Annotated in this window: 53 protein-coding genes (2 of these 53 cut by a window edge); 34 read left to right on the forward strand and 19 right to left on the reverse strand. The window is 61.7% G+C overall.

Features of this window, described 5'->3' with window-relative positions; genetic code table 11:
- The 3 genes in view from rlmN to NKH57_RS02915 are tightly spaced (at most 8 nt apart) and all read left to right on the forward strand, a layout consistent with a single transcriptional unit that may run on beyond the window.
- A protein-coding gene (gene rlmN / locus NKH57_RS02905) for a dual-specificity RNA methyltransferase RlmN (RefSeq protein WP_352836929.1) crosses the window boundary here: on the forward strand, positions 1-114 show its final stretch. 1,122 nt of this gene lie to the left of the window's left edge; only the last 114 of its 1,236 coding nucleotides appear in the window; its start codon lies off the left edge, out of view; the stop codon is at positions 112-114.
- Positions 111-548 (forward strand): hypothetical protein, encoded by a 438-nt coding sequence (locus NKH57_RS02910; RefSeq protein ID WP_352941540.1) that lies wholly within the window; start codon positions 111-113, stop codon positions 546-548. The genes rlmN and NKH57_RS02910 overlap by 4 nt, the downstream gene beginning before the upstream one ends.
- Positions 549-556: 8 nt before the next feature.
- Positions 557-1,039: a hypothetical protein gene (locus NKH57_RS02915; protein ID WP_352941542.1), complete on the forward strand. Its 483-nt coding sequence runs from the start codon at positions 557-559 to the stop codon at positions 1,037-1,039.
- Here NKH57_RS02915 and NKH57_RS02920 read toward each other — a convergent pair.
- Positions 1,011-1,652, reverse strand: coding sequence for a LysE family translocator (locus NKH57_RS02920; RefSeq protein WP_352941544.1), 642 nt, complete (start codon positions 1,650-1,652; stop codon positions 1,011-1,013). The two genes, NKH57_RS02915 and NKH57_RS02920, sit on opposite strands and share 29 nt — an antisense overlap.
- 203 nt (positions 1,653-1,855) lie before the next feature.
- Here NKH57_RS02920 and NKH57_RS02925 point away from each other — a divergent pair, with 203 nt between their 5' ends.
- Entirely contained in the window at positions 1,856-3,079 is a 1,224-nt protein-coding gene (locus NKH57_RS02925; protein WP_352728807.1) for an argininosuccinate synthase, read from the forward strand.
- Positions 3,080-3,254: 175 nt separating this feature from the next.
- On the opposite strand, the gene NKH57_RS02930 is transcribed toward NKH57_RS02925, so the two are convergent.
- Positions 3,255-4,052, reverse strand: coding sequence for a lytic murein transglycosylase (locus NKH57_RS02930; protein ID WP_023758945.1), 798 nt, complete (start codon positions 4,050-4,052; stop codon positions 3,255-3,257).
- Between the two features lie 320 nt (positions 4,053-4,372).
- Here NKH57_RS02930 and NKH57_RS02935 point away from each other — a divergent pair, with 320 nt between their 5' ends.
- The 6 genes from NKH57_RS02935 to rpsP all read left to right on the forward strand — a co-directional run bounded on the left by NKH57_RS02935 (position 4,373) and on the right by rpsP (position 10,059).
- Positions 4,373-5,470 (forward strand): zinc-binding metallopeptidase family protein, encoded by a 1,098-nt coding sequence (locus NKH57_RS02935; protein ID WP_352941547.1) that lies wholly within the window; start codon positions 4,373-4,375, stop codon positions 5,468-5,470.
- Between the two features lie 61 nt (positions 5,471-5,531).
- The gene (locus tag NKH57_RS02940) at positions 5,532-6,131 is read left to right on the forward strand and encodes a DUF1236 domain-containing protein (RefSeq protein WP_352941550.1); all 600 of its coding nucleotides are present in this window, start codon (positions 5,532-5,534) and stop codon (positions 6,129-6,131) included.
- Between the two features lie 289 nt (positions 6,132-6,420).
- Positions 6,421-7,377, forward strand: coding sequence for a CPBP family intramembrane glutamic endopeptidase (locus NKH57_RS02945; protein WP_352941552.1), 957 nt, complete (start codon positions 6,421-6,423; stop codon positions 7,375-7,377).
- 285 nt (positions 7,378-7,662) lie between these two features.
- The gene (gene ffh, locus NKH57_RS02950; protein ID WP_352941555.1) at positions 7,663-9,255 is read left to right on the forward strand and encodes a signal recognition particle protein; all 1,593 of its coding nucleotides are present in this window, start codon (positions 7,663-7,665) and stop codon (positions 9,253-9,255) included.
- Between the two features lie 7 nt (positions 9,256-9,262).
- On the forward strand, positions 9,263-9,604 hold the full coding sequence (locus NKH57_RS02955) for a chorismate mutase (protein ID WP_023758950.1): 342 nt from the start codon (positions 9,263-9,265) through the stop codon (positions 9,602-9,604).
- Between the two features lie 53 nt (positions 9,605-9,657).
- Positions 9,658-10,059 carry a 30S ribosomal protein S16 gene (gene rpsP / locus NKH57_RS02960; protein ID WP_352486144.1) on the forward strand — a complete coding sequence of 134 codons (402 nt, stop codon included), beginning with the start codon at positions 9,658-9,660 and terminating at the stop codon, positions 10,057-10,059.
- A gap of 83 nt (positions 10,060-10,142) precedes the next feature.
- Here the strand turns inward: rpsP and NKH57_RS02965 are convergent, their stop codons facing one another.
- Positions 10,143-10,406 (reverse strand): YMGG-like glycine zipper-containing protein, encoded by a 264-nt coding sequence (locus NKH57_RS02965; protein ID WP_352941559.1) that lies wholly within the window; start codon positions 10,404-10,406, stop codon positions 10,143-10,145.
- Between the two features lie 285 nt (positions 10,407-10,691).
- Here NKH57_RS02965 and NKH57_RS02970 point away from each other — a divergent pair, with 285 nt between their 5' ends.
- From NKH57_RS02970 to NKH57_RS02980, 3 genes are all read left to right on the forward strand, one after another.
- Positions 10,692-11,105 (forward strand): ACT domain-containing protein, encoded by a 414-nt coding sequence (locus tag NKH57_RS02970; protein WP_352941561.1) that lies wholly within the window; start codon positions 10,692-10,694, stop codon positions 11,103-11,105.
- A 62-nt stretch (positions 11,106-11,167) separates the two neighbouring features.
- Complete coding sequence (locus NKH57_RS02975) at positions 11,168-11,437, forward strand: type II toxin-antitoxin system prevent-host-death family antitoxin (protein ID WP_352941563.1); 270 nt, start codon at positions 11,168-11,170, stop codon at positions 11,435-11,437.
- 3 nt (positions 11,438-11,440) lie between these two features.
- Positions 11,441-11,872 carry a type II toxin-antitoxin system PemK/MazF family toxin gene (locus NKH57_RS02980; protein WP_352941565.1) on the forward strand — a complete coding sequence of 144 codons (432 nt, stop codon included), beginning with the start codon at positions 11,441-11,443 and terminating at the stop codon, positions 11,870-11,872.
- A gap of 176 nt (positions 11,873-12,048) precedes the next feature.
- Here the strand turns inward: NKH57_RS02980 and NKH57_RS02985 are convergent, their stop codons facing one another.
- A complete protein-coding gene (locus NKH57_RS02985) occupies positions 12,049-13,083 on the reverse strand; it encodes an aspartate-semialdehyde dehydrogenase (protein ID WP_352836968.1) in 1,035 nt (344 codons plus the stop codon).
- 435 nt (positions 13,084-13,518) lie between these two features.
- Between NKH57_RS02985 and NKH57_RS02990 the strand changes: the two genes are divergently transcribed.
- Both NKH57_RS02990 and NKH57_RS02995 read left to right on the forward strand, forming a co-directional pair.
- Positions 13,519-15,393, forward strand: coding sequence for a DEAD/DEAH box helicase (locus NKH57_RS02990; protein WP_352941568.1), 1,875 nt, complete (start codon positions 13,519-13,521; stop codon positions 15,391-15,393).
- A 113-nt stretch (positions 15,394-15,506) separates the two neighbouring features.
- The gene (locus tag NKH57_RS02995) at positions 15,507-16,217 is read left to right on the forward strand and encodes a DUF805 domain-containing protein (protein ID WP_352941571.1); all 711 of its coding nucleotides are present in this window, start codon (positions 15,507-15,509) and stop codon (positions 16,215-16,217) included.
- 292 nt (positions 16,218-16,509) lie between these two features.
- Here the strand turns inward: NKH57_RS02995 and leuB are convergent, their stop codons facing one another.
- The 5 genes from leuB to leuD form a co-directional block, all read right to left on the reverse strand.
- Positions 16,510-17,613, reverse strand: a complete 1,104-nt coding sequence (gene leuB, locus NKH57_RS03000; protein ID WP_352941573.1) for a 3-isopropylmalate dehydrogenase — start codon at positions 17,611-17,613, stop codon at positions 16,510-16,512.
- Between the two features lie 90 nt (positions 17,614-17,703).
- Positions 17,704-18,054, reverse strand: a complete 351-nt coding sequence (locus NKH57_RS03005; RefSeq protein ID WP_352832780.1) for a VOC family protein — start codon at positions 18,052-18,054, stop codon at positions 17,704-17,706.
- Positions 18,055-18,065: 11 nt separating this feature from the next.
- Positions 18,066-18,449 (reverse strand): RidA family protein, encoded by a 384-nt coding sequence (locus NKH57_RS03010; protein ID WP_023758962.1) that lies wholly within the window; start codon positions 18,447-18,449, stop codon positions 18,066-18,068.
- Between the two features lie 309 nt (positions 18,450-18,758).
- On the reverse strand, positions 18,759-19,682 hold the full coding sequence (locus tag NKH57_RS03015; RefSeq protein ID WP_352941576.1) for an Ivy family c-type lysozyme inhibitor: 924 nt from the start codon (positions 19,680-19,682) through the stop codon (positions 18,759-18,761).
- Positions 19,683-19,737: 55 nt separating this feature from the next.
- Positions 19,738-20,343, reverse strand: coding sequence for a 3-isopropylmalate dehydratase small subunit (gene leuD, locus NKH57_RS03020; protein ID WP_023762456.1), 606 nt, complete (start codon positions 20,341-20,343; stop codon positions 19,738-19,740).
- A 257-nt stretch (positions 20,344-20,600) separates the two neighbouring features.
- Between leuD and NKH57_RS03025 the strand changes: the two genes are divergently transcribed.
- Positions 20,601-21,026, forward strand: a complete 426-nt coding sequence (locus tag NKH57_RS03025; RefSeq protein WP_352941578.1) for a GNAT family N-acetyltransferase — start codon at positions 20,601-20,603, stop codon at positions 21,024-21,026.
- 238 nt (positions 21,027-21,264) lie between these two features.
- Here the strand turns inward: NKH57_RS03025 and NKH57_RS03030 are convergent, their stop codons facing one another.
- The 4 genes from NKH57_RS03030 to NKH57_RS03045 all read right to left on the reverse strand — a co-directional run bounded on the left by NKH57_RS03030 (position 21,265) and on the right by NKH57_RS03045 (position 26,566).
- Positions 21,265-22,431, reverse strand: coding sequence for an NAD(P)/FAD-dependent oxidoreductase (locus NKH57_RS03030; protein WP_352941580.1), 1,167 nt, complete (start codon positions 22,429-22,431; stop codon positions 21,265-21,267).
- A gap of 28 nt (positions 22,432-22,459) precedes the next feature.
- Positions 22,460-23,809: a sensor histidine kinase gene (locus tag NKH57_RS03035; RefSeq protein ID WP_352941694.1), complete on the reverse strand. Its 1,350-nt coding sequence runs from the start codon at positions 23,807-23,809 to the stop codon at positions 22,460-22,462.
- Positions 23,810-23,904: 95 nt separating this feature from the next.
- Entirely contained in the window at positions 23,905-24,969 is a 1,065-nt protein-coding gene (locus tag NKH57_RS03040; RefSeq protein WP_352941583.1) for a cyclic nucleotide-gated potassium channel, read from the reverse strand.
- Positions 24,970-25,183: 214 nt separating this feature from the next.
- Positions 25,184-26,566: an adenylate/guanylate cyclase domain-containing protein gene (locus NKH57_RS03045; RefSeq protein WP_352941585.1), complete on the reverse strand. Its 1,383-nt coding sequence runs from the start codon at positions 26,564-26,566 to the stop codon at positions 25,184-25,186.
- A gap of 413 nt (positions 26,567-26,979) precedes the next feature.
- Between NKH57_RS03045 and NKH57_RS03050 the strand changes: the two genes are divergently transcribed.
- Genes NKH57_RS03050 through NKH57_RS03060 form a run of 3 tightly spaced genes read left to right on the forward strand, consistent with a single transcriptional unit; the run spans position 26,980 to position 30,633 of the window.
- The gene (locus tag NKH57_RS03050; protein ID WP_031261200.1) at positions 26,980-28,194 is read left to right on the forward strand and encodes a glycosyltransferase family protein; all 1,215 of its coding nucleotides are present in this window, start codon (positions 26,980-26,982) and stop codon (positions 28,192-28,194) included.
- A gap of 1 nt (position 28,195) precedes the next feature.
- Entirely contained in the window at positions 28,196-29,440 is a 1,245-nt protein-coding gene (locus NKH57_RS03055) for a glycosyltransferase (protein ID WP_352730655.1), read from the forward strand.
- Entirely contained in the window at positions 29,437-30,633 is a 1,197-nt protein-coding gene (locus tag NKH57_RS03060) for a glycosyltransferase family protein (RefSeq protein ID WP_352941588.1), read from the forward strand. Before NKH57_RS03055 ends, NKH57_RS03060 begins: the two co-directional genes overlap by 4 nt.
- A 7-nt stretch (positions 30,634-30,640) precedes the next feature.
- Here NKH57_RS03060 and NKH57_RS03065 read toward each other — a convergent pair whose 3' ends face one another.
- Entirely contained in the window at positions 30,641-31,312 is a 672-nt protein-coding gene (locus tag NKH57_RS03065; protein ID WP_352941591.1) for a class I SAM-dependent methyltransferase, read from the reverse strand.
- 364 nt (positions 31,313-31,676) lie between these two features.
- Here NKH57_RS03065 and NKH57_RS03070 point away from each other — a divergent pair, with 364 nt between their 5' ends.
- The 3 genes from NKH57_RS03070 (at position 31,677) to NKH57_RS03080 (ending at position 35,963) form a co-directional block, all read left to right on the forward strand.
- A complete protein-coding gene (locus tag NKH57_RS03070) occupies positions 31,677-34,391 on the forward strand; it encodes an ABC transporter transmembrane domain-containing protein (RefSeq protein WP_352941594.1) in 2,715 nt (904 codons plus the stop codon).
- Between the two features lie 83 nt (positions 34,392-34,474).
- Positions 34,475-34,924 carry a cyclic nucleotide-binding domain-containing protein gene (locus NKH57_RS03075; protein ID WP_352605636.1) on the forward strand — a complete coding sequence of 150 codons (450 nt, stop codon included), beginning with the start codon at positions 34,475-34,477 and terminating at the stop codon, positions 34,922-34,924.
- 184 nt (positions 34,925-35,108) lie between these two features.
- Complete coding sequence (locus NKH57_RS03080) at positions 35,109-35,963, forward strand: MBL fold metallo-hydrolase (RefSeq protein WP_352941696.1); 855 nt, start codon at positions 35,109-35,111, stop codon at positions 35,961-35,963.
- A gap of 1 nt (position 35,964) precedes the next feature.
- On the opposite strand, the gene NKH57_RS03085 is transcribed toward NKH57_RS03080, so the two are convergent.
- Both NKH57_RS03085 and NKH57_RS03090 read right to left on the reverse strand, forming a co-directional pair.
- The gene (locus tag NKH57_RS03085; protein ID WP_352941597.1) at positions 35,965-36,726 is read right to left on the reverse strand and encodes a polysaccharide deacetylase family protein; all 762 of its coding nucleotides are present in this window, start codon (positions 36,724-36,726) and stop codon (positions 35,965-35,967) included.
- Positions 36,723-37,811, reverse strand: a complete 1,089-nt coding sequence (locus NKH57_RS03090) for a glycosyltransferase family 4 protein (RefSeq protein WP_352941600.1) — start codon at positions 37,809-37,811, stop codon at positions 36,723-36,725. Before NKH57_RS03090 ends, NKH57_RS03085 begins: the two co-directional genes overlap by 4 nt.
- A 92-nt stretch (positions 37,812-37,903) precedes the next feature.
- Between NKH57_RS03090 and NKH57_RS03095 the strand changes: the two genes are divergently transcribed.
- The 8 genes from NKH57_RS03095 (at position 37,904) to NKH57_RS03130 (ending at position 48,906) form a co-directional block, all read left to right on the forward strand.
- Positions 37,904-39,064, forward strand: a complete 1,161-nt coding sequence (locus NKH57_RS03095) for a DUF3095 domain-containing protein (protein WP_352605716.1) — start codon at positions 37,904-37,906, stop codon at positions 39,062-39,064.
- A 115-nt stretch (positions 39,065-39,179) separates the two neighbouring features.
- Positions 39,180-40,523: a nucleotide sugar dehydrogenase gene (locus tag NKH57_RS03100; RefSeq protein ID WP_352605640.1), complete on the forward strand. Its 1,344-nt coding sequence runs from the start codon at positions 39,180-39,182 to the stop codon at positions 40,521-40,523.
- A gap of 261 nt (positions 40,524-40,784) precedes the next feature.
- A complete protein-coding gene (locus tag NKH57_RS03105; protein ID WP_031261062.1) occupies positions 40,785-42,125 on the forward strand; it encodes an adenylate/guanylate cyclase domain-containing protein in 1,341 nt (446 codons plus the stop codon).
- 160 nt (positions 42,126-42,285) lie between these two features.
- Complete coding sequence (locus tag NKH57_RS03110) at positions 42,286-44,181, forward strand: ABC transporter ATP-binding protein (RefSeq protein ID WP_352941604.1); 1,896 nt, start codon at positions 42,286-42,288, stop codon at positions 44,179-44,181.
- On the forward strand, positions 44,178-46,076 hold the full coding sequence (locus NKH57_RS03115; RefSeq protein ID WP_352941607.1) for an ABC transporter substrate-binding protein: 1,899 nt from the start codon (positions 44,178-44,180) through the stop codon (positions 46,074-46,076). The genes NKH57_RS03110 and NKH57_RS03115 overlap by 4 nt, the downstream gene beginning before the upstream one ends.
- Before the next feature lie 2 nt (positions 46,077-46,078).
- Positions 46,079-47,077, forward strand: coding sequence for an ABC transporter permease (locus NKH57_RS03120; RefSeq protein ID WP_023767396.1), 999 nt, complete (start codon positions 46,079-46,081; stop codon positions 47,075-47,077).
- Complete coding sequence (locus NKH57_RS03125; protein WP_352487156.1) at positions 47,074-48,255, forward strand: ABC transporter permease; 1,182 nt, start codon at positions 47,074-47,076, stop codon at positions 48,253-48,255. The genes NKH57_RS03120 and NKH57_RS03125 overlap by 4 nt, the downstream gene beginning before the upstream one ends.
- A 171-nt stretch (positions 48,256-48,426) precedes the next feature.
- Complete coding sequence (locus tag NKH57_RS03130; RefSeq protein WP_023762166.1) at positions 48,427-48,906, forward strand: class I SAM-dependent methyltransferase; 480 nt, start codon at positions 48,427-48,429, stop codon at positions 48,904-48,906.
- 30 nt (positions 48,907-48,936) lie between these two features.
- Here the strand turns inward: NKH57_RS03130 and NKH57_RS03135 are convergent, their stop codons facing one another.
- Positions 48,937-50,352, reverse strand: a complete 1,416-nt coding sequence (locus NKH57_RS03135; RefSeq protein WP_352941612.1) for an adenylate/guanylate cyclase domain-containing protein — start codon at positions 50,350-50,352, stop codon at positions 48,937-48,939.
- 204 nt (positions 50,353-50,556) lie between these two features.
- Here NKH57_RS03135 and NKH57_RS03140 point away from each other — a divergent pair, with 204 nt between their 5' ends.
- The 3 genes from NKH57_RS03140 (at position 50,557) to NKH57_RS03150 (ending at position 53,365) form a co-directional block, all read left to right on the forward strand.
- Positions 50,557-51,381 carry a hypothetical protein gene (locus tag NKH57_RS03140; protein WP_352941615.1) on the forward strand — a complete coding sequence of 275 codons (825 nt, stop codon included), beginning with the start codon at positions 50,557-50,559 and terminating at the stop codon, positions 51,379-51,381.
- A 74-nt stretch (positions 51,382-51,455) separates the two neighbouring features.
- Complete coding sequence (locus tag NKH57_RS03145; RefSeq protein WP_352941618.1) at positions 51,456-51,980, forward strand: GNAT family N-acetyltransferase; 525 nt, start codon at positions 51,456-51,458, stop codon at positions 51,978-51,980.
- Positions 51,980-53,365, forward strand: a complete 1,386-nt coding sequence (locus NKH57_RS03150; protein ID WP_352941621.1) for a hypothetical protein — start codon at positions 51,980-51,982, stop codon at positions 53,363-53,365. The genes NKH57_RS03145 and NKH57_RS03150 overlap by 1 nt, the downstream gene beginning before the upstream one ends.
- A 75-nt stretch (positions 53,366-53,440) precedes the next feature.
- On the opposite strand, the gene NKH57_RS03155 is transcribed toward NKH57_RS03150, so the two are convergent.
- Together NKH57_RS03155 and NKH57_RS03160 are read right to left on the reverse strand one after the other, a co-directional pair.
- Positions 53,441-56,401: a trifunctional glycosyltransferase/class I SAM-dependent methyltransferase/polysaccharide deacetylase gene (locus NKH57_RS03155; protein WP_352941624.1), complete on the reverse strand. Its 2,961-nt coding sequence runs from the start codon at positions 56,399-56,401 to the stop codon at positions 53,441-53,443.
- Between the two features lie 6 nt (positions 56,402-56,407).
- Entirely contained in the window at positions 56,408-56,650 is a 243-nt protein-coding gene (locus tag NKH57_RS03160; RefSeq protein WP_352941627.1) for a glycosyltransferase, read from the reverse strand.
- Positions 56,651-56,885: 235 nt separating this feature from the next.
- Here NKH57_RS03160 and NKH57_RS03165 point away from each other — a divergent pair, with 235 nt between their 5' ends.
- Positions 56,886-56,888, forward strand: the 5' portion of a protein-coding gene (locus NKH57_RS03165; protein ID WP_352941630.1) for a mechanosensitive ion channel family protein. 2,340 nt of this gene lie beyond the right edge of the window; only the first 3 of its 2,343 coding nucleotides appear in the window; it begins with the start codon at positions 56,886-56,888; its stop codon lies off the right edge, out of view.

Below are 56,888 nucleotides of genomic sequence, written 5' to 3' on the forward strand. Positions count from 1 at the left end.
GGCCGCGACATCCTCGCCGCCTGCGGCCAGCTTAAATCGGACTCCGAGCGCATGCGCAAGGTCGACCGGCTGGCGCTGGAGGCCATGATGATCGCGGGGCACGGCGAGGCGTGAGCCGCCGCCTCGCCTGGCTGAAGCGCCTCGCTACGATGGCCGTCGGCTATTTCGCCGCCGTGCTGACCTCGATCCTGGTCCCCGTGCTGCTGATCGCTCTTCTGGAAGGCATCGAAGACGGCAACTGGTTCATCATCTTCGCCTTCGACTGGCTGGGCTCCTTCCCTCTCGCTGTGCTGACCGTGACGATCGGCGCGCTGTTGATCGTCGGCCCTGCGCTCTTCGTTGCCGAACGGTTGTCGCTTCGGGGCTGGTTCTACTTCGCCGCCACGGGTGCGATCACGTCGATCGCCTTTGGCGTATCCATGCCGCGCTCGGCCGGCAGCTTTGTCTTCAATCCGGGTTTTCTCGGGTTTCTGGCCACGGCCGGCATTGCCGCCGGATCGGTCTACTGGCTTCTGGCCGGGCGCAAGTCCGGCATGCCCCGGGGCTAAGATCTGGAATGACCCGTCTCATCGGCTATCTCCTCCGTTTCGCCGTGATCCTGTTCGGCTATGCCGTCGCCTCGCTGGCGGCGAGCGCGTTCCTCAACGTCCTGTTCCTGGCATCGTTGGGCTACACGCCGGAGCACGCGCACCCGACGGCGACGGCTTCCCTGTATTTCTCAATTCCCTTCGTCGCCCTGTTCGTCGCCTATTTCGCCCTGATGCCGGCTTGCGTCGTCATCCTGCTGGCCGAAATCCTAGGCCGGCGCGACTGGCTGTTCTATGCGTTGGCGGGCGCGGTGGTTGCTGGCGTTTTCCTCGGCATGGTCGACCACAGCGGTGACACCACCTTCGCGGTTACCGACATCAGCGCCATCATGGCGGTGATTGGCGGCGGCATGGTCGGCGGCATCTTCTACTGGCTCAGCGCCGGGCGCTGGGCCGGCAGCTGGTGGCAAGAGGAGAGAAAGTCTACTTCGCCTGGGCCGTCAGGATCTTGAGCGCAAAGGCCGAAAAAACGCCGGCGAAGAGATAATCGACCACCCGCGTCACGCGCGGGCTGGCTTTCATCGCCGCCGAGAACTTTTCCGCCGCCAGCACCATCGGCACGGTCACTGGGATCGCCAGCACGATGAACATCGTGCCCAGGAAAAACAGCTTTCCCGGCGCATTCGGGTCATGCGCGGAGACGAACTGCGGCAGGAAGGTCATGAAGAACAGGATGATCTTCGGGTTGAGCAGATTGACGCCGAGCCCGGCCCCCCAGCTGCGCAGCAGCGAGACCTCGGGGCCCGTCTTCTTCTCCGGCGAGAAGGCCGAGCCTCTGGTGACCGCCTGCCAGGCCAGGAAGACGAGATAGCCGGCGCCAAAGATCTTCAGCACGAAGAAGGCCATCGGCGAAGCGACGATCAGCGCCGAGACGCCGACCACCACCAGCGTGGTGTGGATCAGCGTGCCGCATAGTGCACCGGCCATCGAGGCAAAGCCGGTGGCACGGCCCTGGCTCAGCGTGCGCGAGACGAACAAGGTCATGTCCGGACCCGGCGTGATCGCCAGGATGACGGTGGCGATGGCGAACTGGATCAGCGTGGCGGTGTCTGGAATGAACGACATGGTTGGCCCTTTGGCAAGAATATGCATGCCTATAGAGGATGCAGCCCCTCACAGCCAGCGGCTGGGCGGCAAAGGGCTGATCCAGCGCTTCTCAATCGGCTGTCCTGATGCGACCTTGTTTCGCCGCACGCCCTTCATCTCTTGCGCAGCCCGGAAACTGCGTGATACCTCGCCCGCCAGGAACTCAGTCGCGGAACCGCCAAATGTCAAAAGCCAAAGACGTCAAGAAAGTCGTACTCGCCTATTCCGGCGGCCTCGACACATCGATCATCCTGAAATGGCTGCAGACGGAGCTCGGCGCCGAGGTCGTGACCTTCACCGCCGATCTTGGCCAGGGAGGTGAACTCGAGCCGGCCCGCCGCAAGGCCGAGATGATGGGCATCAAGGACATCCGCGTCGTCGACGTGCGCGAGGAGTTCGTCTCGGACTTCGTCTTTCCGATGTTCCGCGCCAACACCGTCTATGAAGGCACCTATCTGCTTGGCACCTCGATCGCGCGGCCGCTGATCTCCAAGCATCTGGTCGAGATCGCCAGGGAGACGGGCGCCGACGCGATTGCGCACGGCGCCACCGGCAAGGGCAACGACCAGGTTCGCTTCGAACTCTCGGCCTATGCGCTCAACCCCGACATCAAGGTCATCGCGCCATGGCGCGACTGGTCGTTCAAGTCGCGTACCGACCTGATCAATTTCGCCGAGCAGCACCAGATCCCGGTGCCCAAGGACAAGAAGGGCGACGCCCCGTTCTCGGTCGACGCCAACCTCCTGCACTCCTCTTCCGAGGGCAAGGTGCTGGAAGACCCATGGACCGAACCGCCGGAATTCGTTCACCAGCGCACCGTTTCGCCGATGGATGCGCCGGACAAGGTCACCGAGATCGAGATCGAGTTCCTCAAGGGCGATCCGATCGCACTCAACGGCAAGAAACTGTCGCCGGCAACCATGCTGGCAGCCCTCAACGATCTCGGCCGCGACAACGGCATCGGCCGGCTCGACCTCGTCGAAAACCGCTTCGTCGGCATGAAGTCGCGCGGCGTCTACGAGACGCCCGGCGGTACCATCCTGATATCAGCGCACCGTGCTATCGAATCGATCACGCTCGACCGCGGTGCCGCCCACCTCAAGGACGAATTCATGCCGCGCTACGCCGAGCTGATCTACAACGGCTTCTGGTTCGCGCCCGAGCGGCTGATGCTGCAGGCGATGATCGACAAGAGCCAGGAAGACGTGGAAGGCACGGTCCGGCTGAAGCTCTACAAGGGCAACGTCATGGTCACCGGCCGCAAGTCCAGGAAGACGCTCTATTCCGATGCGCTGGTCACCTTCGAGGACGACCGTGGCGCCTACGACCAGAAGGACGCCGCCGGCTTCATCCGCCTCAACGCGCTGCGGCTCAGGACGCTCGCGGCGCGCAACCGCAAGGGGTGACCTTCAACCTGCCGCCTCGAGCAAACCCGGCGTCCCTGCCGGGCCCGATTGTCGGCAAGGCGCTGCCCCTCGTCGCCTTGCCGCGCACTTCTCCTGTATAGCGACGGTTCAAACTGAAGTGATTGCCGCAGGAGGCCCGGCGCATGGCCGGGCCACTTGTCGAAGATGCCAGCTCTCAGTCGCCGTCTATCGCCGTGGCGATGCGGGCGATGGCCTGCTGATAGACGCTCGCGGAATTCCAGCCGGCGATCGCGCCGATATTCGACTGCGCACTGGCACCGGCCCGCCAGCCATGACCCTTGAGGAAGTTGGCGGTGGACGCCAACGCGGTGGCCTTGTCGCGCAGGTTTCCGCCGCCGACACCGTACTTCAAGACATTTCCAGGCAGGAACTGCGTGTGGCCAATCTCGCCATGGGCAGCGCCGACCGACGAGGCTGTCAACGCCCCACGATCAACCAGCTTCAGGGCTGCAATGGCATGCGGGTAAAAGAATTCCGGGCGGCGGCAATCATAGGCAAGCGTCAAAATTGCCGAGACCGTATTCTGGTTGCCCATGGCGGAGCCGAAGCCGGTCTCCATGCCCCAAATGGCGAGCAACACACCCGGCGACACGCCGTAGTTCGCCTCGATCTTGTCGAACAGCGCCGCGTTCGCCTTCTTCAGTGCGCGGCCCTTGGAAATGATCGCGGACCCGCCACGGCGTTTCATGAAATCGTCCACCGAGCCGCTGAAGGCCTTGTGGATGCCCCGGTCGACTGAGATCGTCTTTGTTGCGTAGGTCGCGCCGGCCAGGGCGGCCAGACCCCTGGCGCCCACACCTTCGGATTTGGCCTGCGCAGCGAACTCCGGCTTCCAAGCCTCGAAGCCGGCGCCGGTCTTGCCGCAGCTGGCTCCCGCCTGCGCGCCCGTCGCCAGCGCAAGCACCGACACCACGGCTGCTGCAAACATCTTTCCCTTGGCAAGAAATGCCATGTTGTTCTCCTGGTTGCCTGAATCACGTCCCAATTGCGAACTTGCCAGCGAAACACGCCCTTGTCACTGTCGCCGCTGCATTGCTGGCGAATGCCGTGGAATTTGCCTACGATCAAGTGATTATTGTGGCAAGCGGCCCCAAAAGAAGGCGTCGATATCGTGATCATCGGCGCCGGCTCGGTGGGTATTAACACAGCCTGGGCCCTGCTGGCGGCGGGCATCTGGCGGCGAATAGCCTCGATATATGGGAACGCCGGTGGGCGGTTCGCGTTGGGCACCTGCCGCCCTGAATATGCTGGCTCTGAAGGTTAGAGACCGACATGAAACTCTTCGACTGTCCGCATTGCGGCCATCGCCTCTATTTCGAGAACGCCCAGTGCCTGAACTGCGGCAGTCTCGTGCTCTACGATCCAGAGCACGCCCGTTTTGCGCTGTCGGATCTCGACGGCGTCTTCCAGTGCACCAATGCCGACGAATGCGCCTGCAACTGGATGGCCGAGCCCGGACAGGGGTTTTGCCGCGCCTGCGTACTGAACCAATTGATCCCTGACCTTTCCGTCGACGGCAACCGCCGGCGCTGGATACGCGTCGAGGCGGCGAAGAAGCGTGCCATTTATTCGCTGCTGGCCTTCGGACTGCCGGTTGCGCCCAAGCTAAGCCCTGCCGACGAGGTCGGGCTGGCCTTCGACTTCCTCGCCGATCCGATCGGCGGCGGGCCCGGCGGCGAGCGCATCCTGACCGGCCACGACAATGGCCTGATCACGCTCAACGTCGCCGAGGCGGATTCAGCCGAGCGCGAGAAGCGGCGCGTCGAGATGGGCGAGAACTATCGCACCTTGCTCGGCCATTTCCGCCACGAACTCGGCCACTACTACTGGGACCGCCTGATCCGCGACGATCCGCGGAGGCTGGAGGCGTTCCGTGCGCTGTTTGGCGATGAGCGCCCCGACTACGAACAGGCGTTGAAGTCGTATTATGCCAATGGTGCCGCGCCCGACTGGCAGCAAGCCCATATCTCGGCCTATGCCACCTCGCACCCATGGGAAGATTGGGCCGAGACCTGGGCCCACCATCTGCATATCACCGACACGTTGGAGATGGTCCACGCGCTGAACTTTCCGCTCGGCCGGCTGGAGACGGTGGAAGCCAACGATTTGCCGCGGGGCGATACCGGCGGCGGGCTGCAGGCGGCACCTTCGGAGCCGGCGACCGCGCCCGTGCCTTTCGAAAAGATCCTTGCCCGCTGGCTGGTGCTGTCTGAAGCCTCCAATTCGATCAACCGCTGCATGGGCCTGCCCGATCTCTACCCCTTCGTCATTTCGGACATGACGGCACGGAAACTGGTCTTCGTTCACGAACTTCTGACCGGTTTGCCGAAAGAAAAGGGAACAAATCGTGAGTTGGCGCAGGCCTTTTAGCGGGAACGCATGCGCCACTGATCCGTTTCGCAGGCGAGGGACCATGAAACGGAGAAAAGCCATGAAATCCCTACTGTTTCCGGCGGTCGCCGGAATGCTGACCGTGATGTCGGGCACCGCGCTTGCCGACACCGCCGTCTCCGCGGTTACCGATCTCAACGTCCGCGCCGGGCCCGGCCCGCAATATCCTGTCATTGGCGTGCTTGCCGCCGGCCAGTCGGCGACGCTCAATGGCTGCATCGAAAACAGCAAATGGTGCACCATCGCCGAGACCGGCGGCCAGGGCTGGGTCTATTCCGACTATGTGACGACTAATTCCGGCGGCAGCCGGGTGGTGCTGACGCAACGCCGTTCCAGCGTTGCTGTGGTCTCGCCCCCGGACGACATCGGCGACTATTCGACCGACTATACCGGCGCGATCATCGCCAGCGATCCGGTGGTGGATGAATTTCCGCCGCCTCCCGCCGAGGTCCGCACCTATGTCGACACGCATCGCCTCGATCCAGTCTATCTTGAAGGCGAGGTGGTGACCGGCGCGATCTTGCCGGACACCGTCGAGCTGCGCGAAATCCCGAACTACGACTATCGCTATGTCTACGTGAACGGCCAGCGGGCGCTGATCGACCCGCAGACGCGGCGCATCATGTACGTGGTACGCTGACAGAGAATTGCATAAGGCGGCCGCAACCGCAGCGGCCGCCTGACTGACAGGCAGAGCCGTGCTGCCATGCGGGCCATCGATGGACGTGTTGCGATCTCCGAGACGCGAATGCTCCCTTGCGAAATCGATTCCGATTTTCTCGGCCCCCGGCTAGAGCAATTCAAGGAAAAGCGTGACGCGGTTTTCCGTCCGGAATTGCGTCAAAACATAGAGTTAGAGCGGTTCGCCGTTTTCGTGAAACGGTGAAATGCCCTAGATCAACAGGCAGTGAATTCGGCAAGGAACCAGCGTGACGATCGATTCGGCCGCCTTCGAACGCTATCGGCGCTCACCCAACGCCAGGACGACCTTACCGCGCCTGCTCCTGGGAACCGCGATCGTCATCCTGTTCTGGGCCGCGACGACGATGGCCGTGCTGTTCGGCGGCATCTATGCGTTCTTTGCCTGGCAGGCCGGTGCGGCGACGCCATCCGGCGTGCATGGGTTCCTCGCCTCGCCCCTCGGCATCTTCACCGCGCTTGCGTCGTTTGCCGGCATCTGGATCGGCCTGTGGATCGCCATGCGCTGGGTCCACCGTGAGAAGCTGTCGGCGCTGCTCGGCGTCAGCCGCCGCGTGTCGCGATCGGACTTTCTCAAGGGGTTGATTGCGGTGCTGATCACCTCTCTTGTCTCCGAGATCCTGCTCTATCTCTTGCAGCCCGAGATCGCGCGCGGTCCGATCAGCCTGTCATCCTGGCTGCTGTTTGCAATGCCGATCGTCGCGCTCACCGGGCTGCAGACGTCTTCGGAAGAGGTGCTGTTCCGCGGCTATCTGCTGCGGGGCTTGGCCAACCGGTTCAGCAGCCCGTTCATCTGGGCGCTGCTGCCGGCCCTGCTGTTCACCGCGCTGCATTGGAGCCCCGGCTCATCCGCCGCCATCAACGCCTGCGTGCTCGCCTCGATCGCCGCTTTCGCGCTGCTGCTGACGGTTGTCGTCTATGCCACCGGCAATCTCGGCGCTGCCCTCGGCGCTCATCTCGGCAACAATCTGACCGGCTTCCTGCTGATCTCGCATCAGGAGAGCTACAATTCCTTCGCCCTGTTCAATGCCAGGCCACTCGAAGGACCAGGCTGGACGACAGCTGATGCAGTACTTATCGCCTTCATCGGCATCGGCTGCAGCCTGCTGACGATCGTGCTGCTTTTACATTCGCGTTCGCCGCTCAGGGTGGCCGCCGAGCTTCCGAATAGAGCGAGCTCGGCCTGATCGCAGCCCGGGGGACAAGGCGAAACTGCGCTTGTCTTGACTCTGGCGCCGATTTCCTGTCTACAGCCCCGAATTCCGCGACGAGTATCCCTCCGAGCAAGCCGACCAGGACGCCGAAACCTTTTCGAGGCGAAGTGCTGTAAATCGATCCTGGAGGCCAACACCCGGCAGCGCTGAGCGCCCCCGGGTGCGTTTTGGTTTTGGCTTTTGCTCGCCATGAGACTTGGACACTTGGCGCGAACGCATTACCTCTCGGGCACCGCTTGCCTGGGAAAAGGAAAAAGAATGTTTGAATCGCTTCAGGAGCGTCTTGGCTCCATCCTGAACGGCCTCACCGGCCGCGGTGCCCTGTCCGAGGCGGATGTCTCGGCAGCACTGCGCGAGGTGCGCCGTGCGCTGCTCGAGGCAGACGTGGCGCTGGAAGTGGTGCGCTCGTTCACCGACAAGGTGCGCGAGAAAGCCGTCGGCGCCGCAGTTGTCAAATCGATCAAGCCCGGCCAGATGGTCGTCAAGATCGTCCATGACGAGCTGGTCGACATGCTCGGCGCCGAGGGCGTCGCCGTCGATCTCAATGCGCCGGCACCGGTCGTCATCATGATGGTCGGCCTGCAGGGTTCCGGCAAAACGACCACTTCGGCCAAGATCGCCAAGCGCCTTTCCGAGCGTCAGAACAAGAAAGTCCTGATGGCCTCGCTCGACACGCGGCGTCCTGCCGCGCAGGAGCAGCTTCGCCAGCTCGGCGAACAGGTCAAGGTCGCCACGCTGCCGATCATCGACGGCCAGTCGCCGGTCGACATCGCGCGCCGCGCCGTGCAGGCGGCCAAACTCGGCGGCCACGACATCGTCATCCTCGACACTGCCGGCCGTACCCATATCGACGAGCCGCTGATGGTCGAGATGGCCGACATCAAGAAGGTGTCGAGCCCGCACGAGATCCTGCTGGTCGCCGACTCGCTGACCGGCCAGGACGCCGTCAATCTGGCCAAGAGCTTCGACGAACGTGTCGGCATTACCGGCCTGGTGCTGACCCGCATGGATGGCGACGGTCGCGGCGGCGCGGCACTTTCGATGCGCGCCGTCACCGGCAAGCCGATCAAGCTGATCGGCACCGGCGAAAAGATGGACGGGCTGGAGGAATTCCACCCCAAGCGCATTGCCGACCGCATTCTCGGCATGGGCGACATTGTCTCGCTCGTCGAGAAGGCCGCCGAAAACATCGATGCCGAACAGGCGGCGGCGATGGCCAAAAAGATGCAGTCGGGCAAGTTCGACCTGAACGACCTCGCCAGCCAGCTTCAGCAGATGTCGAAGATGGGTGGCATGGGCGGCATCATGGGCATGATGCCCGGCATGGGCAAGATGAAGGACCAAATGGCTGCCGCCGGTCTCGACGACAAGATGTTCGGCCGCCAGCTCGCCATCATCTCGTCGATGACCAAGGCCGAGCGCGCCAACCCCGATTTGCTCAAGCATTCGCGCAAGAAGCGCATCGCCGCCGGTTCCGGCACCGACGCGGCCGAAATCAACAAGCTGCTCAAGATGCACCGCGGAATGGCCGACATGATGAAGGCGATGGGCGGCAAGGGCAAAGGCGGCGGCCTGATGCGCGGCATGATGGGTGGCCTCGCCTCCAAGATGGGCCTCGGCGGCATGATGCCGGGCGGCATGGGCGGCATGATGGGCGGCGGCATGCCGGACCTGTCGAAGATGGACCCCAAGCAGCTCGAGGCCTTGCAGAAGCAAGCGCAGGCATCCGGTCTTGGCGGCATGAAAGGGCTTCCCGGTGGTGGTGGTCTGCCCGGGCTGCCCGGCGGCATGAAACTTCCCGGTCTGCCCGGAATGGGCGGCGGGTTGCCTGGCCTCGGCAAGAAGAAGTGAGGACGTCATGAACGAAGAAAAGGACATGGCCGACGCACGCACCATCCTGGCCGACTATCGCGCCTCGATCGACAACATCGACGCGGCACTCATCCACATGCTGGCCGAGCGCTTCCGCTGCACCAAGGCGGTCGGCGTACTCAAGGCGACGCATGGCCTGCCGCCGGCCGACCCGGCGCGCGAGCAGCAGCAGATCGCCCGGCTTCGCCAACTGGCGAAGGATGCCCATCTCGACCCAGATTTCGCGGAAAAATTCCTCAACTTCGTCGTCCGCGAAGTGATCCGCCACCACGAACAGATCGCCGCTTCGAACGGTGGCGAAACAAAGACCTCGCTGCCGACGGCGTGACGAAAACCAACTGAAACCCGATCAACGAACTGAGAATTTTTAGGAGAATAGAAATGCCCTTGAAGATCCGACTGGCCCGCGCTGGCTCGAAGAAGCGTCCTTACTATCACGTCGTCATCGCCGACGCCCGTTCGCCGCGTGACGGCCGGTTCATCGAGTCGATCGGCTCGTGGAACCCGCTGCTGCCCAAGGACGGCGAACGCGTCAAGGTCGACGCCGAACGCGTCAAGCATTGGCTGGCGCATGGCGCCCAGCCGACCGATCGCGTGCTGCGCTTCCTCGACGAGGCCGGACTCGTCAAGCGCGAAGCCCGCGCCAATCCGAAGAAGGCCGAGCCGGGCAAGAAGGCGCAGGAACGCGCTGCCCTTCTGAAGAAGGCGCAGGAAGACGCGGCAGCCGCTGCCGCGGCCGCCACTGCTGCACCGGCCGAGGCGGAAGCCGCCACCGCCGAATAAATATTGCCATATCGCATCCACGAAAACGGCGGGCGAAGGCCCGCCGTTTTGCTATGTCGACATCACTTTGCGAACGCGGCCTATCAATATCCGCGTGGGCAGCGGTCGATGTAGACGCTGCCATAACGATCGCGGTAGCGGCATTCGCCCCGTTCGCTCGCCCGGCCGATCAACGCACCGGCAACAGCGCCGACAGCGCCGCCGACCACCGCGCCCTGAACCGGATTGTTGGCGACCGCCGCACCGACGGCAGCACCACCCAATCCGCCGACAGCCGCGCCCTTTTCCGTTTGCGAACAAGCGGCGAGCGGCACCAGCAAGGCCATCAAAAGCATCGTTTTCTTCATTGTCGTTCCTCTCCAGGTAGGAGCCGCCTCCTCCGCCGAGCAAATACCTAACTCGCAACTGGCCGATTTGATCCAAAGGAGATTGCCGGCGAAGGGCTAGCTTTCCAGCAGGCAGCGGAGCTTCGATTGCGGCCGGCCTTCCAATGTAAACGCCATGCGGGATATCGCTTATCGGCTGAGCCGGATCAGCGCGCGCACCCCGCGCAGCGTGTCGGAGTGGCTATCGTCACCCTTCGCGGGTGGATATTGAGGGACGTCGCGGCCCGTATCCATCGAGAAGAAAGAATGACCGGCGAAACCGATCTGAAGACACTGCTGGGATCGATGACGCCGGAACTGCTCGCCGGCACCTATGTCTTCGCCACGCTCGCGCCCGGCGTCGCGCAGCCGCGAGGCCTCGACCCGGTGATGGTGTTCCGCGAGCGCGAGGGCGCGACGCTTATCGTGGCCGAGGAGGCGGCCAGCGCAGCTGCGCTGACCACTTCGTTCCGCTGCCGGATGCTGACGCTGAACATCCATTCGTCGCTGGAGGCCGTCGGCTTCCTCGCCGCCATCACCACCCGCCTGGCCGCCGCCGGCATGGGCGTCAATCCTGTCTCAGCCTTCTACCACGACCATCTTTTCGTCCCCGCCGACCGGGCGGAGGAAGCGCTGGAGCTGTTGGTCAATTGGACAAGGGAAGGGGCGGCTGAACTTTGACAGCACCCCATAAGTCGCGTAAATTACGTCAATAACGTAACTTACGCGATTTAGGATGGACCATGCGTAAAGTTCCCACCACCGAATTCACCCGTAATTTCGGGCGCTACCGGGAGATCGTGCAGCGTGAGCCGGTCGCCGTGATGAGTCACGGGAGGCCAACCGGCTATTTCGTTTCGGCTGTCGAGTATGAAGAGCTGCAGCACTACAAGAACCTGGCCCGGCAATCATTTGCGACCAAGGATCTGCAGCGCGAGGAAGTGGAAGCTATCGCCGGCGGCCGCATGTCATCGGAACATGATCATCTCAATGCCTTGATGAATCCCAAGTAAGGCATGCCGCTTCCCGACCCGCAACTCGGCCTCGTGATCTCCTACGCGTATTTGTGGCATCATGAGCAGCAAGCCGGACAGGATGAAGGGCGGAAAGATCGCCCTTGCGTGATCGTCCTCGCCGTCGAGCGCGGCGCCGATGGCCTGATCGTCACGGTGGTGCCAATCACGCATGTATCGCCAGCAGACCCATCGCTGGCGATCGAGCTGCCACCAGCCGTCAAAGGTCACTTGGGTCTGGACGGCAAGCGCTCATGGGTGATGCTCCACGAAGGCAATCGCTTCGTATGGCCAGGCTATGACCTACGTCCCGTACCACGCTCCACCGATCGCTACGACTACGGCCTGCTGCCGCCACGGCTGTTTTCGTCGATGGTGGAGCGCCTCAAGACGATCTGGGAAACCGGGCAAGGCCGTCAGGTGCCGCGCGACTGACCGTTACGGATGGCAACGCCGATCGGTCAGCGAAGGATAATTCGAAGAGTCCCGCTTGGCGCCGCATTCCGGCCAAAGGCCGAGCCCGCGACGGCGGGCCGCCGGTCGTCCGGCGCCCCCGCGGAGGGCCCGCCGCGGCAGCGGCGATACGGCCCGTGAGCGAAAACTGATGGCCGTCAGGCCGCCTTCTTCTTCGGCTGGATCAGGCCGCGCTCGACCAGCAGTTCGGCAATCTGCACGGCGTTGAGCGCCGCGCCCTTGCGCAGATTGTCGGAGACGATCCACATCGACAGGCCGTTGTCGATGGTCGAATCCTCACGGATGCGCGAGATGAAGGTGGCGTCCTCGCCGGCCGATTCCAGCGGCGTGATGTAGCCGCCGTCCTCGCGCTTGTCCAAGACCTGGCAGCCCGGGGCGTCCCGAAGAATATCCCGAGCCTCGTCGGCGGTGATCGGCTTTTCGAACTCGATGTTGACCGCTTCCGAATGGCCGATGAACACCGGAACTCGAACGCAGGTCGCCGTCAGCTTGATCTTGGGGTCGAGCATCTTCTTGGTCTCGGCGACCATCTTCCACTCTTCCTTGGTGAAACCGTCGTCGAGGAAGACGTCGATGTGCGGGATAACGTTGAAGGCGATGCGCTTGGTGAACTTCTTGACGTCGACGGTGTCGGCGACGAACACGGCGCGCGTCTGCGTGAACAGCTCGTCCATGCCTTCCTTGCCGGCGCCCGATACCGACTGGTAGGTGGCGACGACGACGCGCTTGATGGTGGCGAAGTCGTGTAGCGGCTTCAGCGCCACGACGAGCTGCGCCGTCGAGCAGTTCGGGTTGGCAATGATGTTCTTGCGCGTGAACAGCGAGATCGCATCCGGGTTAACTTCCGGCACGATCAGCGGCACGTCCTGGTCGTAGCGGAAGGCCGACGAATTATCGATGACGACGCAGCCCTGCTTGCCGATCTTCGGCGACCATTCCTTGGAGACGTTGCCGCCGGCCGACATGATGCAGATGTCGGTGTCGGAAAAATCATACTGGTCGAGCGATTTGACCTTCAGCGTGCGGTCGCCGAACGACACTTCGGTGCCCTGGCTGCGCCGCGAGGCCAGCGCCACGACTTCGCTTACCGGAAAGCCGCGCTCTTCCAGTATGTTGAGCATTTCCCGGCCCACATTGCCCGTGGCGCCGACGATCGCTACCTTGAAACTCATTAGAAATCTCCTGTCCCTCTCCGCTTGGTTTTTGGAGAAACCCGCTGGCCGATGCGGGTTCCGTCCCCCGGGCCGGACCCGGGAGAGGGTGGTTAGGCCAAGGGAGTCACACCGTTTTGGTGGTGGTTTTGGCCATAGTTTTGCTAGAACGGGGAGACGCGCCGACGCGCCCGGCCCAATGATGTGCATTGCGGCCAGGGAGGTCGAATGCAAGAAACGCCATCAAAAGGCCGCGCATCGAAACTATCCTGTTCGGTGCCGGCTTTTACGCGGTTTGCGTCAAGAGTCAATTGCCGAGCGACCTCGGTTTCCCGCGCACCCTGTACAATGGCGGCTGCGCGAAGTACGAACAGCCAAGATTGTTTTGGCTGGCGCTAGGTCGGCCCCGGCATGTGCTCCATGATGAGCGCAGACCCTAAATTCCGAAAGAGTGAGATGTCCAATTTCGAAGCACTTGTCCCAGCGCTTGCCAGGGCGCTGGAAAAACGCGGCTATTCCGAGCTGACCCCGGTACAGAAGGCGGTTGTTGCCCCCGAACTCGGCCAGGCCGATGCGCTGGTTTCCGCGCAGACCGGCTCCGGCAAGACGGTCGCCTTCGGCCTTGCCCTGGCGCCGACCTTGCTTGACGGCGCCGAGCGCTTTGGCCACGCCGCGGCACCGTTGGCGCTGGCGGTGGCGCCGACGCGCGAACTGGCGCTGCAGGTTACGCGCGAGTTGGAGTGGCTCTACGAGCTGACCGGCGCCACGGTGGCGTCCTGCGTCGGCGGCATGGACATGCGCTCGGAGCGGCGTGTGCTGGAGCGCGGCGCCCATATCGTCGTCGGCACGCCCGGCCGGCTGCGAGACCACATCACGCGGCACTCGCTCGACATGTCGGCGCTGAAGGCAGTGGTGCTAGACGAGGCCGACGAGATGCTCGATCTCGGGTTTCGCGAGGACCTCGAATTCATCCTCGACGCCGCACCGGCCGAGCGCCGCACGCTGATGTTCTCGGCCACCGTGCCGCGCTCCATCGCCACGCTCGCGCAAGGATATCAGCGCGATGCCGTGCGCATTTCAGCCGCCGGCGAGGAAAAGCAGCATCTCGACATCGAATACCGGGCGCTGAGCGTCGCCCAGCCCGACCGGGAAAACGCCATCATCAACGTGCTGCGTTTCTACGAGGCGAAGAACGCGCTGGTGTTTTGCAACACGCGCGCCGCCGTCAACCATCTGACCGCGCGCTTCAACAACCGCAATTTTTCGGTCGTGGCGCTGTCCGGCGAGCTCAGCCAGAACGAACGTAGCCATGCCTTGCAGGCGATGCGCGACGGCCGCGCAGAAGTCTGCATCGCCACCGACGTCGCGGCGCGCGGCATCGACCTGCCCAACCTCGAACTGGTCGTCCATGCCGACCTGCCGACCAATCCGGAAACGCTGCTGCACCGCAGCGGTCGCACCGGCCGCGCCGGGCGCAAGGGCGTCAGCGCGCTGATCGTGCCCAACAGTGCCCGCAAGCGCACCGAGCGGCTGTTGCAGAACGCCGGCCTCAAGGCGACATGGGCGAGCCCGCCCTCGGCCGACGACGTGATACGGCGCGACGACGAACGCATCATTGCCGATCCGGTCTTCGACGAACCGGTGAAGGAGGACGAGCGCGGTTTCATCGACGCGCTGCTCGCCAAACATGGCGCCGAACAGGTGGCCGCAGCTTTCGTGCGCCAGTGCCGCGCCAGCCGATCGGCGCCCGAGGACCTCATCGAAATCGCGCCGTTCACGCCATCGCGTGAAAGACCGGCGGGCGAAGGTTTCGCACGTCGCGACGAAGCACCCAGCCGCCGCGACGATTTCGGCGCCAGCGTCTGGTTCTCGCTGTCGATCGGGCGCCGGCAGAATGCCGAACCGCGCTGGCTGATCCCGATGCTGTGCCGCACCGGCAGCATCAGCAAGCGCGAGATCGGCGCCATCAAGATGCAACCGGAAGAGACCTTCGTGCAGATCGCGGCGGACTGGGCCGACCGCTTCCTGGCGGCGATCGGTCCCGACCGCAAACTGCAGAACAACATCATGGTGAAGCGGTTGGACGGCACGCCCGACCTGTCGCGTGCCGGCTACCAGGCGCCAAGCCCCGACAAGAAACCGCATCGTGGCAAGGCACCGTTCGATCCCAACGCGCCGAAGCGCAAGTTCGAAAAGCACGCACCGGCGTCAGCCGATCAGCGCCCGACGGTCGCGCATGAGACAAAGCCTTGGGCGAAGAAGCCGGGTAAGCCGAAGTTCGAAAACACCGGCGCGCCCAAGCACAAGAAGGCGAAGAAGCGGCCTTCATAAGATCGCAAGCAGCTTCATTTTCCGGCAGCGACGGCAGGCACTTCATAGTGCCGCTTGCCCATCGGCTCGGCCCTGTGCCACATCTTGATCGGGACGTGGCGAAGGGGTGGCCTATGCGCGGCGAAGTGCTTCATTATGACGATGACCAGGGTTTTGGCTTCATCATTGGAGCCGATGGCAATCGTTACACCTTCACCCGCGAGAACCTGCGCCGGGAAAGCGCCATGCCCAGGGGCACGGTCGTCGAGTTCGAGCCGGGCGGCGGCCAGGCACGCGATGCCTTTTCGATTGGTGTCCAGACGGCCATCGAGGCCCCGCACGCTGACGCCGGAACCGCCCCGATTCAAGCTGGCAACGCAACGGCAGCTTCCGCTGTCCATGCCCAGCATTTCGGCCGCTCGTCCGAGCCCGTCGAGCGCACCGGCCTATGGGACTATTTCTGGCGCGGCGTGACGCAGAACTATTTCAATTTCGCCGGCCGGGCCCGCCGCAAGGAATATTGGGGCTATTTCCTGTTCTGGGTGGTCTCGCTGCTGATCATCGGCGGCATCGGTCTTTTCGCCGACAGCGAAATGGGCAATTTCGACAGCAGCGTATCGGCGGCGGTAACCGTTGGCCTTTGCGTCACCTTCGTGCTGGCGACCCTGCTGCCAAGCCTCGGCATGACCGTTCGCCGCATCCATGACATCGGCCTGTCGGGCTGGCTGTATCTGGTGATCTTAATCCCGACCATCGGCAGCCTGATCATCCTGGTCTTCGCGCTGATCCCGACGCAGGCCCGGGAAAACCAGTGGGGGCCGGTGCCGACGGGAGTCAGGGTTTAGGCTGCAGTGCGACCGGGCGCCGGCCGAGCTTCAGTTTTCTCGTCGACGTTCGCGCTGCCCCTCACCTGCCTGCCGGCATCCTCTTCCCGTAAACGGGGCGAGGGGCGCTCTTCTCGGTGATTTCGCCAATTACCAACGCCGCAGGATAGGCGCCGGCGTTGCGATCAGCCTCTTTCTCCCCGTTTACGGGGAGAAATGCCCGGCAGGGCAATGATGGGCCGCGCCGACATTGAGGATCGGCCACAGGGTTGCCGCAACCGTTCGCCCCGCGCAGCCACGGATCGCCGCAGGATCAGCCCATGAACTTGGCGATGATCGCGTCGCCCATCTCCACCGTGCCGACCTCGGTCATGCCGGGGGAGAAAATGTCCTTGGTGCGCAAGCCTGCGTCGAGCACGGCGGCGATCGCGCTTTCGACACGGTCGGCTTCGTCAACCATGCCAAAGGAATAGCGCAGACACATGGCGAACGAGGCGATCATGGCGATCGGGTTGGCAATGCCCTTGCCGGCAATATCCGGCGCCGAGCCGTGCACCGGCTCGTACAGCGCCTTGCGCTTCTTGGTCTTCACATCGGGCGCGCCGAGCGAGGCCGACGGCAGCATGCCGATCGAGCCGGTCAGCATGGCGGCGATGTCGGACAGCATGTCGCCGAACAGATTGTCGGTGACGATGACGTCGAACTGCTTTGGCCAGCGCACCAGCTGCATGCCGCCGGCATCGGCCAGCATGTGGTCGAGCTTGACGTCTGAATAGCGCGCCTTGTGCGTTTGGGTGACGACCTCGTTCCACAGCACGCCCGACTTCATCACATTGCGCTTTTCCATCGAGGTGACGTGGTTCTTGCGGGTGCGTGCCAGCTCGAAGGCGACGCCCGAAATGCGCTCGATCTCGAACGTATCGTAGACCTGGGTGTCGATGCCACGCTTCTGGCCATTGCCCAGATCGATGATCTGCTTCGGCTCGCCGAAGTAGACGCCGCCGGTCAGCTCGCGCACGATTAGGATGTCGAGACCCTCGACCACCTCCTGCTTGAGCGACGAGGACGCCGCCAGCGCCGGATAGCAGATGGCCGGGCGCAGGTTGGCGAACAGTTCCATGTCCTTGCGCAGGCGCAGCAGGCCGGCTTCGGGGCGCACCTCGTAGGGCACCGCATCCCATTTCGGACCGCCGACGGCGCCGAACAGCACCGCATCCGCCGCCATCGCCTTTTCCATGTCGGCATCGGAGATCGCCGCGCCATGCGCATCATAGGCACAGCCGCCGACCAGACCTTCGTCAGTGGAAAAATCGCTGCCAAGCTTGTCGTTCATGACAGCAATCAGTTTCTTGACCTCGGCCATGGCCTCTGGACCGATGCCGTCGCCGGCGAGCAGGAAAAGATGCTTCGTTGCCATGGAGAACCGTCCCAGAAAGAATGCGTTGCGATTTGCGGCCTTGCTAAACGCCAAGCGCTTGGCGCGCAAGCCCGCGCGCCATAACCATGATCACTGGTGCGAGAGAATGTTGACCAGCCGGCCGAACGGATCGCGCACGTAGAAGCGCCGTACGCCCCAAGGCTCGTCGGCCGGCCCGTATTCGATGGCGAAGCCGGCGGCACTCATGGCATCGAGCGCCGCATCGACATCGTCGACCTCGATCGAGAGATCCGGCACCGGCGTACCGGAGCCGCCTTGCGCCATGAAACTGACCTGCACCTGCATCTCTTGATCGGAACCGTAGGTCGCGATCCAGCCTAGATCCATCAGCACATCGAGGCCGAGCACGTCCTGGTAGAAGCGCTGTGCCGCAGCGATATCAGGGGTCTCGATGTTGGCAACGATACGCCGGACTTTCATCTGCCCGCCTTTCACGCCGTGCGCCGCAGCGCCGTCACCTCGATCTCGATCTTCATTTCCGGTCTGTTGAGCTGGCAGACGATCATCGTCGCCGCCGGCCTGATGTCACCGAACGTCTCGCCGAGGATCGGGAAGACCACATCCACGAAGGCCTGGTCGGTGATGTAGTAATGCGCCCGCACCACATCGGCCATCTCGAAGCCGCCGTCCTGGAGAGCCTTGCCGATCGTCGCCAGGCAATTGCGCGTCTGCGCTTCCACCGTCTCCGGCATCGTCATCGTCGCATAGTCGTAGCCGGTCGTTCCGGACACGAAACACCAGTCGCCCTGCACCACCGCGCGCGAATAGCCGGCGGTCTTTTCGAACGGCGAGCCGGTGGAGATCAGTTTTCGCATGGGAGGTCTCCTTGCAGGCAGTGCGGCCATTCTGCAGGCAAGATGCCGGTTCGGCCATGGGCCAACGCAGAGGGATCGGCAGTGCAAACTCGATGCCGGCGGGGCAGCACCCCCCTCTGGCCTGCCGGCCATCTCCCCCGCAAGGAGGGAGATTGGCAGCTTTGGCGAACCGCCATTCTTGCCACGTTGAAAGAGTTGCGAAAGTCGTGGTGACGGCCGATCTCCCCCCTTGCGGGGGAGATGCCCGGCAGGGCAGAGGGGGGTGTGAAGGATCGCGGCGTAACAATCTTCAGTTCACCGCCGAAATGCCTAATTGGCCGAGCCCTGCGCCTTGTCCAGCGCCTCCTTCACATCGGCCGGCCACGTCGCCAGCGCCGGCCAGGCGTTCGGCTCGCCATTGTCGCCGCGGCGGGCGAAGTAGAGCTTGTGCTTGGTCGGGTCGACCGCCATGAAACCGTCATTGCCGCCGCAGTCATGCGGCACGCAGCCACTGGCGTAGAAGGCGCCCGAAGCGGTCTTTTCCGTGCCGCCGCCGACCAGCAGGCTGGTCGCCATGTCGGGCATGTCCTTGCCCAGCAGCTTTTCAGCTTCCTTGTAGACAGCCTCGTTGTGGAAGGCGTCGATGATGTTCTGGTACTTTTCCGGATCGATGTCCTTCCAGTCCGTGCCGGGTTCCGGCATGTAGGTCAGATTGCCTGAAATCGTCAGCCCGTCGGTCGGCGACCATTGCAAAGCCGGCTTCTGGTCGCCTGGCAACAGATAGGGTACGAAATAGATGGCGTTGTCCGACACCGCCGATGGCGGCGCGCCGCAGTCGTCCTGCTCGACCGTGGTGCTCTGGATGGTGCCGCCTTCCGGCTTCCAGACGATCACAGTCGCCGGCCCGCATTGATTGCCGCCATCGCCGACATCGAACAGCGCCACCTTGACGCCGCCGACCTCGACTATTCTGTCGAAGAAGACGTCATAGTTGGTGGCCAGCTGCTTGCCGTCATAGGCAAGCACCTTCTCACCGTCCTGTTCCGGTTGGGTGATGGTCAGCTGGCCGCCCTCGAATGGCACAGGCGCTTGGCTGTCGTCGTCGGAAGCGTCGGCGGCGTCTGTCCCCTGGTCGGTGGCAGGCCTTTCGGCCGCCGGCGCTGGCGCGGCAGGCGTCTGCGTCTGGGCGTGGCCGACGGCAGTCAGCAAAAGAAACGCCAGCCCGCAGGTGCCGGCAAGAAGCGAACGAGTCATGACCGTCCCTCCACTCAGCCGCAACGAACCCGCCTGTCCGCCCGGAGCGTACCGCTCAGGCCCACGGACGCTGTTCGGCGTTCTTCTTCTCGAACGAAGCGATGGCACCGGCCTTCTCCATGGTCAGGCCGATATCGTCGAGCCCGTTGAGCAGGCAGTGCCGCTTGAAGTCGTCGAGGTCGAAGGTGACCACGCCACCATCCGGCCCGCGGATTTCCTTGGCCTCGAGATCGACCGACACCGTGGCGTTGGAACCGCGTGACGCGTCGTCCATCAGCTTCTCGAGATCCTCGGGGCTGACGGTGATCGGCAGAATGCCGTTTTTGAAGCAGTTGTTGTAGAAAATGTCGGCGAACGAGGTCGAGATGACGCAGCGAATACCGAAATCGAGCAGCGCCCACGGTGCATGCTCTCTGCTCGAGCCGCAGCCGAAATTGTCGCCGGCGACCAGGATCTGCGCCTTGCGGTAGGCCGGCTTGTTGAGCACGAAATCCGGATTTTCCGAACCGTCGTCCTTGTAGCGCATTTCGGCGAACAGGCCGGTGCCGAGCCCGGTGCGCTTGATCGTCTTCAGATAATCCTTGGGGATGATCATGTCGGTGTCGACATTGACGATCGGCATCGGAGCGGCGACGCCGGTGAGCTTGGTGAATTTTTCCATGGCTTTGCCCGTGTTTTCGTTGCGGGGGAATTTGCTGACGCCCGTTTACACAATGCCGGCGGCAAATAAAAGGCAACTGTTTGTGCGCGGCGTATGGCGGCGAACCCGCCCCGTCTCGACCGGGGGCCTCCAGCATGTAGCTGGCTCTTCCCCTGAGCTACGGGCTGCCGGGACGGCTTTACCATGCCGCATGCCAAAACTGAAACACTTCAAAAAGTGGCTTCGAAATGCTCGCCCGCTGGTGCATTCTGGCAGCCATGATTGAGAATTCGCACGTCCTCTATGCCAGCGAGCCGGAGCTCGCCATTGCCGAGTTTCGCCGCGTGCTGGTGGAATCCGGCCTTGGCGAAACGCGCCCTGTCGATGACGACGCTCGCCTGCAGACGATGCTTTCAGGTGCAAACCTGGTCCTGACCGCACGTCTCGACGTGGAGGGCAAGCCACTGATCGGCGTGGCCCGCGCACTCACCGACTTTTCCTGGGTCTGCTACATCTCCGAACTCGCCGTTTCCCAATCGGTGCAGGGGCTCGGCATCGGCAAGGGCCTGATGGACGAGGCGCGCCGGCAACTCGGGCCGTCCGTCGCCATCAGCCTGATCTCCATGCCCGATGCCGTCGGCTTCTACGAACGCATCGGCATGAAACGCATGGCCGACGCCTTCTGGTTCGGCCGCAAGGGCTGACTGCGGTCACTTGACTTGCAACACTCAGCGGGACAGCACCCCCCTCTGGCCTGCCGGCCATCTCCCCCGCAAGGGGGGAGATTGGGCAACTTCGACGCTCCGCTCATTCTTGCCACGCTGGAGATTGGCGAAAGCGGTTGAGCGCGTAATCTCCCTCCTTGCGGGGGAGATGGCCGGCAGGCCAGAGGGGGGTGGGCGGGAACTCGACAGAACGGCTTTATTCTGCGACGCCCCCGTCTCAAATCACATTCAATTCCCGAAACGCCCGCCCCTCCGCAATCCGGCCATAGCCGAACGCCGAACAGTCTACCGTGCGATAACCGCCATGCACGATCAGTTCGGCCAGCGCCTTGCCGACCGCCGGCGCCTGCTGCAGGCCATGGCCGGAGAATCCATTGGCGAACAGGAAATTGCCGACCTGCGGATGTGGGCCGATCACCGCGTTCTGGTCGAGTGTGTTGTAGTCGTAGTGGCCGGCCCAGGCGCGCGTCGGCTTGATCGCCTCGAAGGCCGGAATGCGGGTCGCCAACACCGGCCAGATCACCTCTTCGAACAGCGGCCAATCAACCTCGAAATCCCCAGGGGCGGCCGGGCCATCGCCCTCTTCCGGTTCGGCACCGCCGGTGAGATAGACCGAACCTTCCGGGCGCACATAGATGCCGGACGGGTCGACCAGCAGTGGCATGTCGGCGTATTTCTCGCGCGCCTCGAAGACGAAGACATTGCGCTTGCGCGGCTCGACCGGCAGCGCCAACCCAGCCATGGCAGCGACCTTGCCGGCGTTCGGCCCGGCGGCGTTGACGACGATGCCGGCTTCAAGCGCCTCGCGATTGTCGACCCTGACGCTGGTGACGCGGTTGCCGTCGCGCACAATATTGGTGACATCAGCGGTGATGAAATCGATCTTCTTCTCGCGCAGCGCCTTGCGGAACAGCATCAGCATCGCATGCGCGTCGAACCAGCCCTCGCCTGTCCGGCCATAGGCACCGGCGGTGATGCCTTCGGCCGATAGCCACGGGAAGCGGCGCACCAGCGCGTCGGCGTCCTCGAGAACGATGTCGGCGCCCTCGGCCATCTGCGCGTCGTGATTGGCCTTGAGGATCGGCAGCCCGTCCTCGCCGGCAAGGATGAGATAGCCACCCTCGCGAAAGCCGATATCGGCATCCGCGCCGAACTCTTCCTTCAGCCGCCGGAACAGTTTCAGCGTGAACTGCGACAGCCGGATGTTTTCCGGGATCGAGAATTGCTGGCGGATCGAGGCCATGGACAGCGTCGTTGCCGCGTGGGCGAACTGCGGATCGCGCTCTATCAAGGCGATCGAGCCGGAAAACCCTTCCTCGCGCAGATAATAGGCGACCGAGGCTCCAACGATGGCCCCGCCGATGATGACGATATCATAGCGCACTTTTTTCTCCGATCCTTTGCCCGCGTCCTCACGCGACCGGCAAGATGATCTCGAAGCGCGTGCCGCGTTCGGAGTCAACCAGTGCGATCATACCATCATGCGCTTTCAGGAGGGCCAGGACGATGCCGAGGCCCATGCCGGTGCCGCCCGAATCGCGGCGCGTGGTGACGAACGGCTCGAAGATGCGCGTCCGGTTGCTCGGCGAAATGCCGGCACCATCGTCACTGACCTGAATGGCCGCCTTGCTCCCGGCGCTCGCCGCCGTGACCGAAACCTGCGTCGCGCCGTGCCTGGCCGAATTGTCGATGAGATTGGCAAGCACGATTGCCGCGTTCTCCGCCGATATGCGCAAGGCCAGATCGCCGCCCGCCTCGACGCGGACCGCCAGCCTGTTGTCCACCGGGAGCAGCGCCAGCGCCGCGCCGATCGAGGTGCTTTCGCCGCTCGGCGCCAGGTTTTCGGCGCGCGCCAGGTCAAGCAGGCGCCGCACCAGCAGATTGAGCCGCCCCGCATCGGTGACGATATTGTTGGAAAAGCGCCGACGCTCCGTATCGTCCATCGCGCTTCCTGAATCGCGCAGCAGCTCGGCCGCACCCTGGATCGCCGTCAGTGGCGATTTGAGTTCGTGCGAGACATGGGTGGCAAACGTCTGGATGGAATCCGAGCGCGCCTGCAGTTTTTCGGCCATGTCGAGGAAGGCGGCGGACAGCTCGGCCATCTCGTATGTGCCGTGGTGGTCGAGCGGCCGGATCGCCGCTCGGGCGCCGGCGGCGATGCGCTCGGTGCGATCGATCAGCGCATAGATCGGCCGGCTGACGGTGCGCAGGAAGACCAGGCCGATGAGCAGCGTGCCGCCGAGAATGGCGATCGCCGCCAACGTCACCTTGCCGCGCTCGCCATAGAGATGTTTCATGATGTTGTTGGGCGTCCGCGACACATAGACGACACCGGCGACCTGGCCATCGACGGCCACCGGCAAGGCGACGAAGACACGCACCTTGGTGCCGCGGCTGACCGAATAGAGCGGGGGCGCCGGCTGGTCGGGGATGCGCAGCCTGAGCGCGCTGGCATAGCGGCCGCTGAGTGCCTCGCGCACCTCTTCGATATCGCCAAGCGACTGGCCGACCTCGCCGCGCCCGGCAATGACGACGCCTGTGGGGTCGAGCAGCCGGAAGCCGGCCAGCGTGGTTTTCTGGGTGGCGTCGAGAATGCCGGACAGGCGGATGCCGATCGCGGCGAAGGCTGGGTCGGCGGTCGCAGTCACCGCCGCCGGCCGCGTGGGAAGCACGTAGTCCGAGGCAAGATCGAGTTGCGGCTCGATCGGCCTGTACAGGTCCGGATTGGCACTTCGGCTCGCATTCCCACCCGCCTGTTGCATCGATGCGCCGAGTTTGTCCGGGGCAATGCCGGAAACAGAATGGCCGATAAGCGGCACACAACCTTGCCATCACATCCTCCTCGTGAAGAACACACCTAGTGCGGTGCCGCGCCGCGCCGCTCGAGCGCGGTCTTGCGGATGATTTCCGCGATCTCCGGGCTGCTGCTGCACAGCATCTGGAAATCCGCCGAGTGCAGCGACAGGAGTGAGACCACCGTTGCGGCGCTGACGGTCGCCGAGCGCGGTTCGCCGCTGATCAGCGCCATCTCGCCGAAGAAGGCGCCAGGGCCAAGCTCCACCGGATTCGGCGTCGCGACGCTGACGCGCCCCTCCACGACGAAGAACATCTGATCACCGGTCTCGCCATTGCGGCAGATCACGGCGCCCGCCGGCATGACGCGAGGTCTTAACGCGCGCACGATCTCGACTAGCGCGGCCGGGCCGAGCTTCTGAAACAACGGCACGGCGGCGACCAATTGCCAATTGCGAACGAAATCCTCGCGACGCACTTCTTGATAAAAGCCGGTGGCAAGAATGCCAGCCCAGAGCGCGAAGATGCCGATGCCACTCATCATGACCATCCCGGCCAGGACGCGGCCGGCGAAGCTTTGCGGAATAGCGTCGCCATAGCCGGTGGTGGACAGCGTGACCACCGCCCACCACATTGCCTGGGGGATGCTGCCGAACTTTTCCGGCTGGGCGTCGCGCTCGATGACATAGGCCGCGAGCGCGACACCGAACAGAACGACGCCGAAGAGCGTCGTAACGCCGATCAGGTTGCGCGCTTCGTTGGTCAGGATCCTGCCCAGCAGCGGGAAGAAAGTCGAGTCGCGCAGCGGTTTCAGCAGCCAGACAGCACAGTAGAGGCTCCGGTCGGGCGTTCCGACGAGTAGAAAAGCGGCAAGCGGAACCAAAACCGCGAGCACATCAATTGCGATTGCCGGCGTCCTGTCCCGAACGTCTCCCGCCCGGCGCTTGAGCAGCGTCTCGGTCAGTTGCAGGAGATAGACGCCCCAGATGACTGCGAGGACTGCAGCCAGAGCCAGTCTGCTTCGTCCGGACATGTCCGGTGTCGTGAGCGTAGCCACCGCCACAAGCCCAATCGCAGCCAGCAGCGCGTTGAGCGGCGCGTAAATTCTTAAGAAAGGCAGTGCCGACATTCTATGCTCACGAGCGGTTACCAGCCTCCAAACTAGGATGTCTTCAAGGCAAGCGCAAAGGTGCTACCGTCGCGGCGACGTGCATCACCAACGGCAAACTCAGATATCCCGCTTCGTGACCGGACGTGAACAGCAAGCCACAACCGACCAGAATGACCCAGTCCGGATATTGCAATGGGTCCGACGGAAAAACTGAAATATCGGGCCGTCGTTTTCACTCGAGCCCGATCCACACAAAGCCGTCCTGCTTTCGGCAAGGATATACGATCAGCTTTGCGCGGTTCTTCGAAATGTCACCCAAATATTCAAGTCCCGCCCTGGTACCGTCGTGCTCCAACTTGGCCCACTGCCTGATTTCGCCGGTAAGCAGGTCGAAACAACTCTGATGCCAACGACAGACCAGGCCAAGATCTGCGGTGATCGTGCTCCCCGTGTGTGGGAGCTGCAGCGCCTCGACCTGAGCGGAACTTCGGCGTTCGTAGAGCGGCAGATGAAGATGCGGGCAAGCATTGTTGAAGGCGCAATAGTTGTCGGATCCACGAACGACGACGATATCGTAATCTTCAAAATCGAGAATCCGACGTTCGTAGGGCTGAAGCTCGTCTTCGGAAAAAGCGCGAACCCACCTCCTGCCGCCCTGACGGATGGTTTCGCGAAGCCCCTTGGCATTCAGCTCGGCGTCAATTTCGGGCTTCAGCCTGACGATTTCGAACAGGCTTGTGCGCTCGCCGGTACCGCGAAGGCGCACCCTGACGAAGTCGCCGATTTCCACCTTTTCGGCGATCTGGTCGCGGAGGGCCTCGGATATCAGCAAGCGCGTACCGGCATCTTTATTGGCGGACTCGACCCGGCTGGCCAGATTTACAACGTCGCCGATGGCCGTGAGACGTTCGTGGCCAGCAAAACCCAATGTGCCGATGACGGCTTCGCCGTAGTTGAGGCCGATACGAATATCGAAATCGATGCCATACATCGAGGCAAAGAACGGCTTCAGACGATCGACTGTGGCGAGGGTCTGAAGTGCGGCGTTCACGGCGCGGAGCGGAGCGTCTGGCTGGTCGTCGATACCGAATATTGCCATGAGCCCATCGCCGATCAGTTTGTCGATGAAACCGCCATTCTGCTCGATGATGTCGCCGGCCTGGGCGAAGTAGCGATTGAGCAGATACATCACGTCATAGGGGGAAAGCCGCTCCGACAGCGCTGTGAAATCTACAATGTCGCTGAAGAAGACCGCAACACGCCTTGCTTCACCGCAACGCGTCGCGGCAGAAGCACCAAGCTGGCTGGTGATCATCATGTCGGTTTCGTCTAGCACCAGGCGTCGGACGCGAAGCTCGCCTTCCGGCCTGAGCTGACAGGCCAGCCGAACTTCATCGGCCAATCTCAACCGGTTCGCCATCTGGGTTTCGTCGGGATTGCGGTCAGGGCAAGCCTCAATGCCGTCGAGAACCCAAACGCGACATGTCGAGCATTTCGCCCTGCCGCCGCATGCGTGGGCAAATGGCACGCCCGATCTGAGAGCCGCCTCAAGCAAGGTCTCACCTGCGGCCACGTCAAAATCCACTCTGTCGGGTAAAGCGGTTGCTTTGGTCATATCACCGAACACCGGTCCGTCGCGTTAACTGGCTGTCAGTGTAGCACCAATCGGCTCGGGCGGTGGAATCGTGCAGAATTCGGGCACCGACGAAGCCGAAATGGTTTCGTTGCGAGGACCGGACCGTAAGCCGTTGCAGCGGCAGCGACCGCTTGCCGAGCGGACAACGAGGGTTCATCACGGCGGACCGTGTGGCGGGGAACGGCCCGATCCTGGCCGGGCGGTGCCTGAAGCCTTCGGATGAAGGGCAAAGTCGATGAGTTCGCGGATAACTAGGCGATCTGCGGTTTTCTGCTAATACAAATTGAAAATTGCGCCGTCATGTTTCACAACAGGTCGGTACAGCCAGGGGGTTCCGAAGCCTGCGGGTTTGTCACGGTCCTCAAGGCGAGAATTCGAAAAGACGTTCAATAATGACCCAGCACGCAGAAAATGCTCGAATTCTCATGTACAGCCACGACACGTTCGGGCTTGGCCACTTGCAGCGCTGCCGGACGATCGCGCATTCGCTGGTCGAGGATTTCCGGGGACTTCAGGTGCTTATCATTTCGGGTGCGCCTATCGCGGGCGCCTTCGACTACCGCGCCCGTGTCGACTTCGTGAAGATCCCCAGCGTCATCAAATTGCGCAACGGCGAGTACACCTCGCTGGAAAAGGATATCGATCTGCATGAGACGCTAAGGATGCGCCAGTCGATCATCCGCCACACAGCCGAGACCTTCCGGCCGGATATCTTCATCGTCGACAAGGAACCGCTCGGCCTGCGCGGTGAGATTGAGGACACGCTGTCCTACCTCAAGACGCGGGGAACCACGCTGGTGCTTGGCCTGCGCGAGGTGATGGATGCGCCGCATCTGCTCGAAGCCGAGTGGGCACGCAGGGATGTGATGCGCAAGATAGGCCTGTTCTACGACAAGATCTGGGCCTATGGTCCGCCGGATTTCTACGATCCGTTGACCGGCTTGGATGTGCCGCCGGTTGTCAGGGCAAAGATGAGATTCGTCGGTTTCTTGCAACGGAGCCTGCAGCGGAACGAGTTGCCCGGCCACCGGCCCGAGGGCGATTATATCCTCGTTACCACCGGTGGCGGAGGCGACGGCGCCGAACTGATCCACGACGTTATCGATGCCTATCAGCAGGATCCGCAATTGCAACACAGGGCGCTGATCGTCCTTGGACCTTACATGCCGGCGCGCAAGCGCAACAAGCTGATCAAGAAGGGATCCAAGATCCCGTACATCAAGATCATCGAGTTCGACAATCGCATGGAAGACCTGATTGCCGGCGCCAAGGCGGTTGTGGCGATGGGCGGTTACAACACCTATTGCGAGATACTATCTTTCGACAAGCCGGCGCTGATCGTGCCGCGCGTCGAGCCCCGCGAGGAACAACTGATCCGCGCTCGGCGCGCAGCCGAACTCGGGCTCATCGAGATGTTTTTGCCGGAAGAAGCCAAGGACTCCCAGCGGTTTGCCGATGCACTGGTGGCACTGCCGGACTGGCCCCGCCCATCACAGAGCAATCCGCATCTGACGCTGGAAGGGCTGCCTCATATTTCCGAAATCGTCGCGGAACTGCTCGACCGGCGGCCCGGCCATCGCCTGTCGGTCATTGAAGGAATGAACTGACTTGCGACATCGCAAGATTGTCGTGGTTCTGAAGGGCTATCCGCGCGTCTCGGAAACCTTTATCGCGCAGGAACTGCTCGGTCTGGAGCGCGCGGGGTTCGAGCTGATACTCGTCGCGCTCAGGCGGCCGACCGATGCAAAACGCCACCCCGTGCATGACGAGATCAAAGCGGCCGTCCACTATCTGCCGGAATATCTGCATGAAGAGCCGCTTCGCGTGCTTCGCTCGCTGTTTGCTTGTTTGCTGCGGCCGGGCTTCTGGCGCGCGCTCGGATCGCTGGCTGCCGATATCCCCCGCGACTTTACCCGCAATCGCGCGCGCCGTTTCGGGCAAGCGCTCGTGCTGGCGGCCGAATGGCCGAAAGACGCGGGATGGTTGCATGCACATTTCGTGCACACGCCGGCATCGGTGACGCGATATGCCAGCCAGCTTCTTAGCCTGCCCTGGAGCTGCTCAGCCCATGCCAAGGACATCTGGACTTCGGCGGACTGGGATTTGGCTGGCAAGCTTTCCTCGGCGCGCTGGACGGTCACTTGCACGAAGACTGGCTTCGACCGTCTCAAAGAACTCGCTAACGGCAACTCGTCCGTGCATCTGAGCTACCATGGGCTCGACCTCGATCGTTTCGGCAGTTTTGGCGAGGCGCGAAAGCATCATGACGGCTCGGCGCTGGACGAACCGGTTATCCTTCTGAGTGTCGGGCGTGCCGTTGAAAAGAAAGGCTACGATACCTTGCTGGAGGCTCTTGCCCTCTTGCCTGGCGATTTGGCGTGGCGTTTCGAGCATATCGGCGACGGCGAGGAACTGGAACGGCTCAAGGTACTGGCGCAAAAGCTGGGACTGAGTGGTCGCGTCTCTTGGAAAGGCGCGCTCGCGCAGGAGGAGGTGCTTGAGCACTACCGCTGCGCCGACATCTTCGCCCTGGCCTGCAGGATCACCGCTAATGGCGACCGGGACGGTCTGCCGAATGTTCTGATGGAGGCGGCTAGCCAGCGGCTTGCCTGCGTGTCGACCAATATTTCCGGCGTGCCGGAGATTTTATCGCCGGATGAAACCGGGCTGCTGGTTCCGACGGAAAATCCAATTGCCCTGGCACAGGCGCTGGAGCGCCTGATCCGTGATCCCGTGCTGCGCACCCGCCTCGGCGACGCAGCAGAGCGGCGCGTGCGCGGCAATTTCGATCATCTGGCAAGCATTGGACAGCTCAAGGAACTGTTCGAGCGCGAGTGGCGGGCCGCCGATTGAACCGGCTGCGCGCCTTCCTTTATGTCCAGCACCTGCTCGGTATCGGCCATCTCGCGCGCTCTAGCCGCGTCGCGGCGGCTCTGGTCGATGACGGGTTTGACGTAACCGTTGTGACCGGCGGAGCGCCGGTCGCCGGGTTTCCGGGACTCGGGGTAAAATCTGTAACCTTGCCACCTGTCACCTCCGGTGATGAAGGATTTTCCGGACTTGTCGATTTGCAGGGCAAACCCATCGACGATGATTTCAGGAAACGGCGTTCTGAGATGCTGCTGCAGGCATTCCGGGATTGCAGGCCGGATATCGTCATTATCGAGGCGTTTCCATTTGGACGCCGGCAGATGCGTTTCGAACTCTTGCCGCTGCTCGAGGCTATCGACGCGACGTCGCCCAGACCGCTGCTGGCGACGTCCGTGCGTGATATCCTTCAGGAGCGCGTCAAGCCCGGCCGAAACGAAGAAACGGTCGATCTCATCAATCGGCATTTCGACCTTGTTATGGTCCATGGCGACCCGGCTTTCGCAACCATCGACAAGACATTTCCACTGGCTGGGGCGATCAGGGCCGAAGTCACCTATACAGGGCTCGTTGCCGCACCGCCGTCGCCCGTGGGGTCAGAGCGCTTCGACGTTCTGGTGTCGGTTGGCGGCGGGGCTGCCGGAAAGAGCCTTGTCGGCTCCACCGTCGCAGCGGCTCGGAACGCCAACAACGGTTGGAAATGGTGTTTGATCACCGGCCCAAACCTGCCGAAAGACGAGTTTGACGCGATCGCAGGCGATGCCACGCCGGGCCTGTCCATCTTCCGGTTCCGCGAGGATTTCGCCAGCCTGCTGACCGGCGCCCGCCTGTCAGTGTCGCAGGCGGGTTACAACACGGTCTGCGATGTCCTGCGCGCGGGTTGTCGCTCGCTGCTCGTCCCATTTGCAGCCGGCGGGGAAACCGAACAAAACGTTCGCGCCCTGATGCTCGAAGAACTCGGTCTTGCAAAGGTGCTGATGGAAAAGGACCTAACGCCTGAAGGTTTGACGCAAGCGATCGAACAGGCGCTTGTGGCACCGACGCCATCCGCGCATCGTCTCGATCTAGAAGGCGCGCGTCACTCGGCGCAAATCCTGCGCGAGCGGTATCGAACATGGTCCCTAGAAATGCGGCCCGGTTTCGGAAAAGCTGATGATCAAACGGACCTTGGATCCTAGACTTGGTCTAGACCGCTCCAATCAGCATGAAGCGCGTATAATTTTTTGTCGGCAATTCGCCGGAGAACCGCACCTCCCGCAGCGCCGCCATTGCTTCGAAGGCTGCCAGCGAAGCCACGCAGTTGATGTGTGTCGGCTCGCTGAAATAGTCGTTCGATTGCAGCAGTACATTCGTGCCCCGCGGAAGCAGAGCAAGCCAGGCGCGCAGATCGGCTATGTGTTCGCAGCTCGTATTGACCGTCAGGTCCGGCCGCCCGGCCGCATAGTCGAGCGCGTACATATCTGCCGTCAGCGCCCGGAACCGGTCGCCGGCTTCCCGGTTGAGAGTCCCGGCGACCGGCGCGACTTCAGGATCGATGTCGATGCTGTCGACCGACGTGATGTCGAAGCGGGCGTCGTTGAAAAGCATTGCGGGCAATACGCCGTACCATCCACCCAGAACCCATATGCGCCCGAACTGGCCGCCGCAGCTTTCGAACAGCCTATCGAGCGCCCACATCTTGCAGGCGACCTGCTTGTGGTTGAAGGCGTTGGCGATATCGGCCTTCGGATGCTTGCTGATGACGCGCGCCAGCCCGGCAACGAGAGGGTCGTTGACATAGGCAGCAATTCCCCGCGTGAGGTCCAGGGCTTGTTCGTGCCAGTCCATGCCGGCATTGCGTGGTTGCGTGACATCCATCATATTCGTCTTGTATGTTGGGATTTCGGGCGACACAACGCAATCTTGCCTCCCGCAAGGCTGTTCGTTCCGCGGACGTGATCATGCTGCAAGCCGCTTCGCCATTGCCCGATGCCGGAGAGAGCCGGCTGCGTCTGTCCGGACCATCGGCGTCCATCCGCCAGCACCAGCCGCGCAGCTGCAGCCTCGTGCTCGCCTATTCGCCAAAACCCTACGGAAGTCGCGAACTGTCTGAGCGCAGGACAATCTCCCTGCACTGCAGCTTTGAGATTGTCGTTGGCGACGAAGAAATTGCCGATATCCCATTCGCCAGCAGGTGCGTCTCCATCCCGCATCCTTCCAACTGAAGGATCCACAGTCTCATATGGAACCCAGCCTAGCCCGCTATATCTGGACGCACACCAAGAAGCAGCAGCTCTGGATATTGATGATCGTCCTACTTTCGATGATCCCGTATTTCATGTCCTTCGACCTGCCGAAGCTGATCGTCAACGGCCCGATCCAAGGGAAGGGTTTCGAGCAACCGGGCGCGACCCAGCCATTCATGAGGCTACACTATAACGTGCCGTTCATTGGAGAGGTCCAGTTCTTCTCCGGCTTTCAGCTCGACCGCAAGGAGACGCTGTTTGCCCTGAGCCTTGTGTTCCTCTTGCTGGTCGTCATCAACGGCCTGTTCAAACTCTACATCAACACCTACAAGGGCCGCCTCGGCGAACGTATGCTGCGGCGTATTCGCTTCGATCTGGTGGATCGTGTGCTGCGTTTTCCGCCGGTCTACTTCAAGCGGGTGAAATCCGCCGAAGTGGCGACCATGGTGAAGGACGAGGTGGAGCCGCTGGGCGGCTTCATCGGCGATGCCTTCCTGCAGCCGGTACTGCTCGGCGGCCAGGCGCTGACGTCCATGCTGTTCATCATGATCCAGAACGTCTGGCTCGGAATGATAGCGGTCGTGATCGTGGTGATCCAGATCGTGCTCATCCCGCGAATGCGGCGGCGGCTGATCGTGCTCGGGCGCCAACGGCAGTTGACGGCGCGCGCGCTTTCGGGCCGGGTTGGCGAAATCGTCGACGGCATCGGCGCGGTTCACGTCCACGACACATCAAACTACGAGCGCGCCGACATAGCTGCACGGCTCGGGCTCATCTTCAAGATCCGCTTCGATCTTTACCAATGGAAATTCATGGTGAAGTTCCTCAACAATTTTCTCGCGCAGCTCACGCCCTTTCTGTTCTACATGATCGGCGGGTATCTGGTCATCCAGGGGCGGCTGGACGTCGGCCAGCTCGTGGCCGTGATCGGCGCCTACAAGGACCTGCCCGGACCGATGAAGGAACTGATCGACTGGGATCAGGATCGGCAGGATGTCCAGGTTAAATATCAACAGGTGGTTGAACAGTTCACCGTCGAGAGTCTCATCGCGCCGAAAATCGGGGCATTGACGATCGACGATCCCGAACCGATGACCAACCCCCTGTCGGCGATCGGTCTGTCCATAGCAGACGATGGCGGTGCGATGCTCCTCAACCGTGTCTCCCTCCAGGTCAAGCCGGGTGAGACGGTGGCGCTGGTCAGTACCGCAACAGGTGGAGCGGAGGCGCTTGCAGAAGCTTTCGCGCGGCTGAACTGGCCGGACAGCGGAAGAGTCGCTTCGGGCGCTGACGACCTGCTTGAACTCCCCGAAGCAGTGACCGGCCGGCGCATGTCCTATGCCTCGTCGGATGTTTTCCTGTTCCAGGCAAGCCTTCGCGACAACCTGCTCTACGGGTTGAAGCATGCGCCGCTGACGTCGGCGTCTTATGACGGTGCCGCGGCGGACCAGCATCGCTGGAACATCCACGAGGCGCGCCGGTCGGGCAATCCGGATTTTGATATCCACGGCGACTGGATCAACTATGCTTCTGCTGGCGCTACTGGCCCGCACGACCTCTTTGAAGCCGTGCGCCGGGTGCTCGACGCGGTTGTTCTGTCGCGCGATATTCTGGATCTTGGTTTGCGCTCTTCGGCCGACCTCGCGCGTCACACGGAGCTTGCCAGGCGGATCGTCGAATTGCGTGCGGCGCTGCGAACCCGGCTGGACCACGAAGGGCTGAGCGGACTGGTGGTTCCTTTCGAACCAGGCGCCTACAACAAGGAAGCAACGATCGGCCAAAACCTGCTCTTCGGCGCTGCCGCCGGCCCCGAACTGGCCGACAGGGCTCTTGCCGCAAATCCCTATTTTGCTTCTGTGCTGAGACAAGCCGGCCTCGACCGAACACTCTACGAAATGGGCATGGAAATCGCCCAACAGGCGATTGAGCTATTTGCCGACCTGCCACCCGATCACCAGTTCTTCCAGCAGCTCGCCTTCATGAGCGCCGACGAGATACCCGCCTACGAAACCTTGCTGCAACGGCTCAAGAATCGTCCCTACGAGGCGGTTTCGGAGAACGACCGTGCCATGATCGTCACCTTGAGTTTTGCCTACATCGAGCCTCGGCACCGCTTCGGCCTGCTGAGCGATGAGCTGATGAGCAAGATCGTCGCTGCCCGCAACCGGTTCTATGAAAACCTGCCGCCCGAACTGCAAACTGCGGTCGAACGGTATGACCCTGCCAGATACATTGCCGCGGCCACCGTCATGGATAATGTCCTGTTCGGGCGTGTGGGCAACAATCATCCCGACGCACCCGAACGCATACGCTCCATCCTCTATGACATTCTTGACGAGCTGGGGCTTTATGCCGAACTTCTGGATGTTGGCCTGGACTTCAACGTCGGCTCCGGCGGCAGGCGGCTGACCGGTGGACAGCGACAGAAGCTCGATGTTGCCCGAGCCTTGCTCAAGCGTCCCGATTTTCTCATTCTCAACCGGCCACTATCGGCGCTCGACCAACGCATGCAGGATAGGGTGCTGCGAAACGTGCTCGAGGAAGCCAGACGCGACGGCCATTCGCCGGCAATTGTGTGGGTCGTTACGAATCCGTCAATGGCGATGATGTTCGATCGCGTTATCGTCTTCGACTCGGGTCAATTGGTGGAAGACGGAACACACGAGACACTTTTGGCAGAGAACGGTATCTTCAAGGAATTGGTGTCGTAGAGCGATGTCTCGAAGACGGAATTAATTCCATCTGGGCGCCCGTTGCTCTAGTCTGGCAAGCGCGAATTTTGAGGTTTGCGACAATGCTGCTCAAGGATGAAGTTGGAATGCTGCAACGCGTTCCCTTGTTTTCTGGCATCGAGTTGACAAAGCTCAAATTGCTTGCGTTCACATCCGATCGCGTGAGCTACAGCGCCGGCCAGATCCTTTTCCGGCAGGGCGACGAGGGAGATGCCGCCTATGTCATCCTTTCCGGCAGGGCAGATATTCTGGTCGATTCCGACAGCGGACCGATAAAAGTTGCCGAAATGGTGCCAAATTCGATTGTTGGCGAGATCGCCATACTGTGCAACAGCTCCCGCACTGCCACCGTCAGAGCGGCAAGTCAGCTGGAAGCCTTAAGAATCAGCAAGGAACATTTCCTGAGGCTTATGAAGGAGTCGCCGGAAATGACCATTGAGATATTGCGGGTTCTTGCCGATCGCCTGAGCCATACCACCGCGGATCTGATCGACGCACGAAGCGCCAAATAGCGAATGACGTGCGGTCGATCCTCCCCGTCGTGATAGCTGGCCTCTTGAGGTCACTGGAGGAAACCAGTCTCGCCTCTTGTTTGGACGCAAATTCGGACGGAAAACTGGTTCACACTGTTCCTGGAATTGCTCTAGCAGCAGTTGTTTGGCTACGATGAGCGACGGGAACCGCGAAGGGACTACCATGGACGACGACGTTTTCCTGGTCAGGTTTTGGGGTGTGCGCGGCAGCATTCCGGTATCGGGGCCAGAATTCTCTCGCTATGGCGGCAACACAAGCTGCATTGAGTTGCGATGCGGTAAGCATACGCTTCTGTTCGACGCGGGCTCTGGCGTGCGGCCTGCCGGCGGGGCGCTTCGGACGTCGGGCGTGACCGATTTCGACCTGCTTTTCACCCATTGCCACTACGATCACATCATCGGGCTGCCGTTCTTCGCACCGATCTACGACCGGGGTGTCAAGGTTACGCTTTGGTCCGGGCATCTTGCAGGACGCATGACGACCCGGCAGATGGTCGATGAGTTCATGCGGCCGCCGTGGTTTCCGGTGAAACTGGATGTCTGCAAGGCAAGCCTCGACTGCCGCGATTTCGTGCCCGGAGACGTGCTTCGGCCGCGCGAAGGGGTGGTGGTCCGAACCGGCAGCCTTGTTCACCCAGGCGGCTGCATCGGCTACCGGGTTGAATGGGGCGGCCGCGTCGTGGCAGTGATCACAGACACTGAGCACGAGCCGGACAAACTCGATCGCACGGTGCTCGGCCTCATCGAAGACGCCGACCTCGTCATCTACGACTGCACCTACACCGAGGAGGAAATGGAACGACGCCGCGGTAACGGGCACTCTACATGGCAACAGGGCGTCAAACTCTGTGAGGCGGCCGGTGCGCGAGGGCTTGCGCTGTTTCACCACGATGCGACACGCACCGACGAGGAACTGGATGAGATCGAGAAACTGGCCAATGACAGGTTTGCCGGCGCTTTTGCCGCGCGGGATGGCCAGACGCTCGAATTTCCAGTCTCATTGCACAAAAAGCGCTGAGCTATTTTCCCTTGCCGGCGCTGCGCCCGATCAATGTCCTGATTGGAAGCCATGCGCAGGGGTCAGTCTGTGCAGTGACTGTGAACAGCCGTTCGAGGAAAAGCCAGGCCGATTCATCATGTACGAGATGGTGGGTGAGCAGGCCAACCGGTTCGTCGTCGAATGCATGTTGCAAGTGCGCGATGACAGCCTGGACCAATAAGCCATGATCGCGGCAGCCGCGCGTGCCATGCCAATCCATGATGTCGACATTGCTGTTGATGACCGCAAGTGAAGCCGGCTTCGGCGGCCCATAGACCGACAATGCCGCAAACCCTATCGATCCAAGGTCGGATACCAGGCCGGCGTCGATCCTGTTCCAGGGGGGCACCAGCATCGGAACAGTGCGCGCGCCGTGCAGGCCGGTTACGTGCGACAGCCCGCCAGCCAGTTCATCGAGCACCGTCTCGCGTGGCCGATGGGCGCCGAGTTCCTGCTTTTTCTGACCCTCGGGCGCATGATTTCGGTGCAGCCAGCCATGGATGGCGACCGTGGTTTGCGGCGCCTCGTCAAGCCGGGCGACAAGCTTCTCGTCGGTGAGGGCCGGAATGACGGCCAGAGTGACCGGAACCGCGAACTCGCCGGTGAGGTCGAGCAGCCGATCAAGCGAAGGTGTCGGATCCACGGCATCATCGTCACGCAGCCAGAACTCTGCCTTACGACCCGCCCGTTGCCGGCCCGCCAGTTCTTCCACCAAGGGCTGCCAGATCCGATCCGATGTCATGAAACGGAGACCTTCGGAAGAAGTTCGGCCAGACGCGCCGCTGCAACGCCGAGGGAACGTTCTTCGAGGATGAAACGTCGGGCTTCTGCGGCCATGATGGTTCTTTCGTCGTTACGGGCCAGAAGCCTTTCAATGGCAGAAGCGAACGCCGCCACATCGCTCGGCGGGGTGAGAAACCCGGTCTGGCCATCTCGCACGACTTCCGGCACGCCGGCGATGTCCTGAGCCACCACCGGCAGGCCGGCCGCCTGTGCTTCAAGATAGGCAACGCCATAGGCCTCGCCGAAACCCGGCCAGACGTAAATTCCTCCACCATAGAGGACATCCGGCACGGCGGCTGGCTCAATAGCGCCAAGCCATTCGATACGGTCGGCGGGCAAGCCGGCGAATTGCGCTTTGACCTCGTCACGGGCGGGCCCGTCGCCGACGACCGACATGGTCCAGGGCAGGTGGCCGATCACGCCGAGCGCTTGCGCCAGCATGCGATAGCTTTCGACTTTGTCGCCCGGGCGCATCATGGCAACGGTGACGAGGCGCGTCGGACAACCTCGTCCCGGCATTTCCCGGAATACCGATGTGTCGATAAAGGGCGACAGCATATCAAGAGCGACGTCGGGTATCGCATCAGCCAGTCCCTGACGATCCCTTTGCGTGAAGCAGATGTTCAGCGCCGCCTGTTCGACGGCTCCCACCACCAACGCTTGCGTATCGGCCCACAAACCGGCATTGCGCCGCATCGAATAGGAAGCTTCCGCTGTCACATATGGGATAGCAAAGGTCGACGCCAGCTCGGGCCCGATCAGGTCGGGCGCTTTATAATAGGGATGATAGCAGAACCATAGATCGGGCTTGCCGTCACGATCCCAAAGCCTGGTCAGCCGCGCGGCTTCCCCTCGGGCCTCTATCTTGAGCGCATCGAAACTTTTCGGCTCCGGTTCGCGTAGATAGAAGCGTAATTCGGATGCCAGTTCGACGCTGTGCCCTCCATGCTCCAGCGCCTTGATCAGCATGCGTGCCATCTGGCGGTCGCCGGAGGCAACGGGATGATTGGGCGACTTCAGCGGCGCGTAGAAGGCAATTCGCATCGCGCGACCCTATCATCGGAAAGCATGCGCAAGTCAATTTCGAACCATGATCGACTTCACCTTCAAGCAGTGGAATGTGCTATCTGATGCTCATGGAAACAGCTGCCGCGTCCGACCCGTTTGTCGCTTCTCTGCCGGTCTTCGCAAAGTTCGAAAGCGTTGCCGATATCGACAACTATCGGCCTCTCCCCGATGGCTGGGCGCTGGCCACCGCCGACATTGTCGGCTCGACCAAGGCGATCGAGGCTGGACGCTACAAAACTGTCAATATGGCTGGCGCCAGCGTCATTTCGGCGCTGCTCAATGCGCTGGGTCGGCAAGATCTGCCCTTTGTCTTCGGCGGCGACGGCGCACTCGTCGCGTTTCCCGGCTCGGCGCTGGAGATCACCCGCAACGCGCTGGCGGCTGTCCAGAGATGGGTGGCGGACGAACTGGACCTGACCTTGCGAGCCGCAATCGTGCCGATAAAGGATATTCGAGCCCAAGGCCTCGACGTTCGCGTGGCGAGATTCCAGGCCTCCGAAGCGGTCTTCTACGCCATGTTCGCCGGCGGTGGCGGCAGTTGGGCGGAAGCCGAGATGAAAGCGGGGCGCTACCGCATCGATCCTGCGCCGGCCGGCGCGCGGCCGGACCTGACCGGCCTCTCCTGCCGCTGGAACCCGATCGAAACCCGGCATGGCGAAATCGTCTCGATCATAGCCATACCGGGGGCGTCGCGCGACTTGCGCGGTTTTCAGTATCTGGCATCCGACATCATCGCCCTTGCCCGCAGGCAGGAACGCGATGGCCACCCAGTGCCGGTGAACGGGCCGGACTACAGTTTGCTGCCCGCCGGCCTGGATATCGAGGCGCGGGCCACGGCGCCGGCGGGACGGCGGTGGTTGTCGAAGGTGTGGATAGTGTTCCTGATGACGCTTACGGCCGTCACCGATAGATATGGCTGGACGATCGGCAGTTTCGATCCGAGAATCTACAAACGCGACGTGGCCAGCAATTCGGATTTCCGGAAATTCGATGACGGCTTGAAGATGACCATCGACGTTGACGCTGATGTGTTGCAACGGATCGAGAACCGGCTGAAACAGGCGGAAGAGGCGGGCATCTGCAACTATGGCCTACACCGCCAGAAATCGGCCTTGATGACATGCCTCGTCGCCTCGCCTCTGCAGCGCGATCACGTTCATTTCATAGATGGTGCCGCCGGCGGCTATGCGATGGCTGCCGCAAGCTTGAAGGCAAAGTTGCCGGTCTGATGACGGCTTGCGGGAATCCTTTTTCCGCAATATGCCTCGGCCATGGTTCCTGGGACCATGGTAAGCCGCGCCATGGGAACGGCCAGCCTATCCGAATTAACGGGGAAGCAGATTTTTGGACGCTTCACGATCGGCATATGACCGTCTGCTGAACCGTATCTCGACGCACGCCGCGCAAGTCGGCGTGATCGGATTGGGCTATGTCGGGTTGCCGCTGGCAATTGCGGTCGCACGCGCCGGCTTCCCGGTTTTCGGCTTCGACATCGAAGCCCAGAAAGTCGAGAGCCTGAACAGCGGCCAATCCTACATCGAGGCGGTGACGTCGACAGCCCTTGCAGACCACGTGGCGAGTGGACGGTTCCGCGCCACCGCGGATTTTGCCGAACTGTCCGTCTGCGATATCATCATCATTTGCGTTCCGACACCGCTGACGAAAAACCGTGAGCCGGACCTCTCCTTTGTCAGGAACACGACTGGCACCATCGCAAAGCATCTGCGTCTCGGCCACCTCATCGTGCTGGAATCTACTACCTATCCCGGCACCACCGACGACGTGATCAAGCCCATGCTGGAAGAAACCGGCTTGCAGTCGAGGATAGACTTCTTCCTCGGCTTCTCGCCCGAACGCGAGGATCCCGGCAACCGCAGCTTTGAAGTCGCGACGATCCCGAAGGTCGTGGCAGGTGACGGCGTTGAAGCGGCGACGCTCGTGCAGGCTTTCTACCAAGGCGTGGTCAAAACCGTCGTTCCGGTTTCCACCACGGCGACCGCCGAGGCAGTCAAGCTGACGGAAAACATCTTCCGTTCGGTCAACATAGCCCTCGTCAACGAATTGAAGGTCGTGCTCGGCGCGATGGGCATCGACATCTGGGAGGTGATCGAGGCGGCCAAGAGCAAGCCCTTCGGCTACATGCCTTTCTATCCTGGCCCCGGATTGGGCGGGCACTGCGTTCCGATCGATCCCTTCTACCTGACGTGGAAGGCGCGCGAATACGAACTGCCGACCCGCTTCATCGAGCTGGCGGCAGAGATCAACACTGCTATGCCGCGTCATGTGGTCGATGAACTGGCGAAAGCGCTGGACCGGCGCTGCGGCAAGGCGCTCAGCCGCTCGCGCATTCTCATCATCGGGCTCGCCTATAAGAAGAATGTGCCCGACATACGCGAAAGCCCCTCATTGCGGCTCATTGAACTCATCGAGGAATGGGGCGGCAAGGCGGAATTCCACGATCCGCATGTTCCCGAGATCCCGACCACAAGGGAGCATATGGCGATCAAGGGGCGCCGCTCGGTCGAATTGACCGAGGCGGCCTTGAAGGATTTCGATGCTGTCGTCGTTGCAACCGACCATGACGCGATCGACTATCAGACAATCGCTGATCACGCCCTTCTGATCGTCGACACACGCAATGTTTTTGGCCGTCTCGGGCTCGTCCGAGAGACGGTGGTGAAGGCCTGACTGCGCCCCAGCCGGCGAATTTTCTGGGCGATGTCAGGATCGTGATTGCACTCCGCCCGCAGCTTCGCCACATAACGCCACAAGACATGAATGCAGTTAAGCCTGTTCCTTGGTTGCAAGGACGGTCATTCGGGAAATTCTTTCGCCGTTCTGCCGCCGAAGCCGGCCTCGTTGACTTTGGGGTATCTTTGGGTCGCTGGCGGACTGTGTTATGGCGGATCGAAGGATAATGGCTCCGTCTTCGACGGGTTTCGAGGTGGTATGAGTACGGCGCAAGCAGAAATTTCCACAATTCTCATGGATAAGGTTGCCGATTGGCTGACTCAGTCGGCGCTGGCGGGCAACGAGCTGGAAACATTGGTAAAGGGGTTTTGCGAACGGCTGGCTGCTGCCGGCCTGCCGCTGAAGCGGGTGCATTTGAGCTTTTCGATGCTTCATCCGCTCTATGACGCGCTTGGCTTCACCTGGGTTCGCGGCCAAGGCATGGAAGTGGAAGGCTTCCGCAAAAAGGACGGTGTCCATTCTGACAGATTCCTGACCAGCCCATACTACCATCTGCTCAGCAACAAGCTCGACCATCTGCGGCGTCGGCTCGACCCGTCGGTCCCGTCGGAATTTCCTGTTTTCGATGAACTCAGGCTTATGGGCGTGACCGATTACATTGCTTTCGTCCATCCTTTTAACGGCAATACCAGTCAGGGCATGATCGGGTCCTGGTCTACCGACAGTGCTTCAGGTTTCACCGACAGCATGATTTCGGCGCTGCTGCGTATCCAAAACCATCTCGCCATCGCAACCAAAATGGCGGTGCTCACCAAGCTGGCCGACAACATGATGACCACTTATCTAGGCGGCGACGCCGGCAGACGCGTGCTGGACGGCCAGATCAAGCGCGGCGAGGGCGACACAATCCGAGCCGCGCTGGTCATGGCCGATATGCGCGGGTCGACAAGGCTTGCCGAAACTTCCGGCCGCGAAATCTACATCGATACTCTGAACCAGTTTTTCGATGCCATTGCTGCACCTTTCAATCGCAAAGGCGGGCAGATCATGAGTTTCATAGGGGATGGCTTCATTGCCGTCTACCCTTGCGAAAGGCATCGCTCGCAGTCCGAGATCGCCTGCCAGTCTGCTCTGGCGGCAGCGCACAAAGCCACTGCGCGCATGATCGATCTCAATCTGCGAAGGAAGGAACAGGGGTTGGCCGACATAAAATTTGGCATCGGCCTGCATGTCGGCAACGTGATGTTCGGCAATGTCGGACTTACCGACCGGCTCACATTCTCTGTCTTCGGCTCGGCAGTAAACGAGGTCCAGCGCCTCCAGACCCTGACCAAGAAATATCCGCACTGCGTTCTCGCCAGCAAAGACTTCGCCGGCTATTGCGGCGCCAACAGCTGGCTAACGCTCGGCAACGAGGAACTGGCGGGGGTCAAGCAGAAGCTGACGGTGCTTTCACCCGATCTGTCGGGCGCTCTCGCACTCGATGAAGACCGTGCGCTGGAGCCGACTTACGACCGGAGATCGGAGGCCGAGCAGGTCATGCTGCTTCATCGCGATGCCGCTCGGCTGTCGGCGGGCGACCCGAGGAAGCTCCAGTAGCTCGCCCCAATCTGATCCGAACACCTTTGGTAACCAGTCCGGTCGCCGGATTCGCCACTGGCGACCGTTTCGAATCCAAGTTGCTCTAGGCTGGTAATGCGCTAGTCTCGCTTTCTGGGCCTGCCGCTCGGCAGGCCGCCAGGGTGGGGCTGGTGTGAGAATGAATTCGGGTGTTGATCTACTGCGGGTCGAAGATGTTGGCATCTCTTTTGCCATTGTCGGGGGACCGTTGCATGCCGTCAGGCGTGCAAATCTTCGCGTCCTGCCCGGCAAGGTTACCGCGCTTGTGGGCGAGTCCGGTTCCGGAAAATCGGTTCTTAGCCAGGCAGTGATGGGCATTTTGCCGAACACAGCCCATGTTCGTGGCCGTATCCTTTTTTCCGATCCTGAAAAGCCTGGCACGACGCAGGATATCCTGCAGATGCCGCGTGATGGACCCGAAATCCGGGCGTTGAGAGGCAGCCGCATCGGCAAGATTTTTCAGGAGCCGATGATATCGCTGTCGCCGCTGCACACGATCGGCAACCAGGTCAGCGAATCCCTGCAGATTCATACGCCCCTGCCTCGGGCAGAGCGCAAGGCGCGGACCGAGGAAATGCTCAGCCTTGTCGGCTTTCCCAATCCCAAGCGCGCCTATGACATGTATCCGTTTGAACTTTCGGGAGGACTGCGTCAGCGCGCCATGATCGCCATGGCGCTTATCTGCCGGCCCGCCCTGTTGATCGCCGACGAGCCGACGACGGCGTTGGACGTCACCATCCAGGCGCAAATCCTGCAATTGCTGCGCGGGCTTCAGAGCAAGCTGAACATGGCGATGCTGCTGATCACGCACGACCTCGGCGTGGTCGCCAATGTCGCCGACGAGGTTGTGGTTATCTACCATGGCGAGATCATGGAAGCGGGACCTGTCGAGGCGATATTCCGCCGGCCAGGTCACCCTTACCTGAGGGGCCTGATGGCAGCCGTTCCGCATTTCGATCTAAAGCCTGGTGAAAGGCTAAAGGCGCTCCGCGAGGTGCCTGTGAATGTCGGGAACCTGCTCGGCAAACAGACGGCGCCGGCATCGAAGGGGCCGGACGACATCCTGCTATCGGTCAGGGATCTGGAAAAGACCTTCACCATCCGCAAGTCCGGATGGTTCGGCGGGGATCATCAAACCTCTGTTCGCGCCGTAGACGGCGTGAGCTTCGATATCAGGCGGGGTGAGTGCCTGGGTCTGGTCGGCGAAAGCGGCTCCGGCAAAACCACCGTCAGCAAGATCCTCATGCGGGCTGTCACCCCTAGCGGCGGCTCTGTGATCTTCAACGGCCGCGATGGACCGATCGACGTCTTGGAAGGCAAGGGAGACGCCCTGCGCCTGCTGCGCGCGAAAATCCAGATGGTCTTCCAGGATCCGGTTTCGTCGCTTTCACCTCGCATGACGGTGGAGAACATCTTGAGCGAGCCGTTGGAAATCCATCAACGGGGCAATGCCGCATCCCGACTAGCCACGGTCAAGAGCCTTATGCAGGCAATCGGGCTCGATCCGCGCTTCATCAAGCGTTATCCGCACAGTTTCTCCGGCGGGCAGCGTCAGCGTATCGGCATCGCGCGCGCGTTGGCGCTGGGGCCTGAACTCCTGATCTGCGACGAGCCGGTTTCGGCGCTCGATGTCTCTGTCCAGGCGCAGATCCTGAACCTCTTGAAGGACCTGCAGAAGGAACTGGGCCTGACCTATCTATTCATATCCCACAACCTGGCGGTGGTGGACTACATGGCAGACCGCATCGCCGTGATGTGCGGCGGGCGTATCGTCGAGCTTGCCCCGCGCGAAATTCTGCTTAGAAAACCGGTCCACCCCTACACGCGCTCACTGGTCGCCGCAGTACCTTTTCCCGATCTCGACAGGCCGATGGATTTCAAGACGTTGAAGCTCAGCGGCGCTTCCGACACCAGCGCATGGGGACCGCAATTCCGCGACGAGGGCGACGAGGATATGCTGTCGCCGCTCGATCTTGGCGGCGGCCACCTCGTGCTGGCCCGACGTTCGGCCGATGTCAGCGAGCTACGCCCTTGATCAGCCGGCGCACCGTCCTTGGACTCATGACTTCGGCATTTCTGCCGGGCACGTTGCACGCGGGCGATCTGGAGCCGGAATTTTTTCTGCCGCAGCTGAAGGCCAGGGCGCTACCGGGACTCACTGAGCGCCTGCCCAAGAGCCCGCGCGTGTTGAATCTCGCTGCGATGGGCCGGCAGCCCGGCCAATATGGCGGCACGCTGCGCACGATCATCGGCAGCCAGAAAGATATCCGGATGATGACCATCTATGGGTATGCTCGCCTGGTCGGCTATAACGAAAAGCTTAACATGCAACCCGACATTCTCGAAAGTTTCGACGTAGCGCATGATCGCGTCTTCACTTTCAAGATGCGGGAAGGACATAAATGGTCTGACGGCAGCTTGTTGACGCCGGAGGACTTTCGCTATTGCTGGGAAGATGTCTGGCTGAACGATGAGCTTTCGCAAGGCGGCCTTGCCCCGGGCCTGCTGGCGGATGGCAAGCCGCCACATTTCGAGATCGTCGACCCGTTGACGGTTCGCTACAGTTGGGAGGCGCCAAATCCCGACTTCCTGCCCAAGCTCGCTGCTGCCTCGCCGCTATCGCTTGTCCTGCCGGCCGCCTATCTCAAGCAGTTCCACAAGAAATACCAGGATCCATTCCGGCTCGCCGGCCTCATGACGGAGAACCGGGTCCAGAAATGGACGCTCCTGCATATCCGCATGTCGCGGCAGTATCGCCCGGAGAACCCGGATCTGCCGACGCTCGATCCCTGGCAGAACCGGACCAAGCCGCCGGCTGAGCAGTTCATCTTCGAGCGAAACCCGTTCTTTCATCGGACAGACGAGAATGGCCGGCAACTGCCCTATGTTGACCGGATTGTCATGAACGTCAGCTCGTCGGCGATCATTTCCGCCAAGACCGGTGCGGGTGAGAGCGACCTGCAAGCCATGGGAATTGACTTCGCCGATTACTCCTTCCTGAAGGATACGGAGAAGCGCTACCCGGTGAAGATGCATCTCTGGAAACGCACACAGGGTTCGCGGCTGGCGCTGCTGCCCAATCTGAATTGTGCCGATCAGGTGTGGCGTGGCCTTTTTCGTGACGTGCGCGTGCGCCGCGCACTGTCGCTCGCTGTGGACAGGCGCGAGATCAATCTGGCCGTGTTCTACGGATTGGCGCAGGAAAGTGCAGACACGGTCCTGCCGGAGAGCCCGCTCTACCGGCCGGAATTCGCGAAGGCCTGGGTCGCCCATGATCCCGACCAGGCCAACGCCCTGCTCGACGAGGTCGGGCTTCAGGCGCGCGACGATGATGGCCTGCGGATACTTCCCGATGGACGCCCGGCGCAGATCATAGTGGAAACGGCCGGCGAAAGCACGTTGGAAACCGACGCGCTCGAACTCATCACCGATCACTGGCGCCAGATAGGCATCGCCCTGTTCGTACGGACTTCTCAGCGCGACATCTTCCGCAGCCGCGCGCTTGGCGGCCAGATCATGATGTCGATGTGGTCGGGCATCGACAATGGCGTGCCGACCCCCGACATGAACCCGTACCAGTTGGCCCCCACCATCGACGACCAGCTGCAATGGCCGCTCTGGGGTGCTTACTATCTGTCCCATGGCAAGATGGGTGAGGCGCCCGATCTTCCTGAAGTGGTCGAGTTGGTGGCTTTACTCAAGCGCTGGAACGCATCGACTGATGCCGCGGAGCGCGCCGAAATCTGGAATTCAATGCTGTCGATCTACACCGATCAGGTGTTTTCGATCGGCACGGTGAACGGAACACATCAGCCGGTTCTGGCGTCCTCACGACTGCGCAATCTGCCTGACAAGGCGCTCTACGGCTATGACCCGACTGCCTATTTCGGTGTCTACATGCCGGATACATTCTGGCTTGGAGAGTCCTGAGCGTGTTTCGATATATTGTCTGGCGCATCGCTGTGATGGTTCCAACGCTGCTGATCATATCGGCGCTGGTGTTCACGATCATCGAACTTCCCCCAGGCGACTATTTCGACAGCTATGTCTCCGAGCTTCGGGCTCAGGGCGAAGCGGTGGATTCCGATCGCATCCAAATGATGAGGAAGGAATATGGTTTCGACCAGCCGCCGGTCATTCGCTACTTCTACTGGGTCGGCGGGATGCTGCATGGCGATTTCGGCTATTCCTTCGAGTATGAGCTGCCGGTTCGCGACGTCGTCGGGGACCGAATGTGGCTGACCGTGCTGGTTTCCTTCGTCACGATCATATTCACCTGGCTCATCGCCTTTCCGATCGGCATGTACTCCGCCACGCATCAATACAGTTGGGGCGACTACGGCCTTACTCTCTTCGGTCTTCTCGGCCTTGCCATTCCGAATTTCATGCTGGCGCTGATCCTGATGTATTTCGCCAATATCTGGTTCGGCACCTCCATCGGCCATCTCATGGACCCGCAATATCTCAGTGAGCCGATGAGCTGGGCCAAGGCGAAGTCGATCCTCGCCCATCTCTGGATCCCGGTCTTGATCATCGGCACCGGCGGCACGGCAAGCATGATCCGGCGGCTGCGCGCCAATCTGCTCGATGAGCTTCACAAGCAATACGTCGTGACCGCGCGCGCCAAAGGCCTTCATCCCTTCAGGGCGCTCGTCAAATATCCGCTGCGCATGGCGCTCAATTTCTTCATTTCCGACATCGGCTCTATCCTGCCGGCCATCATCTCCGGTGCCGAAATCACCGCGATAGTGCTGTCTTTGGAAACGACCGGGCCGATGCTGATCAGAGCGCTGCAAAGCCAGGATATGTATCTGGCAGGGTCGTTCCTGATGTTCCTCGCCTTCCTGACGGTCATCGGTGTCCTGATTTCCGACTTGGCGCTCGCGCTCCTTGATCCGCGAATTCGTTTGCAGGGCGGCAGCACAAAATGAACACGCAATCGCCGCTGCCCGCTCCGGGTGCCCCACTGCAACACTATGTTTCCATCGCTCCCTTTGATCTGCAATCGGTCGAGGCGATGACGGCGGAGCAGTCGAAGGTCTTTCAGGCGTCGCAGTTGCGCCTGATGTGGTGGAAATTCCGACGGCACCGGCTCGCCCTTGTATCCGGCATATTCCTGGCAGCGCTCTATTTCGGGATACTGATCTGCGAGTTCCTGGCGCCCTACAATCTGCACACGCGCAACATGGACTACATCTATTCGCCGCCGCAGCGGGTGCACCTGTTCCACAACGGCCAACTCGTCGGGCCGTTCGTCTATGGCCGCCAGATGACGCTGGACATGGATACGCTCAAGCGGAACTACATCGAGAAGCCGGATGATGTTCAGCGGATCCGTTTCTTCTGCAAGGGCGACAGTTACCGGTTCTGGGGCCTGATCGAAGGTGACAGGCATTTTGTCTGCCCTGCTGAAAACGGCCAGCTCTTTCTGGCCGGCACTGACAGGCTGGGGCGCGATGTGCTCTCGCGCATCATCTATGGCGCACGTATTTCACTGACAATCGGCCTTGTCGGCATCAGTTTCAGCTTCCTGCTCGGCATTGTCATCGGTGGACTGGCCGGCTATCACGGCGGTATCTTCGACCTTATCGTTCAACGGATAATCGAAGTTCTGCAATCGATCCCCAGTATTCCGCTATGGCTGGCTCTGGCGGCGATCATGCCGATAACCTGGAGTCCGATCCTGATCTATTTCGGCATCACCGTCATCCTCGGGCTGCTCCACTGGACCGGACTGGCGCGGGCCGTGCGTTCAAAGCTTCTGGCCTTGCGCGAGGAGGATTACGTTCTGGCAGCGCAATTGATGGGTGCCAACAGCAGCCGCATTATCCGGCGGCACCTCATTCCCGGCTTCATGTCGCATCTGATCGCGACGGCGACGATCTCCATACCCGGCATGATCCTGGGCGAGACGGCGCTGAGCTTCCTCGGGCTCGGCCTGAGGCCACCGACAACCAGCTGGGGCATCCTGCTAACCGAGGCGCGTAGCGTTAGCGTCATCGCGTTCTATCCATGGCTGCTTTTGCCGATGCTCCCCGTCATTCTCGTCATCTTGGCGTTCAACTTCCTCGGCGACGGCTTGCGGGACGCCGCAGACCCATACAAATGACATCGCTATTCCGGCGCGCCGGGCCGTCAACTCCACCGGTACGATCCTCGTCGGCAGCCTGTTCGGTTGTTGCAGTGTTCATCGTTGGCCTCTATATGCGACGAGGCTCGATCGGGGTTTTATCGCGGGCATTGCCGATCTCTTGAGCTGGTTCAGGACACGCAAACGCATATGAGTCGCCTTGAGAGTTTCATCCGCAGGATGACCGCACAGCGCGACATTCTCGATCAAGTCTGCGCGGAGGTAGCGAAGATCGAGGGCCCCGTGATCGAGCTCGGCCTCGGCAATGGACGGACGTTCCACCATCTGCGCGAGCGCCTGCCCGGGCGCCGGATCGTGGCGTTCGACCGCGCACTCGCCGCCCATTCCAGCTCAATTCCCGAAGCTGAAAACCTCGTGCTCGGCGAAATACGCGAGACGGCGAGCAGGTTCATTGGCATCGACGCCGCTCTTGTTCATGCTGACCTTGGCACCGGCTATGAAGATCGCGATGCAGTGACTTCTACCTGGCTTCCCGATCTGACCGCGCGCCTGCTTCGCGTCGGCGGCATCGCGGTCAGCGGCACGCCGCTCGATCACCCACAGTTGCAACGCCTCCCGCCGCCCCCTTCGGTACCCGCCGATCGTTATTTTATCGCTAGACGCGTGTGAGGGGCGGAGACGACGCCAGGGCCCTAATCTTCAGGGGATCGTATATACTGCTATCTCTCGCTCGATGCCGCGCAGCGAAACCTCGTGGGGCACGGGCGTCAGCGCGTTCCTGCGCAACAGTTCGGCGGTGAGATTGTCGTCGACCACCGCACGGGTGGCGAAAATCGCCTGTGCGTTGGCCAGGTTCTGGACCCGTGAAGCAATGTTGACCGTCTGGCCGAAATAGTCCTGTCGCTCGTTCATGGACACGGCGATGCAGGGGCCGGCATGGACTCCGATCTTGAGCAGCAGATCCTCGCGCCCGCTCTGCTCGTTGAGCGCACGCATGGCATCGCGCATCCTGAGGGCCGCGGCAATCGCACGATCAGGCGTCGCGAAGGTCGCCATCACAGCATCACCGATCGTCTTCACCACCGCGCCTGCCTCCGCGGCGACGATCTCGTTCAGAACCTGGAAATGCGCGCGCACGAGATCGAAGGCGGAAAGGTCCCCCACCCGCTCGTAAAGCGCGGTCGATCCGCGCAGGTCGGTGAACAGGAAGGTCAGGCTGGTGATCTTCAGGCGCTGGTTGATGTCGAGCGTATCCGTGCGATAGAGATCGCGAAACGTCTGGTTGGTGAGCAGGCGCTTGGCGGTGAGAAAGGGCCGGCGTTTGCCCAGCAAATCATGCAATGCCTGGCCGGCGATGAAGACCGTCGGCAGCACGCGGGTGTCGGTCCTGTTTTCCAGCGAAATGCGCAACGGGCCGGGCTGCATCTCCAGAGTCTGGTTTTGGACATGGTCGCGGTCGAAGACCAAAGAGAGGCTTCGGCGCTCCTTTGTTGGTTCGCCCTTCACGTCGATGAACTGCGCTGAATGGGTGACCGGCTCGAAGACGATGATGAATTCGGACGGAAGCTGTATGGGCAGAACCGCCTTTTCACCGGGAGCAAGTTCGATATCCTCCAGCGAGAACGCTTCGATCGTCTTCGCGAAATCCTCTTCCGGCAGATCAACGCCGGACGCCCAGTAGATCTGGCTGAAATATTCCACCATCGGCAGTTCGTGTGGATTGTGGGCGGCAATCCTGCGCACGCGGGGACTGACGGTGAATGTCACCTCGACCATCTCGTCGAGGGTCGGCGAATAACCCTCGGAGCACAGCGCGCAGGTGTATTCGTCCTTCTGCAGGGTTTTCAGCGTGGCGTTGGTGTCGAGCACGCCGCCACAGCCGGGGCACAGAACATTCCAGGAAATGTCGAAGATGCCCACCCGCGCCGCGTGGAGAAAGGCGCCTATGGTCCGCTCCTCGTCGAGGCCATGCTTGCTGGCGAAGGCTGGCGCATTGATGCGGCAAAGTTCGCGGTCCTTGCCCTCCGCGATGGTTCGCTTGACCGCGTCGATTGCCAGTGGATCGACATCGGTCGATTGCCGCAGAAGCGAGAACAGATCCTGAGCTTCGTTCATCGTGCAGGCTCCGGAAAATGCGCCCCCGGGGTGTGTTGACCGGACCGGTCTTTGGTCCAAGTGCTCAATCTTACTTCGAAACGGACCGTACGGCTATCTAATGGATAAGCCCTGGTGGCAGTTCAATTCCCATTCGGCGGATTTTCATCGGCGGCAAGCGGCACTATGGTGGTTCACGGGCATTCATCTTTGGGGCTTTCTCCCATGCCGACATCCAACAACCCGCCATTTCCCGCGGCCCTGCGCCTGTTCTCCGCAGCCGTCATCATCGTCCTGATCGTAGGCGCAGGCCTGTTTTTTGCGCCTGTGCTGGTCAAGCCGCGCTGGCCTTGGGCCGTCACGCCGTTCAATGCCCGCTTTCTCGGCGGCTTCTACACCGCCGAAATGGTCGTGATGGCGGCGCTGCTGTTCTGGAATCGCTGGTCGCCCGGCAGGCTCGTGCTCGTCATGGCCTTCATCTTCACCGTCGTCGTCTCGGTGGCTTCGTTCATCAATCTCGGCTATTTCAACTTCGAGCGCAAAGCGCCCTGGCTCTGGTTTTTGGTCTATCTTGCTTCGGTCGCGGTATCCGGGCTGTTCCTGTGGCGGGCAAGAGCCCGTCCTTCTGCAAAAGGCGCGATCTTAAACTCCGCATGGCGCGGCTACATGCGGGTGGAATCGGCGGTCCTCGGGCTCTATGGCGTCGGCCTGTTGCTGTTTCCCCTGACGTTCAACAGCATCTGGCCATGGCCGGTCGATGCCTTCCACGCTCAGGTCTACAGCGCCATCTTCCTCGCCGGTGCGGGCGGCACATATCTCGTCTGGAAAAGCGCGCCGCGCGAGGAACTGTTGGTGCTCGGCTTGGCGCAGTTTCTGGTTGGCCTGCTTGCCATCCTTGGCCTCGTCATCACCGACTCTGCGGTGCATCGGACCGACTGGACGGCGACCGGGACATTGTTCTGGCTCGCCCTTTTCGGCTGGATCGGGATCAGCGGCGCCTTCAAACTCTACGCCGCCTCCCGGCATTTTGGCTCGCAATCGGCATCATAGGTTGCAGAGAAGGCTGGATTTCCAGATGACGTCCGGTGCATCGTGCCGGGCCGATTGCCTTCGCCGGGAACGCCATGACCAGTACGACCTCGCCATCTTCCGACAAAATCCAGCCGCAGCTCCGATCCGTCCGGCCAAGCGATGCGGAGGCGCTTTGCGCTATCTTCAACATGCCGGGCTTCCGCTGGGGCACACTCAGGATGCCCTTCGAGATGGTCGAGCAGGTGGAGCGGCGCATCGCCAAGTCCGGCCAGGAAACCACCTGGATCGTTGCGGAGTTGGACGGCAAGGTCGTCGGCCATGGCAGCCTGGTCGTGCAGGGTTCGCCGCGCCGTTCGCATATCGGCGAGATCAATATCGGCCTTGACGATGCCTTTATCGGCAAGGGCATCGGCTCTGCCATACTTGGCGCGTTGCTCGACGTGGCCGACAACTGGCGGGCCCTGAAGCGGGTCGAGTTGACCGTCTATGCCGACAACGAACCAGCCATCCGCCTCTACAAAGGCCACGGCTTCGAGGTCGAAGGCCGGCATGTGAAGGCCGGTTTTACCGACGGGCAGTACCACGACCTCCTGAGCATGGCACGGCTGCGGTTCTGATGACCGCCGTCTTTGATCCAACCCCTACGCCTCCGGCAGAAATTCTGGCTGTGCTGTCGCTGCTCTGCCCGGAAGTCGTGCGTGACATCGAGCAGAACTGGAATGCACCGGTTTCCGATTACGCCCGCCATCTGTGGCGGCCGGTGGCAGGGCCTGCATCGGCCCCGACGATCGCTGCCCGCTCGATCCTGCGCGAAGTCCTGCATCAGCGCCTTGGCGTGATCATGCAGCCTGAAGAGATCGGCAAGGCCCTCGAAGAGTTCGAGGACAGACCGGTGATTCAGTCCGGCCTGCATTGCCTGCTTCTGATGGACAGGATCACCTTCGATGCCCTCCTGCTTGCCTGGCTCGGCGCGGTCGAAAACGGGCTGTCGGCCTTCTTCGGTTTCATGGGAACGACGATGACCATGGAGACAATTGGCCGGGAGGGGCCGGGATGGCTCGACGTCGGCGACGACAAGGTCAACCTGTTTGGCATGGGACGCCACAAACTGTGCCGCAAAAGCGCCTGCGTGGCCGGTCCCGTCTCCCTCAACAAGCGCGCGCTCGAGGCAGTGGGCGATGAAACGGATGCCAGCCGCTGGCTGGGCACATTGCTTGCCAGCCAGGACAAGGTGTTTGGAACCGCCGCAGACGCGCTGACAGCCCTCAACGAGGATCTGGTCGCCGATTGGGATCGTTCCGGCATGGCCCTGCCGGTTTTCATCGATGATCGGCTCGCCGCTTCTGCCATGGCGCGGCATCTAGAAAATGACGGCAGCCTTCTTTCCAGGCTGCTCATTGAGCCCGCAAGGCGCCAGCGTCTCGAACGTGCCTTGCAAGAGGCCGAATCGAGCCCGTTTGGCAGATTCCTGCCTAATGCCACGGCCTATTTCTGGGGCATCCGCGAGGAGCGCGTGCGCAAGCTCGTCCTCGATAACGGGCGTCTGATCGAGCCTGACAGGCCGCATGGTCTTTCCATCCCGTTCGAGCGGCCGCACCTCAGGCAGGCGCTGTTGGACGGCGTGCTGCTGCCAAACTTGTTCCTGACGTTCCTCGTCCTTGCCATATTGCCGCGCGTCCGGGTTGTGGGCGGCCTGAGACAGATTGGCTATGTAGCGCTTTTCCACTCGATTCTGCTGGCTGCGCTGGACGAAAACGCGCCGGAAGAGCGCGATTTGGCTACGGAGCTGCAGGTCCGGGAAAATGCCTGGGGCATGCGGGTCATCGACGAAAAGATTTCGGTCCGCGAGCAGCTTGCCGGCCTGCCGGAAGGGGCGCTCTTCCCGGACCTGCTCCGGCAATACCGATCGCGCACATTTGCTGAGACGACCGGCGACCTGAGATTGGTTCGCGAAAACGCCCGATGGCGCAAGATCGGCCAAGCAGTGATCAAGGGGACCTGAGCCTCACTTAAGGCCTCCTTCCAGATTGGTGCACAACGGCAAGCGACGGCGACTATCGGTGAGCGACCGACCGCTTCATTCGAGCACCGCCTCGACAATGGCAACAAAGTCATCAAGCGAGCGATCCCCGCGAATCTCGATGCGTGGAAGGTCGATGGGATCGCAATCGAGATCCGCCGGCCCATGTCTACCGCCGAAGCCGATCCGATAACCGCACTCCTTGGCAAGCTGTCCAAGCCGTCGGTCGGTGACGGAGAATGGTGCCGCGAACGCCGTGGTTGGCCGACCGGTCCACCGTTCGATGAACATACGAGAGCGCAGGAGCTCGGCGGCCAGGTCACAGCTTGACAGGCCATCGATCGCGCGATGCGTCGCCAGATGGCTTCCGAAAAACGCACCTTCGGCCGAGAGGCGTCGCACCGTCGCGGCGTCCATAAGCCGCGTCGGCGGACCGATATCGGCGTCCCACTTTGCACTTTCGCCCACCAGATCCGTCACCAGGAAAACTTCCGCGGTCAGGTCGTTGGCGCGCAAGATCGGCCAGGCATGGTCGGCAAAGTTCTGGAAGCCGTCGTCGAAGGTGATGAGCACCGGGCGGCCAACGAAAGGGTGACGGTTGGCGATGGACTGTTCCAACTGCTCGGACCCAATCGCGTGAAAGCCATTTGCGCGCAGCCACGCCATCTGGCTGGCGAATGCTGCGGGCGTGAGCCGAAAACGGGCGAGCGCGGCCGGGCCATCATCGGCGACGCTGTGATACATCAGGACAGGGACACGCTGCCGCCGCTCGCTACGGGCGACGTCGCGGCGCAAGGCCCGCGCCCCCCCCCAGACGATATTTCGCGCGACGCCGATTTCGATGGGCGCGCGGATTGGCACATGATCGATCACCGGTTCCGTCGCCACATCGTCCGGCGACAGGCGGCGGAAGCGGTCTATGCGGTAGAGCTCGGTCTGGATCGATTGCTCAAGGACGAGGCCTTCGGTCGCCGCCAGCGTCTCCGAGATCGCTTGCGCACCGAATGTGTTCCAGTCGAAGCCCGTCCTTTCAACATTGTCACGCAGCACGAATGCGTGTGCGCTGATGAAACTGCCGCCAGGCGCCAACGCCCCAGTGAATTTTTTGGCGATGCGCTGCAACTCGGTGAGATCATCCAGGTAGTAGAGCACCTCCGAACAGAAGATCAGATCCATCTCATCCGGCAGCGCGTCGGCGGAGAAATCCAGTACACCGAATTCAATGTTCGGCTGATTGCTGCATCGCGCACGGGCCCGCTCGATGGCTATGGCGGAGATGTCAGTTGCAGTCAGATGGCCCACACGCGGCGCCAGCTGCCGTGTGAAGTGGCCCTCCGCGCAGGCCAGCTCAAGCGCCCGTCCGATGGGACCAGCAGGCAGGATTTCGAGCTGCCGCTGATATTTTTCCTGCTCATAGAGCGAGCCGTACTTCCACGGGTCCTCGGTCGCGAAATAGCTGTTCCAGAACGCCGTGCGATCACGCCTGTCCGCGGTCCGTGCTCGGCGCGGCGTTGCAGGAGGTGGTGCAGGTTCGGCGCTTGATCGAACCAGCTCCCGCGCTTCAGCGGCCAATTGGGCGAGTTTGCCGAAGTGGCTGTCCGGATCGAGCCGACGTTCGCCTGCGGACAACAATGCCTCGGCTGCAAGCGCGTTTGACGTGTCGGCACCAGCGCCCTTTTGTCGTACAGGCGATCGTCTCGAAAGCCTTGCGGCACTGTCTACAATCCGCTCAGGGGGCACGATATCCAGGATCAATCCAATCCAATGATCCCCGGTCACTGTCCCGAGTACGCCGAACTGCACGACAGCCTCGATCTGGCCATCGATCATCAGATAGGCGTAGATTTGATCGATACCTTCCGGAAGGTCGATCGAGGTCGGATTTCGAGCGTCGACACGAATTCCGAGTGTCCGCGCCAGTCTGCGCGGCGCGGCAAGATCGTCGACGTCGAGAAGCATTTGCTCAAGGTGATACTGGACGCGGCGAGCGGCGCCGGGATTGTCCCAGACCTTGCCGAGTTCGATGATCAACTCGGTGAGGGAGCCGCCGAACCTGTCCCAACTGGCAGCCAATTGCGCTGGCACCGAAAGGCTTCCAACCATAAGGCCATCGAAGACCACCGTGGCGATCTCACGCGCCCACTTACGTCCTGCCGGGAGCGCGCGCAGGGACTGCGGGTTGATCGAGTGCCAGCCGCGGCCGCAATCCGACGCGGCGTTCCACAACGCGAACCACGCGAGTGCTTCGGAAGCGGTGCTGCCGTTCGCCGAGATCGCTCCATTGGCGTGTGCCGGTGCTGGGTGTTTGACCCTGGGATCAGCAGAAAAGCCGCGGGCGATCACGATTTCCGCATCTAGCATCATCTGTGTCGAATTGCGGGAGAGCGCGTTGGGGCTGATCCGACAGTAAGCGAGCGGCTCGTCGACCCTCACCCAATTTTTGCCTAGACGTGCGAGGCGCTGCCACAGATCCCAGTCCTCGCAGGTGCGCAGCGACACATCGAAACCGCCCAACTCGACAATTGCCTCCCGATCGACCAGAAGCGCGTGAGTGCGAATGGCACACCGGCGGGCGAATGTTTCGAAGGGCTGGATCGCAACCTCCGTTGAAATGCTCGAAGGAGTGAGTTCGCCATCGGGCATCACGCGCCGAGAACCGCAATAGGCGGCCACTGCATCGGGCGCGGTTTTCAGTGCGGCCAGCATTTTTGCAAGGAAGCTGGCATCCACCCAATCGTCAGCATCCAGAAACATGAGCCAGTGGCCGCGCGCTCTCGAAATCCCGCTGTTGCGCGCGCCGGCGGCGCTATACGCGCAAGACCTCAACGTCCGAAATCGGGCATCGTGCTCCACATAACCGGCGATGATGGCAGGGGTGCTGTCCGTGGAGGCGTCGTCGATGATGATTGCCTCCCAATCCAATATTTCCTGATCGAGAAGGCAATCGAGTGCGCGCGCCAGCGTCACCTCCGCATTGTGCGCAGGAACCACGATTGAAACCAAAGGATTATGCGCCACGCCGTCTTACCCGCGCCTGGTTCGAAGGCAGAACAAAAGTCCGGAAACATAGCCTGCGATTGCCTGCCAAAGGAAGCGGTCGTCAGGGACGATGTTCAACGGCGATCCGCCCGTCGACCCATCGTCTACCGCGACCATGCTCAGTACGTGGTAGGCCTGCTGGCGGATGCTGACAAGCGTTGCGCCGATGGTTTGCTCGGCATCGAACATCGAGACCACACCGGCTGCGGTAGCATCGTCGTGGATCATCGAGCTTTCGTTTTCTTCTGCAAGAGTCGGCGGATGACGGCATCGGATGGCAGCACCGCTCTGTCAAGATCGGGGCGAATTAGGGCAGGCAAAAAAGAGAAGACAGGGCTGAATGGCAAGCGCTCATGCCCTCGTGGTATGGGCTTGGGATCCTGGTGGGCGTCGGTGTAGCTCGCAACGATGAAGTCTTGCACCTCAACATCTGTTTCTCCAAGGTAGGGCAACAACGGACATAATG

This window comes from Mesorhizobium sp. M1050 (genome assembly GCF_040318715.1).
Lineage (GTDB): Bacteria > Pseudomonadota > Alphaproteobacteria > Rhizobiales > Rhizobiaceae > Mesorhizobium.

What these genes read in the sequence shown, in the direction of transcription:
- NKH57_RS02920 (WP_352941544.1), bottom strand. Translation starts at nt 1,652, where the DNA reads ATGTCGTTCATTCCAGACACCGCCACGCTGATCCAGTTCGCCATCGCC.
- NKH57_RS03015 (WP_352941576.1), bottom strand. Translation starts at nt 19,682, where the DNA reads ATGACTCGTTCGCTTCTTGCCGGCACCTGCGGGCTGGCGTTTCTTTTG.
- NKH57_RS03080 (WP_352941696.1), top strand. Translation starts at nt 35,109, where the DNA reads ATGGACGACGACGTTTTCCTGGTCAGGTTTTGGGGTGTGCGCGGCAGC.
- NKH57_RS03035 (WP_352941694.1), bottom strand. Translation starts at nt 23,809, where the DNA reads ATGCAACAGGCGGGTGGGAATGCGAGCCGAAGTGCCAATCCGGACCTG.
- NKH57_RS03125 (WP_352487156.1), top strand. Translation starts at nt 47,074, where the DNA reads ATGAACACGCAATCGCCGCTGCCCGCTCCGGGTGCCCCACTGCAACAC.
- leuB (WP_352941573.1), bottom strand. Translation starts at nt 17,613, where the DNA reads ATGGCAACGAAGCATCTTTTCCTGCTCGCCGGCGACGGCATCGGTCCA.
- NKH57_RS03135 (WP_352941612.1), bottom strand. Translation starts at nt 50,352, where the DNA reads ATGAACGAAGCTCAGGATCTGTTCTCGCTTCTGCGGCAATCGACCGAT.
- NKH57_RS03140 (WP_352941615.1), top strand. Translation starts at nt 50,557, where the DNA reads ATGCCGACATCCAACAACCCGCCATTTCCCGCGGCCCTGCGCCTGTTC.
- NKH57_RS02925 (WP_352728807.1), top strand. Translation starts at nt 1,856, where the DNA reads ATGTCAAAAGCCAAAGACGTCAAGAAAGTCGTACTCGCCTATTCCGGC.
- NKH57_RS02975 (WP_352941563.1), top strand. Translation starts at nt 11,168, where the DNA reads ATGCGTAAAGTTCCCACCACCGAATTCACCCGTAATTTCGGGCGCTAC.
- NKH57_RS03090 (WP_352941600.1), bottom strand. Translation starts at nt 37,811, where the DNA reads ATGCGAATTGCCTTCTACGCGCCGCTGAAGTCGCCCAATCATCCCGTT.
- NKH57_RS03040 (WP_352941583.1), bottom strand. Translation starts at nt 24,969, where the DNA reads ATGTCGGCACTGCCTTTCTTAAGAATTTACGCGCCGCTCAACGCGCTG.
- NKH57_RS02955 (WP_023758950.1), top strand. Translation starts at nt 9,263, where the DNA reads ATGAACGAAGAAAAGGACATGGCCGACGCACGCACCATCCTGGCCGAC.
- NKH57_RS03065 (WP_352941591.1), bottom strand. Translation starts at nt 31,312, where the DNA reads ATGGATGTCACGCAACCACGCAATGCCGGCATGGACTGGCACGAACAA.
- NKH57_RS03075 (WP_352605636.1), top strand. Translation starts at nt 34,475, where the DNA reads ATGCTGCTCAAGGATGAAGTTGGAATGCTGCAACGCGTTCCCTTGTTT.
- NKH57_RS03045 (WP_352941585.1), bottom strand. Translation starts at nt 26,566, where the DNA reads ATGACCAAAGCAACCGCTTTACCCGACAGAGTGGATTTTGACGTGGCC.
- NKH57_RS02930 (WP_023758945.1), bottom strand. Translation starts at nt 4,052, where the DNA reads ATGGCATTTCTTGCCAAGGGAAAGATGTTTGCAGCAGCCGTGGTGTCG.
- NKH57_RS03160 (WP_352941627.1), bottom strand. Translation starts at nt 56,650, where the DNA reads ATGATCCACGACGATGCTACCGCAGCCGGTGTGGTCTCGATGTTCGAT.
- NKH57_RS02940 (WP_352941550.1), top strand. Translation starts at nt 5,532, where the DNA reads ATGAAATCCCTACTGTTTCCGGCGGTCGCCGGAATGCTGACCGTGATG.
- NKH57_RS02990 (WP_352941568.1), top strand. Translation starts at nt 13,519, where the DNA reads ATGTCCAATTTCGAAGCACTTGTCCCAGCGCTTGCCAGGGCGCTGGAA.
- leuD (WP_023762456.1), bottom strand. Translation starts at nt 20,343, where the DNA reads ATGGAAAAATTCACCAAGCTCACCGGCGTCGCCGCTCCGATGCCGATC.
- NKH57_RS03105 (WP_031261062.1), top strand. Translation starts at nt 40,785, where the DNA reads ATGAGTACGGCGCAAGCAGAAATTTCCACAATTCTCATGGATAAGGTT.
- rpsP (WP_352486144.1), top strand. Translation starts at nt 9,658, where the DNA reads ATGCCCTTGAAGATCCGACTGGCCCGCGCTGGCTCGAAGAAGCGTCCT.
- NKH57_RS02985 (WP_352836968.1), bottom strand. Translation starts at nt 13,083, where the DNA reads ATGAGTTTCAAGGTAGCGATCGTCGGCGCCACGGGCAATGTGGGCCGG.
- NKH57_RS03130 (WP_023762166.1), top strand. Translation starts at nt 48,427, where the DNA reads ATGAGTCGCCTTGAGAGTTTCATCCGCAGGATGACCGCACAGCGCGAC.
- NKH57_RS02980 (WP_352941565.1), top strand. Translation starts at nt 11,441, where the DNA reads ATGCCGCTTCCCGACCCGCAACTCGGCCTCGTGATCTCCTACGCGTAT.
- NKH57_RS03025 (WP_352941578.1), top strand. Translation starts at nt 20,601, where the DNA reads ATGATTGAGAATTCGCACGTCCTCTATGCCAGCGAGCCGGAGCTCGCC.
- NKH57_RS03050 (WP_031261200.1), top strand. Translation starts at nt 26,980, where the DNA reads ATGACCCAGCACGCAGAAAATGCTCGAATTCTCATGTACAGCCACGAC.
- NKH57_RS02935 (WP_352941547.1), top strand. Translation starts at nt 4,373, where the DNA reads ATGAAACTCTTCGACTGTCCGCATTGCGGCCATCGCCTCTATTTCGAG.
- NKH57_RS03110 (WP_352941604.1), top strand. Translation starts at nt 42,286, where the DNA reads ATGAATTCGGGTGTTGATCTACTGCGGGTCGAAGATGTTGGCATCTCT.
- NKH57_RS02915 (WP_352941542.1), top strand. Translation starts at nt 557, where the DNA reads ATGACCCGTCTCATCGGCTATCTCCTCCGTTTCGCCGTGATCCTGTTC.
- NKH57_RS02970 (WP_352941561.1), top strand. Translation starts at nt 10,692, where the DNA reads ATGACCGGCGAAACCGATCTGAAGACACTGCTGGGATCGATGACGCCG.
- NKH57_RS02995 (WP_352941571.1), top strand. Translation starts at nt 15,507, where the DNA reads ATGCGCGGCGAAGTGCTTCATTATGACGATGACCAGGGTTTTGGCTTC.
- ffh (WP_352941555.1), top strand. Translation starts at nt 7,663, where the DNA reads ATGTTTGAATCGCTTCAGGAGCGTCTTGGCTCCATCCTGAACGGCCTC.
- NKH57_RS02965 (WP_352941559.1), bottom strand. Translation starts at nt 10,406, where the DNA reads ATGAAGAAAACGATGCTTTTGATGGCCTTGCTGGTGCCGCTCGCCGCT.
- NKH57_RS03145 (WP_352941618.1), top strand. Translation starts at nt 51,456, where the DNA reads ATGACCAGTACGACCTCGCCATCTTCCGACAAAATCCAGCCGCAGCTC.
- NKH57_RS03010 (WP_023758962.1), bottom strand. Translation starts at nt 18,449, where the DNA reads ATGCGAAAACTGATCTCCACCGGCTCGCCGTTCGAAAAGACCGCCGGC.
- NKH57_RS03005 (WP_352832780.1), bottom strand. Translation starts at nt 18,054, where the DNA reads ATGAAAGTCCGGCGTATCGTTGCCAACATCGAGACCCCTGATATCGCT.
- NKH57_RS03085 (WP_352941597.1), bottom strand. Translation starts at nt 36,726, where the DNA reads ATGACATCGGATCGGATCTGGCAGCCCTTGGTGGAAGAACTGGCGGGC.
- NKH57_RS03095 (WP_352605716.1), top strand. Translation starts at nt 37,904, where the DNA reads ATGGAAACAGCTGCCGCGTCCGACCCGTTTGTCGCTTCTCTGCCGGTC.
- NKH57_RS03070 (WP_352941594.1), top strand. Translation starts at nt 31,677, where the DNA reads ATGGAACCCAGCCTAGCCCGCTATATCTGGACGCACACCAAGAAGCAG.
- NKH57_RS03150 (WP_352941621.1), top strand. Translation starts at nt 51,980, where the DNA reads ATGACCGCCGTCTTTGATCCAACCCCTACGCCTCCGGCAGAAATTCTG.